The sequence below is a fragment of the Bacteroides sp. AM54-2NS genome (assembly GCF_003602935.1).
Taxonomy (GTDB): Bacteria; Bacteroidota; Bacteroidia; order Bacteroidales; family Bacteroidaceae; genus Bacteroides; species Bacteroides xylanisolvens.
In genome coordinates this window covers 57672-115342 of the sequence record NZ_QTMZ01000009.1, presented here as the reverse complement: position 1 = coordinate 115342, position 57671 = coordinate 57672, and the positions used below count along the sequence as shown (strand labels likewise).

Annotated in this window: 22 protein-coding genes and 12 pseudogenes (2 of these 34 cut by a window edge); 18 read left to right on the top strand and 16 right to left on the bottom strand. The window is 43.0% G+C overall.

The window, feature by feature from the left end:
* The 6 genes and pseudogenes from DXA05_RS08225 to DXA05_RS28325 all read right to left on the bottom strand — a co-directional run.
* Window positions 1–2148 (bottom strand): annotated as a pseudogene (locus tag DXA05_RS08225) (TonB-dependent receptor); it reaches 947 nt to the left of the window's first position.
* A 6-nt stretch (window positions 2149–2154) separates the two neighbouring features.
* Entirely contained in the window at window positions 2155–3930 is a 1776-nt protein-coding gene (locus tag DXA05_RS08220; RefSeq protein WP_128859028.1) for a RagB/SusD family nutrient uptake outer membrane protein, read from the bottom strand.
* A gap of 14 nt (window positions 3931–3944) precedes the next feature.
* Complete coding sequence (locus DXA05_RS08215; protein WP_128859027.1) at window positions 3945–6776, bottom strand: SusC/RagA family TonB-linked outer membrane protein; 2832 nt, start codon at window positions 6774–6776, stop codon at window positions 3945–3947.
* Between the two features lie 33 nt (window positions 6777–6809).
* Window positions 6810–7943, bottom strand: coding sequence for a DUF4961 domain-containing protein (locus DXA05_RS08210; protein WP_284515474.1), 1134 nt, complete (start codon window positions 7941–7943; stop codon window positions 6810–6812).
* A complete protein-coding gene (locus DXA05_RS08205) occupies window positions 7892–8347 on the bottom strand; it encodes a DUF5004 domain-containing protein (protein WP_004301484.1) in 456 nt (151 codons plus the stop codon). Before DXA05_RS08205 ends, DXA05_RS08210 begins: the two co-directional genes overlap by 52 nt.
* A gap of 15 nt (window positions 8348–8362) precedes the next feature.
* A pseudogene (locus DXA05_RS28325) lies at window positions 8363–10206 on the bottom strand (RagB/SusD family nutrient uptake outer membrane protein).
* A gap of 357 nt (window positions 10207–10563) precedes the next feature.
* Here DXA05_RS28325 and DXA05_RS08195 point away from each other — a divergent pair.
* From DXA05_RS08195 to DXA05_RS08170, 6 genes and pseudogenes are all read left to right on the top strand, one after another.
* Entirely contained in the window at window positions 10564–11868 is a 1305-nt protein-coding gene (locus DXA05_RS08195; RefSeq protein WP_004301486.1) for a DUF5005 domain-containing protein, read from the top strand.
* Window positions 11865–12089: pseudogene (locus DXA05_RS08190) on the top strand (9-O-acetylesterase); the annotation flags it as partial. The gene DXA05_RS08195 and the pseudogene DXA05_RS08190, both read left to right, overlap by 4 nt.
* A 55-nt stretch (window positions 12090–12144) precedes the next feature.
* Window positions 12145–14417, top strand: a pseudogene (locus DXA05_RS08185) (GH92 family glycosyl hydrolase).
* 30 nt (window positions 14418–14447) lie between these two features.
* Window positions 14448–16604 (top strand): GH92 family glycosyl hydrolase, encoded by a 2157-nt coding sequence (locus DXA05_RS08180; protein ID WP_120067180.1) that lies wholly within the window; start codon window positions 14448–14450, stop codon window positions 16602–16604.
* 78 nt (window positions 16605–16682) lie between these two features.
* Window positions 16683–17816 carry a glycoside hydrolase family 130 protein gene (locus tag DXA05_RS08175; RefSeq protein WP_128859026.1) on the top strand — a complete coding sequence of 378 codons (1134 nt, stop codon included), beginning with the start codon at window positions 16683–16685 and terminating at the stop codon, window positions 17814–17816.
* Window positions 17817–17865: 49 nt separating this feature from the next.
* The gene (locus tag DXA05_RS08170) at window positions 17866–19248 is read left to right on the top strand and encodes an SGNH/GDSL hydrolase family protein (RefSeq protein WP_128859025.1); all 1383 of its coding nucleotides are present in this window, start codon (window positions 17866–17868) and stop codon (window positions 19246–19248) included.
* 213 nt (window positions 19249–19461) lie between these two features.
* Here the strand turns inward: DXA05_RS08170 and DXA05_RS08165 are convergent, their stop codons facing one another.
* The 3 genes and pseudogenes from DXA05_RS08165 to dxs all read right to left on the bottom strand — a co-directional run bounded on the left by DXA05_RS08165 (window position 19462) and on the right by dxs (window position 24178).
* Window positions 19462–20913, bottom strand: a complete 1452-nt coding sequence (locus DXA05_RS08165) for a TrkH family potassium uptake protein (RefSeq protein WP_087321471.1) — start codon at window positions 20911–20913, stop codon at window positions 19462–19464.
* A gap of 20 nt (window positions 20914–20933) precedes the next feature.
* Window positions 20934–22272, bottom strand: a pseudogene (gene trkA, locus DXA05_RS08160) (Trk system potassium transporter TrkA).
* Between the two features lies 1 nt (window position 22273).
* The gene (dxs, locus tag DXA05_RS08155; protein ID WP_004301493.1) at window positions 22274–24178 is read right to left on the bottom strand and encodes a 1-deoxy-D-xylulose-5-phosphate synthase; all 1905 of its coding nucleotides are present in this window, start codon (window positions 24176–24178) and stop codon (window positions 22274–22276) included.
* A 554-nt stretch (window positions 24179–24732) separates the two neighbouring features.
* Here dxs and DXA05_RS08150 point away from each other — a divergent pair.
* The 6 genes and pseudogenes from DXA05_RS08150 to DXA05_RS08125 all read left to right on the top strand — a co-directional run bounded on the left by DXA05_RS08150 (window position 24733) and on the right by DXA05_RS08125 (window position 34407).
* Window positions 24733–26190 (top strand): RNA-binding domain-containing protein, encoded by a 1458-nt coding sequence (locus DXA05_RS08150; RefSeq protein WP_118218916.1) that lies wholly within the window; start codon window positions 24733–24735, stop codon window positions 26188–26190.
* Between the two features lie 26 nt (window positions 26191–26216).
* Window positions 26217–27206, top strand: a complete 990-nt coding sequence (locus tag DXA05_RS08145) for a GSCFA domain-containing protein (protein ID WP_128859024.1) — start codon at window positions 26217–26219, stop codon at window positions 27204–27206.
* Window positions 27182–29722: a bifunctional UDP-N-acetylmuramoyl-tripeptide:D-alanyl-D-alanine ligase/alanine racemase gene (locus tag DXA05_RS08140; protein WP_128859023.1), complete on the top strand. Its 2541-nt coding sequence runs from the start codon at window positions 27182–27184 to the stop codon at window positions 29720–29722. Before DXA05_RS08145 ends, DXA05_RS08140 begins: the two co-directional genes overlap by 25 nt.
* A 157-nt stretch (window positions 29723–29879) precedes the next feature.
* Window positions 29880–30100: pseudogene (tatA, locus tag DXA05_RS08135) on the top strand (twin-arginine translocase TatA/TatE family subunit).
* A 17-nt stretch (window positions 30101–30117) separates the two neighbouring features.
* The gene (tatC, locus tag DXA05_RS08130) at window positions 30118–30954 is read left to right on the top strand and encodes a twin-arginine translocase subunit TatC (RefSeq protein WP_165861489.1); all 837 of its coding nucleotides are present in this window, start codon (window positions 30118–30120) and stop codon (window positions 30952–30954) included.
* A pseudogene (locus DXA05_RS08125) lies at window positions 30917–34407 on the top strand (AAA domain-containing protein). Before tatC ends, DXA05_RS08125 begins: the two are co-directional and overlap by 38 nt.
* A 176-nt stretch (window positions 34408–34583) precedes the next feature.
* Here DXA05_RS08125 and DXA05_RS26455 read toward each other — a convergent pair.
* The 4 genes and pseudogenes from DXA05_RS26455 to DXA05_RS08110 form a co-directional block, all read right to left on the bottom strand.
* A complete protein-coding gene (locus tag DXA05_RS26455; RefSeq protein ID WP_165861488.1) occupies window positions 34584–34724 on the bottom strand; it encodes a hypothetical protein in 141 nt (46 codons plus the stop codon).
* An 87-nt stretch (window positions 34725–34811) separates the two neighbouring features.
* On the bottom strand, window positions 34812–36329 hold the full coding sequence (locus tag DXA05_RS08120) for an MFS transporter (RefSeq protein ID WP_008642154.1): 1518 nt from the start codon (window positions 36327–36329) through the stop codon (window positions 34812–34814).
* A gap of 326 nt (window positions 36330–36655) precedes the next feature.
* Window positions 36656–37576 carry a 5-dehydro-4-deoxy-D-glucuronate isomerase gene (gene kduI, locus DXA05_RS08115; protein WP_004301501.1) on the bottom strand — a complete coding sequence of 307 codons (921 nt, stop codon included), beginning with the start codon at window positions 37574–37576 and terminating at the stop codon, window positions 36656–36658.
* Window positions 37577–37643: 67 nt separating this feature from the next.
* A pseudogene (locus DXA05_RS08110) lies at window positions 37644–39049 on the bottom strand (PTS transporter subunit IIC).
* A 301-nt stretch (window positions 39050–39350) separates the two neighbouring features.
* On the opposite strand from DXA05_RS08110, the gene DXA05_RS08105 reads away from it, so the two are divergent.
* The 5 genes and pseudogenes from DXA05_RS08105 (at window position 39351) to DXA05_RS08085 (ending at window position 50163) form a co-directional block, all read left to right on the top strand.
* A complete protein-coding gene (locus tag DXA05_RS08105; RefSeq protein WP_004309408.1) occupies window positions 39351–40550 on the top strand; it encodes a glycoside hydrolase family 88 protein in 1200 nt (399 codons plus the stop codon).
* A 9-nt stretch (window positions 40551–40559) separates the two neighbouring features.
* On the top strand, window positions 40560–41531 hold the full coding sequence (locus tag DXA05_RS08100; protein ID WP_087317507.1) for a pectinesterase family protein: 972 nt from the start codon (window positions 40560–40562) through the stop codon (window positions 41529–41531).
* Window positions 41532–42077: 546 nt separating this feature from the next.
* Window positions 42078–43825, top strand: a pseudogene (locus DXA05_RS08095) (pectinesterase family protein).
* A gap of 332 nt (window positions 43826–44157) precedes the next feature.
* The gene (locus tag DXA05_RS08090; RefSeq protein WP_004315064.1) at window positions 44158–45498 is read left to right on the top strand and encodes an AAA family ATPase; all 1341 of its coding nucleotides are present in this window, start codon (window positions 44158–44160) and stop codon (window positions 45496–45498) included.
* A gap of 90 nt (window positions 45499–45588) precedes the next feature.
* Complete coding sequence (locus DXA05_RS08085) at window positions 45589–50163, top strand: hybrid sensor histidine kinase/response regulator transcription factor (protein WP_165861491.1); 4575 nt, start codon at window positions 45589–45591, stop codon at window positions 50161–50163.
* 229 nt (window positions 50164–50392) lie between these two features.
* Here DXA05_RS08085 and DXA05_RS08080 read toward each other — a convergent pair whose 3' ends face one another.
* The 3 genes and pseudogenes from DXA05_RS08080 to DXA05_RS08070 all read right to left on the bottom strand — a co-directional run bounded on the left by DXA05_RS08080 (window position 50393) and on the right by DXA05_RS08070 (window position 57267).
* Window positions 50393–51988, bottom strand: a complete 1596-nt coding sequence (locus DXA05_RS08080) for a fibronectin type III domain-containing protein (protein ID WP_118194894.1) — start codon at window positions 51986–51988, stop codon at window positions 50393–50395.
* Window positions 51989–52006: 18 nt separating this feature from the next.
* Window positions 52007–54033, bottom strand: a pseudogene (locus DXA05_RS08075) (RagB/SusD family nutrient uptake outer membrane protein).
* Window positions 54034–54046: 13 nt separating this feature from the next.
* Window positions 54047–57267, bottom strand: a pseudogene (locus tag DXA05_RS08070) (TonB-dependent receptor).
* Between the two features lie 297 nt (window positions 57268–57564).
* Here DXA05_RS08070 and DXA05_RS08065 point away from each other — a divergent pair.
* A pseudogene (locus DXA05_RS08065) lies at window positions 57565–57671 on the top strand (pectate lyase) (it continues 1533 nt past the right edge of the window).

Below are 57671 nucleotides of genomic sequence, written 5' to 3'. Positions count from 1 at the left end.
CGAAAGTAAATGAGAAGCGGTCGAATGCATTGAAATCGAGACCTATATCAAACTTCTTAGCTTCTTCCCATGTCACACTGCTATTACCAAGGTCACCTTCCGTAATAGCAGTGGAAGTGACATCGCTTTGTCCGAAATTATAAGCATTATCAGTTGCTGTATATATCTGGTTGTAAAGGTAGCGGTTACCCATAGCTACGTCCGAACCTACAATACCATACGAAGCTCTGATTTTCAATAGTTGGATGAAAGAAATGTTATCCTTGAAGAACGATTCTTCGGAGATACGCCAACCCACACCAATAGCAGGGAATATTCCGTAGCGGTGTCCTTCGGCAAAACGGTCGGTACCGTTGTATGCAACATTGAAGTCGACTAGATATTTATCTTTATATTTGTAACCTACGGTAGCGGTAAGACCCTGAAAGTTTTCGGGAATCTTTTCTCCTGTATCATCTGGATTTTTTTCTACGGTACGGCTTTGGCGGCTATACAGTAACGTGGCACTAACGTCGTGTATTCCATTGAATACGCGTGCATAGTTGATGGAGGCCTGAACATCCAGATTTTTCACAGCCTGGTTGGTTCCGGCCGTCAGAGCATACTGTGAATAAGCATATTTACGGTTGGGGTTGATGTTATACTGATCCGTAGTAGGATCGTAGTGGTAGGTAGGGTATGCATCTTTTCCCCGGTTTACCTTGCGGAAGACTTCATCAATGGTAGAGTAAGCGATACGTGCATTGGCCGACAATCCTTTGGTGAGCCAATCCATCTTCCAGTTCACACCGTAGAGAATGTTGTTATCGTTACGGCGTGTACGTGTGTAACCTTCGTTAGCCAAACGTGCATTCAGTGTAGGTCCGTAACCGTCCACATCTGAAAGATAAGCATACGATCCGTCCGGATTGAGTACTGGTGCCGAATAGGGGTGCATGGCGGTGAAATTGTAAATCTCGCCTGTAGCATTCAGACTACTCGGTTCGTTGATGTTCATGAAGCGCGAACTGAAGTCCAGACGCATAGTCAGATTATCAGTAACTGTAAAGTCCAAGTTGGTACGGTAGTCAAAACGGCGGTAGAAATAGCCGGTATTCACATCGTCATCCGCTTTAGCAAAGTTACGAACCAAACCACCTTGTGAGAAATAACCCCCGGATACGAAGTATTTCAAACGTTTGGTACCACCCGATACGTCGACATTGATGTTCGACTGCATAGCCGATTTTTTGAACACTTCGTCGTACCAGTTTACATTAGGATGCCCGTATGGGTCGAACCGTCTTTAAACAGTTCCAAATCATGTTGTGTAAACATTTTAGTCAAACCATCGTTAGTACGTGCCTCGTTGACTAACAGGGCGGTGTTGTATGAGTCTAAGAAGTTGGGTTTACGTACAGGTATCTGACCGCCGGCTTCTGCACGCACATGGATCACTGGTTTTCCTTCTTCACCGCGACGTGTCTTGACTACCAACACACCGTTAGCACCCTTGATACCATAAATAGCAGTAGTGGATGCATCTTTCAAAATAGATATGCTTTCAATCTCATTGACATTGATTTGTGATAGCTGTTCGTAACTGTATTCCACATCATCAACCATAATAAGCGGCTTGTTGCCGTCCTCATTCAAGGAACTGACACCACGGATGAAGAAGTCGGAAGCATCTTTTCCCGGTTGACCGGAACGTTGCTGACTGAAGAAGCCGGGCAGTTTGCCCGATAATGTATTCTGTAAGCTACTTGTAGGAACTCTACGCAATTCGTTGGCTTGAATACCGCTCACGGCACCGGTCAGAGTGATACGTTTCGCGCTACCGCGACCTGTGATAACAACTTCGTTCAGGTTGTTGGCTTCGGAAACCCTCAATGCGATATTCAGTGTGCGCTGATTCGTTATTGCGACTTCCTGATTTTGATAGCCCACAAACGAAAATACCAATGTTTCGCCGCGTTTCACTTCCAGCGAATATTTTCCATCTATATCGGTGATGGTACCCCTTCCGGCTCCCTTTACCAGAATACCCGCCCCGATAAGCGGTTCGTTGCTTTCCCCATCAATAATGGTACCGCTTATCGTAAACGATTGGGAGTATGCCTGTACAATGCAGAGGAGGCACAAGAATGTTATAATTACTCTTTTCATAAGATATTACCAATTAGGGTTTTGAACCATATTCTTATTTTTTATTACTTCCGAATAAGGAATCGGATAGAAATAACGTTTATTGTCCCATTGTACATTGAGCACAGCTTGCGGAACGTAGGTCGTGGAAGTCTGTGATTTAGTGATGTACATTCCTTGAATAGGCTGTGCATAGACCTGTTCGGCAAGTCGCCAACGACGAATGTCCCAATAGCGATGCTCTTCAAAAGCCAATTCAATGCGGCGTTCATTCTGAATCACTTTGCGCATTTCGGCTTGCGTCAAATTGTGTGTCAGCTCATCGGTTGTTAGTCCATACAAATTCTTTTCACCAGGTTCGATACCTGCACGTCGACGCAGGGCGATAATAGCATCATATACAGCTTGCGAAGGAGTAGACAAATATTCGTTTTCGGCTTCGGCAAAGTTCAGAAGTATTTCGGCGTAACGGAACATCATCCAGTTGTGTTGTGTGTCTTGATATTCGTTGGCTGCTTCGAAATCACCCATAAACTTGCGCATGTAATAACTCGTGAGCGAGTATGACGAACCAAGAGGATTATTGGCTCCACCTTGCCATGTTTCCATCGTAGAGTTCACCCATGACGAACCATTGTGTATAATGGTATATTCCAAACGTGGATCACGTTGTGCGTAAGGAAGCTGTTCATTGTATTCATATTTACCTTTATCATTGATAAAGTGACCGTCTTTCATTAAAAAGGCATCGACTAAATTCTGTGTGGGATTGGTGCGGCCGTTTCCTTGTTTGGCACCGCTAAGTCCCAATGGACCGTTAGCTGTTTCCACCGTCTTATCCATTGCGTTTTCACGGAAGAAGATAACTTCTTTATGTTCGTTTGAATACCAATTGGTAAATACATTTTTGAAATTATCGTCAAGTCCCATGATAGCTCCGTCACCTGTTCCGTACGTGTTAATAAAGTTGCGGGCGGCATCGGCTGCTATTTTCCAACGTTCGCGATCATAAGAGGCATATCCTATCAACTCATTACCAGATTCAATGGGCTTTTCGTTGAATAACGGACTTGCTGCATAGAGCAATACACGAATCTTCAGTGCCTGGGCAGCCTGTGTGTTTACTACGTGTGCGCTGGCGGCGGCGTCAGGTAGTGGCAGCGAACGAAGGTCATCTTTGATATCGTCAAGCTCACTTACAATATACTTGATACATTGCTCGAACGTGCTACGTGGCAATTCGATGTTTTCGTTCAATTCGTACACTTTATCACCGATAATGGGCACTCCACCGTAGCGCTTCACCAATTCAAAATAGAAGTAAGCACGCAGGAACCGGGCTTCGGCTTTCATAGAATCATTGAGCCTACGTGTATTACCGAGTGCATCAGTGTAAGTAGTGTTGAAAGGTACTACGTCAATGCCACTCAACAGAATGTTTACGCGGCGAATCACCAAATAAGGGTCGCTCCAAATCATATCCGAGTTAATAAAATTGGAGGCACTGTAACGTCCGATGGCCAGTTTGTATACATCGGACTCGGACGAAATAACAGAGAGCGCATCGTCGGAAGCGGCATCCAGGTAGTCACCATTTACGCCGTTGTGTCCATTACGCATGTAATAGTAGATGCGGTTGAGGTATTTACGTACTACAGTTCCGTTGGAGTCGGTCTTCGAGAAGAGATAATCTTCTGTAAACATATCTACAGGCGTACTCTCATAACTGTCTGTACATGCGGCAGCACTCAATAACAGCATAAATGCTCCTACTGCCCATGTGCCATATTTATTTTGTTTCATATCCATCATTTTTATTAGAAGTTAAGATTGATTCCAGTCGTAATGGTGCGCTGTAACGGATAGCTGGTGAAGGTAACTTCAGGGTCTTGCAAGCGGGTACGTGACCATGTGAGTAAATTTTGTCCCTGTACAAATATCTTCACGCGCAGTCCGCCTAAGTAATTACGGCAGAAGTTTTCGGGTAGTTTGTACGATACGGTGGCGTTCTTGAGACGAATATAGTTGCCGTTCTGTACAAAGAGTGAAGAGTTCCAGTTGTTTCCGTAGTTGTACATATTGCCTCCGGCAGTCAGTCTCGGATACGTAGCTGTTTCAGCTGTTTCGGGTGTCCAACGATTCAGCAAATTGGTGTAAGTTTGTCCGTAGCTTTGTCCGATCACTTGGAATCCTTCGAGCAACGTGCGGTCGCTATTATATAAGTCGCGGTTGTAAGCACCTTGGATAAGTGCTGTAACTTCCAACCCTTTCCATTCAAAGCCTAAATCAATACCAAAATAGCAAGTCGGTTTGTCGCCACCAATCACAGTACGGTCGAATTCGTTGATTTCGCCGTCACCGTTCATGTCTTTGTATTTCACGTCACCGGCTTGAATATTGTTGAAGCCGTTCATTACGGGATAACCATCGGCTATATCTTTAGCTGTGAGGAATCCGGTAGCTACCAATCCGTAGATGGCACCGGTGGGTTGACCTGTCATTTTCAGATAGTCGTAAGGTACATATTGCTCGTCCATGAACAACCGTTTGTTCTGTTCCATACTCCAGTTGGCTGATACATAATAGTTCACCTTACCGATGTGATCTTGCCAGCTAAGTTGTGTTTCCAATCCGTAGTAACGTGTTTTTCCGATATTTTCTGACGGATAAGCAATACCCAGCAATTCGATGCTCTTACCACGTGATTGCAATATGTCGTAGTAGTAGTCATTGTAATAGTCGGCCGAGAGAGTCAAACGATTCTTTAACAAGGTTAAATCTAAACCTACATTGACCTTCCTTCCTTTTTCCCATGTCAGGAGGGTATTAGCCAATGGGGATATTTCCGACACTGAACCTCCGTTGCTCATGGATGTACCGTTGCTATACCAGAATCCGCCATCTTCATTGTATCTCTTTAAGTAGCTGAAGTAACCGGCATTGTCGATTCCGTTTCCTGTATGACCGTAGGTGGCACGTAACTTGAGTTGGTCTATCTTTGATGCCTCCATAAACTTCTCTTTGCTGATATCCCAACCCAGACCTACTGCCCAGAATGTTCCCCAGCGACGTCCGTTGTCATAGCGGTTGTAATAACTTTCCGTTACGGCTGCTTGCGCGAAGTATTTGTTATCGTAATTGTATTCAACTTTCTGTCCGATGTTCGATGGAATCATAGGCAGGTCGTAGTTGTTAAGTATGGTACGTGTATCGCCCCAAAGTGAAGCTTTCACACCATGCATACCGAATTGGCGTTCCCAGTCTACATACATTTTGCCATACATATATTGGTACGTCGATACTGAACGGTAACTGTTGGTTTGTGAACTTACATCTCCATACTTGTCATAAGCCTCGTTGCCTTGTTGGGTTATGCTGTATTGAAATACTTGTGCCTGTTTAGTACGAACGATAGCAGTACGCACTTGCGATGAGATGTTTCCTGTTGCACCAACGGAAAGTCCTCTCACTAATTTATCGAAGTCATATTTCAAATTAATGGTTCCTACGACGTCGCGGGTATTGCTTGAGATATATCCCGAACCAGTGGTCTGTGCATAGAGGTTTTGGGTATACGAAGCGTTACCACCATACGTACCGTTGGGATTTAAGACGGGATAAGCATTGTTGGGAGTCTGCCATACGTTGCTCAAAAGGTCGCTGTATCCTGTCCCCGAAATACCTCCAGGTTGGTTTCCTTCTTCTATACGTCCCATTAAAGACATGCTTACCTTAAATTCATCTGTCACGTTGATGTTTACCTTCGATGTGATGAGATACCGGTTGTACTTGAAATTGGTGTTGTAGCTATTAGCATCGCTCGTCTTGAACAATCCGTTTTCGCTGTAATATCCCAAACTTACAAAGTATTGAGCCACTCGTCCGCCACCTGTTACATTCAGATTATAGGCTTGCGACGTAGTAGAATTGTTCATAATAGCATCTTTCCAATTTACGTCGGGATGCAGATAAGGGGAAGTTCCATTACGATAGGCTTCGAAATCATCATACGTATAGAGTGGTGATTTGCCATCATTGAGCAATGCTTCGTTGAGCAAATAAGCATATTGATAAGCCGAAAGTGGATTTGGGCCGGATTTCAATGCACTGGATATACCAAACTTTCCGGTGAGTGAGAGATGGAAACCACCTTTTGTATCAGGATTTTTGGTAGTAATAATCAATGCACCACGTGAACTGCGCATTCCTAAAAACATATTGGAAAGGGCATCTTTTTGAATGGTAACCGATTCAATGGCTTCGGGATCTATGGAATAAAGGTCACGTTCTACACCATCGACAATGGCTACAGGCGATTGTCCGCGTGCTGAAATGAGAAACTCCGAATTATCTCCGTAGATACCTCCACCTACATTAGGAATAGCTCCCACTATATCGGATTTAGTATTGGCATCAGTCCGTAACAGTTGCATGCCACGGAAAGGTGATACATTAAGACCTTTCAATCGTCCTTGCAATCCGGTAAGGATGGTGGCTGACTGATATTTTATCAAGTCGTTGGTATAAACCGTCGAAGATGCTCCTAGGGTATTACTTTTAGTGTGATCCACACTGTCTATCGGTGCATCTTGTGCCTTTAGTGCGACGGCAGCTATACATAGTAGTCCCGTCGTTATCATTTTATACATATTCTGTTTCATTATCAGTAGAATATAAGGTTATCACTCGCAATAGAACGTATATATGAATGGTTCCTTCTGCGGAGGAAGAGGTATATTTAACATTACGAAGTCATCATCAGACTGTGTAACGGAGATAGATCCATCGGCATTAGTGAAGGCATATTCAATACTTACAAGCTCTGTTCCTTCAGGTACATTGAAGAACCCTTCCGGCCAGAATGTGATATTGTATGTTTTGGTATACTGATTCTCTCGTTTCATCAGGGTCTTGTCACTCTTCTCATTTACAGTATAACGGTGTCCGTCGCTAGCTACCGCCGTTCCTTCAAAATAGATCTTATCGGCCTTGACAAGTGCATTTTCGTCGTCCATGCCTCCAATGAAGCTAAAGGTTATAAAGTCGTTTTGCAATGCTGTTAATGGAGTGGTTTTGTTGAAGTGTTCGCTACAGAAGTCAGTAACAAGTCCTTCACCTTCTACTACCTCAAAACATCCGGCTTCCTCACATTTCTTTGCATCTGCACTTGTACTGAAGTTATCGTCAGTACTGTTAATAAAGAATGATGGTTTGAAACGCAGATTTTTGTTTCCTACCGGTACACGGACATAGATTGTAAAATGAATCTCATCTGCGACACCGTTATAGGGTCTTGTCCAATAGGCTGCCCATTCCATATCTTCCAGAATATTGGTACCGACACCGTATTCTTGCATGAGAGCAGCCGACCATGACAATCCTGGTTTGTTGCTAGGTTGTTCGGTCAATGGGATAAGCGTCATGTTTTGCTCACCTATATTCGGATCAAATGTATCTTCTGTGTACGAAACTCTGGCATTTTGTGCCAGATTCCAACTCTTAGGAGCCAAAAAACCGAAAACAAGTCGTTTGTCATTGCGTGGGTCTCCTTGAACCTTAATGTGTCCATGCATTTTGAAAGTAGCAGTCGTTCCGCCTTTGCATAGTTTACGGCTTTTCCATCTATCATTTGGGTTATATCGACAGAATCGATAAAGAGGCAACTCATAACGATGAAAGTCATAAGTATAGTTGATAACGCTACGATGTGCCGTTTGCGTTGAAGCAAGCTGATTAATTTCTTTTTCATAAAGCGTTATGATTTTTAGTTTTCTGATATTTTCTTGAATACATAGGTGTAGGTATTCGAACCACACCCGGGGCTATGAGTAATCACGATGTTACGTTCGCCATTGGTAATGGGGAATAGGATATCGGTACTGGCCTGCTCCGTGGCTCCATCCTCTGTGAAATAGAGGCGAAAAGGATAATAGATATCGTCAACTTTCCACGTGCCATTGTGGCGTACCACAAAAGGCAGATAGTTTTCAATTGTGTACTTACCATCTTTCTTCAGGTCAATTTGGAACTGGCTGAAGTCCATGGTTTCGGTAATATCATTACTGTTGCGGCTCACTGTGGTGAGTTGCCACGTGCCTGATATGTCTTTGACCTGCTCCGTGTTTTTGTCAGGATCAGCAGGAGCAGAGAACGTATCACACGATGTCACAAGCAGAGTAGTCAGCAAGGCTATTGCCGCCAAATGTATGCTATGTTTCATATTTTGGATATTTTATTAATTATAGTAGGGATTCTGTAGCAAATCTTTCGACTTCACCGTTTCATTGTAAGGAATTGGGAAGAAGTACATAGCCGGACGCCATACATGCGTGCGTACATCAAATTCTTTCCAAGTCTTTGTTCCGTCAGTGGCGCGAGTGATTTCAATGCCATGCATGGTTTTGCTTTCGGTTTGTGGAGCAATCATCCAGCGGCGTACATCAAAGAAACGATGTCCTTCAAAAGCAAATTCAAGGCGGCGTTCTTCCTGAATGGCTTGGCGCATCTGTTTTTGTGTCATATTCTTTTCAAGTCCATACATACCATCTGCACCGGGCTCGATGCCGGCACGCTTGCGAATGAGTTTTAATATAGGATAGCAACCAAGTTGTTGTCCGCCTAGCGTTTCTTCGAAATCGGGACCATGATATTCATTGGCTGCTTCAGCATACATCAGTAAAATGTCGGCGTAACGTATCAGTGGATCGTTGTGACGGCTTGGGTTCCATGTACTACCTTTACATAAGCGATCACATCCCTTGCGTACATAGAAACCGGTGGCAGTGCCTTGGTATATGGCATCGCTTGTCTGCCCTACGCCAATCCATGTGTTAACAACTGTGGTAGCACTGTAAGTATCGTCGGCAGGGACCAAAGCACCATCATAAATCACGGTGTTGTTGAAACGTGGATCACGATTTTGAGCGGGATTCAGAGGATCGAATGTGTATTGGCTGTTGTCAATGGGTTTACCGTCAATCATAGGGAAGGCATCTGCCAATTCTTTGTATATGTACCCGCCGTGGCGTGTTCCGGAGTGACTGCCACTAGGTGGATAGTAAGCAGCTTCATGTCCGGACTCACGTTGATACTTACGGTCGAGGATATTGCCGGCAAAGGCTCCGTTATTGTTTTTACCATCATCATCGGTCAAATTGGCATTTCGTGTATCACCGGCTTGGAATATGACGTAGAATCCGAAACCTGGTTCGCTTTGCCGTTCAAATCTTTACTTCTAATAAAGAGATTATAGGTTCCTAGGTTGATTACTGCGCGGGCAGCATCCATTGCCGTTTTCCAACGTTCTTTATCATAAGAGGGGTAGCCTACTAATTCTTTGGTATCAGTAGGAGCGAAATCACTTCCATTAAATAATGGACTAGCTGCATAGAGGCAGACACGGGCTTTAAGACCCAATGCCGCTGCCGATGAGGCGCGACCGTTTTCTTGACCTGTTCGTCGCACGGGAAGTACATTGAGTTGGACGATAGAGTCACATTGATGGGATACATACTCTACACATTCCGCCCATGTGTTGCGCGAGGTTTTCATTGTTGAAGTAGCATCATACACGTTATTACCGATAATAGGTACACCACCGTAGTGTTTCATCAGAATGAAGTAGTACCAGGCACGCAAGAAAAGTGCTTCGGATATGTATTGAGCTTTCCGGCTCTGTACCATCGGTGATCGGTCGATGTTGGCAAGGAATACGTTACACCGGCGAATGTTAGTGTAGCATTTCGACCATGCATCATCACTCACCGTAACCGGATTAACCGTACCGGTAGCAAACATCATATTTGTCCAGATGGTTGACGAAGGATAAAATTCAGCTTCGTCACAAGCGCTTTGCAGCCCACCACCATTAGCCAAAAGGTATGTCCATCGGTTGTAGTTGATATCAAACCCGATGTCGGTATAAATTCCGGTCAGGAAGTTGGCGGTATACGTACTATCTGCAAAAACGGTCTCACGATTTAAATCCGAAGTTTGGGTTTGATCGAGGAAACTGTCATTACAGGACGCAACTGTTCCTAAAAATAGGAGTAGCGTTAATGATTTCATGTACAATTTCATAGTAAAACTTATAAAATTAAAATTAAACAATTTAAAGCCAATAAGCCGAGACTAATTCACGACTTGAATTTGTATTAAGACGATTGACAAGATATACACCACTAAACACAATACTTTTTTTTCACGTATTATTATTCAGTGAAAAGGTCATTGTATTATTCGAGCAATGATAGTAAATCAAATACATCTAAAGAAAGAATTATCCGAATTAGTGGTTTTTCATTCCTGAATCGTCTTTATCCTAAACTCTAATAGTATAACATTATGAGACGCATCTTTTTGTCAACCTTTATAGCTTGTATTATCGGCTTTACAGGTGCAGAAACAAATTAAATAATCTTAAATATCTTATTAAACATGAAACCAATTCATCTTATCCTAAGTATCGCACTCCTCGCTGGAGGAGCATGTGGTGACCAGCAAGAACCTTATTACGGCAATTCAGAAGTGAAGATGCCTCAAATTGATTCCGAATGGAATCTCGAACTAATGCCAAATCGATCAGGACAATATTGGAAAGTGTTCGTCTACAAAGACTTGAAATACAATGCCCTTTTCACTCGGTCGTTGGGCTGGAATGGAGGAGACGGTGTGTTCACCACTGGTTTGCCTGACGGGAATATATTTTGGTCGTTCAATGATAGCTTCTATGGCGTAATCAATGAAAATCGTTCACGAGGTAATTGTAGTTTCCCGCGTAACAGTATTATGGTGCAAACACCTGGTGAGAAGGATGAAAATCTTGTTTGGTTAGCTGATTACGTACAAACCAACGATCCTAATGCGGATAGATACTATCAGGTACGTACTCACATTCGTCATCCGAAAGCTACACTATCGGATGAAAAAATACAAGCTGGAGAAATCGATCAGGATTATCTTTATTGGGCAGGAGATGCTACGATATATAACAATCAGATGCAAATGTTGTGGGGAGCCGTTGATAATACCGATCCGAACAACTTGATGCGCCGCTTTGGTACTTGCTTGGCTACTTATAGCTTGGAAGGAAAACCGGGTGATGCTACTTATATGAAACTTATCAGTCGTAATGATAATTTTAACGACCACACTTTAGGTTATGGCGACACTATGTGGGAAGACGAGGACGGACATATCTATCTTTACACAACTTCCAATTATAAGGTGGCTGTAGCACGTACCGCTACACGTGACCTTGGCAGCCAGTGGGAATATTATGTGGCCGACCCGCAAGGACATTTCTCGTGGACAACGCAGTACCCCTCAACCCAAGATGCTGAAAATTCTACAATTATCCCTTTGGAAAGTGCATGTTCTATGCCTTGGGTATTTAAAAAAGGTGATACCTACTACATGATCGGACAATCCATGTGGTTCGGGAGAGACGTGCTGATGTTCCGTAGTAAGCACCCTTATGGGCCGTTTGTCGACCAAAAGACTCTCTTTACATTGCCCGAATTTCTTGATAAGATTGGCGAACAACGTTATCAACATGTTTATATGGTAAATATTCATCCGGCTTTATCACGTACCGGTGAATTGGTGATCTCTACCAATACAGACTGTTCCAACTTTTGGGATAATTTCAATGCACCGGGTAGTGCTGACTTCTATCGTCCTTATTTCTACCGTGTATTTAATTGGGAATCATTGTACGATAACGATGCTCCACTTGAGTAAAAGGATTTACTATCTCTGGTGTTGATCATAAGTTTCACTGGGCTGATGCTGTGATTGATGGTAATTCCATCATCGTCTCATCTCCTGAAGTTGCTTTCCCAATAGCAGTGCGTTATGCTTGGGCAGATAATCCAATTTGTAATTTATACAATGGAGTTAACCTTCCGGCGTCCCCTTTCCGTACAGATGACTGGCAGGGTATTACTTATGGTAATAAATAGATATAGTTGTTTTGATTTGTCAAGTGAAATAGATGTAACACATAAAAAAATAACCATGAACAAGCTCATTTATTTAGTGATCTTCTCTTTTTTCTCAACAGGTATATATGCCCAAATGAAAGACCTTGTGCAATATGTCAATACACTGCAAGGTACCGACTCTCATTTCGGATTAAGTTATGGAAATACATATCCTACTACAGGTATGCCTTATGCCATGCATACGTGGTCTGCCCAGACAGGGAAAAATGGAGAAGGCTGGAAATATCAATATGCAGTAGATAATATCAGAGGATTCTGCCAGTCTCACCAATGCAGTCCGTGGATGAGTGATTATGCAGTGTATTCCTTTATGCCGATGGTGGGGAAATTAGTTGTAAATCAGGAGATGCGGCAACGAAGTTCAGCCATGATAATGAAATAGCCAAGCCGCATTATTATAAAGTGATGCTGGATAATGGAATTACAACCGAGATGGCTCCAACTACTCGTGGTGTACATTTACGCTTTTCTTATCCCTCTACCGAAGACGCCTATCTGGTAATTGACGGATATACAGATATGAGTGAAATCAAGATTGATCCGGCAAAGAGACAAATCTCCGGTTGGGTGAATAACCAACGTTTTGTAAATAACTCTAAGACATTCCGTAGTTACTTTGTAGTGCAGTTCGACAAAGCATTTGAGGATTACGGTATGTGGGAAAATCAGAAAGATGAGATTTATCCTAAAAAGTTGGAAGGAGAAGGCAAAGGCTATGGTGCTTATATCAAATTTAAGAAAGGATCGAAAGTACAGGCAAAGGCTGCCTCTTCCTATATCAGCGCAGAGCAGGCTGTGATTACACTGAACGACGAACTGGGTAAAGATAAGAATTTGGAAGCCACCAAAATACGTGGACATAAAACGTGGAATGAATTATTGAACAGAATCCAGGTAGAAGGTGGAACAGACGAACAAATGAAAACTTTCTACTCCTGCCTGTTCCGTGCCAATCTCTTCTCACGCAAATTCTATGAACGTAAAGCAAATGGAGAACCTTATTATTATAGTCCTTATGACGGTAAAGTATATGACGGATATATGTATACAGATAATGGTTTCTGGGACACTTTCCGTTCTCAATTTCCATTAACTAATATTCTTCATCCTACTATGCAGGGACGTTACATGAATGCCTTGCTTGCCGCACAAGAACAATGCGGATGGTTACCTTCCTGGTCAGCACCCGGAGAAACAGGAGGAATGTTGGGTAATCACTCCATTTCATTATTGGCAGATGCGTGGGCAAAAGGGATTCGGACTTTTGATCCGGAGAAAGCTCTGAAAGCCTACGCACACGAAGCCATGAATAAAGGTCCTTGGGGAGGTGCCAACGGACGTGGTTTCTGGAAAGAATATTTTGAACTGGGATATGTTCCTTATCCGGAATCAATGGGATCGAGTGCACAGACAATGGAATATGCATACGATGATTTCTGTGGCTACCAACTGGCTAAAATGACCGGAAACAAACACTATCAGGAAGTCTTTGCCCGTCAGATGTATAATTATAAAAACGTATTCGATCCGTCTATCGGTTTTATGCGTGGAAAAGGCGTTGATGGTAAATGGCAGGAACCGTTTGACCCATTGGAGTGGGGTGGACCTTTCTGCGAAGGTAATGCCTGGCATTATACCTGGTCCGTATTCCATGATGTAGAAGGATTAATAGACTTGTTCGGAAGCGACCAAAGATTTACGACCAAAATGGATTCGGTATTCACCCTTCCCTGCACTATTAAACCGGGAACTTACGGAGGAGTGATCCATGAAATGAAAGAAATGGAATTGGCGGGTATGGGACAATATGCACACGGCAATCAGCCGATTCAGCACATGCCTTATTTGTATAGCTATGCCGGCCAGCCATGGAAAACACAGTATTGGGTACGCCAGATCGTTGAAAGATTGTATAATTCCACAGAAAGAGGATATCCGGGAGACGAAGACCAGGGTGGTATGTCATCATGGTATATCTTGAGCTCATTAGGCATTTATGCCGTTTGTCCGGGTACGGATGAGTATGTAATTGGTAGCCCGTTATTTAAGAAAGCTACTATAACGATGGAAAACGGCAATAAATTCGTGATTGAAGCGAACAACAATAGTAAAGAGAATCTCTATATCCAGTCTGCTACCTTAAATGGACGTGTGTTGGATAAGAATTTTATCAGATACGACGATATAGCAGACGGAGGAATTATCCGTTTTGAAATGGGAAGTCAACCGAATAAAGAACGATGTACGTCGAAGTATGCTGCTCCTTTCTCATTGTCGAAAGAATAAGAAACTAAAAAGATATAAGAAGAATACAGTATGAAAAATAAAATTTTAACAGGTTTATTATTGGTTTTGATTGGAGGGTGGGGGAGTCTCTCGGCGCAGAACGTCGGGAGTAATTATGCCCGTCAGGTAAATACCCTGATAGGAACGAAGGGCGTGGGTTTGACTTCGGGATATCTTTATCCCGGAGCCACCTATCCATACGGAATGGTGCAGTTCACCCCCTCTTATTTTTCCAAACGTTCCGGATTCGTCATCAATCAGTTGAGTGGTGGCGGTTGCGAGCACATGGGCAACTTTCCCACTTTTCCGGTAAAAGGTAAACTGAAGATGTCTCCGGACAATATCCTCAACTACCGCATCAATATTTCTGAAGAAAAAGGACACGCCGGTTATTATGAAGCAAAGGTGCAGGAAGATATTCATGCAAAACTGACAGTAACCGAAAGGACCGGTATGGCGAGTTATGAATATCCGGCCGATCAGCAATATGGTACGGTAATTATCGGTGGAGGCATTTCCGCAACTCCGATAGAGCAGGCCGCCATCGTTATTACTGCACCGAATAAGTGTGAAGGATATGCAGAAGGCGGTAATTTCTGTGGACTCCGTACACCGTATAAAGTCTATTTTGTAGCAGAGTTTGATACGGATGCGTTGGAATCGGGAACATGGAAAAGAGATGAACTGAAGCCGAACACGACTTTTGCTGAAGGAGAATACTCCGGAGTCTATTTTACTTTTGATGTAAATAAGAAGAAAAATATCCAATATAAGATTGGGGTTTCTTATGTATCAGTAGAAAATGCACGCGAGAATCTGAAAGCGGAGAATACCGGATGGGATTTCCTGCAGATTCAGAATCAGGCAGAATCCAAATGGAATCATTATTTGGGTAAGATTGAAGTAGAAGGAACCAATCCGGATCGTACCACTCAATTTTATACTCATCTGTATCGTTCATTCATTCACCCGAATGTATGCAGCGATGTGAACGGAGAATACATGGGAGCTGACTTCAGAGTGCATAAATCCCGTTCCAAGCACTATACTTCTTTTAGCAACTGGGATACCTATCGTACACAGATTCAACTATTGTCAATCCTTGATCCTGAAGTAGCCTCTGATATTGTTATTTCTCACCAATTGTTTGCCGAAGAAGCTGGTGGTGCTTTCCCGCGTTGGGTGATGGCTAATATAGAGACCGGCGTGATGCAAGGAGATCCGACTCCTATCCTAATATCCAATGCTTACGCTTTTGGTGCCCGCAATTATGACCCGAAACCGATTTTCAAAACCATGAGAAAAGGAGCGGAAGAACCGGGAGCAATGTCACAGGAGGTTGAGGCTCGTCCGGGACTGAAACAGTATTTGGATAAAGGATATTACAACGCTTCTATACAACTAGAATATACTTCCGCTGATTTTGCAATCGCACAATTTGCCTTACATGCCGTAGGAGATGAGTTTGCAAGTTGGCGTTATTTCCATTTTGCACGTTCATGGAAGAATCTGTATAACCCGGAAACCGGATGGTTGCAATCACGTAATCCGGATGGTTCGTGGAAACCACTGACTGAAGATTTCCGTGAATCGACCTATAAGAATTATTTCTGGATGGTACCATACGACATTGCCGGTCTGATAGAAATCATTGGAGGCAAAGCAGCGGCAGAAAAACGTCTGGATGAATTCTTTACCCGCCTGGATGCCGGTTATAATGATGCCTGGTTCGCTTCCGGCAATGAACCGAGCTTCCACATTCCCTGGATATACAACTGGGTAGGAACTCCCTATAAAGCACAGGAGATTATTAACCGTGTATTGAATGAACAATATTCAAGTAAAATTGATGGTCTGCCGGGCAATGATGATTTAGGGACGATGGGCGCCTGGTATGTGTTCGCTTGTATCGGTCTTTATCCCGAAATACCGGGAGTGGGAGGCTTTACGGTGAACACTCCGATATTCTCATCCGTGAAAGTTCATTTGAAGAAAGGGGATATGGTGATAAAAGGCGGTTCGGAAAAGAATATTTATATCAAGTCCATGAAACTGAACGGTAAACCGTATGACAGTACATGGATCGATTGGGATCAACTGAATAATGGGGCTACGATAGAATACACTACCTCGTCCAAGCCTGACGTGAAGTGGGGAACTAAAGTGACGCCTCCCTCTTTTCCTTAAAGCAAATCAACGAGGTATATGAATTTATGATATAAGATAATTTTGTAAGAGCACTTATTTATAACATCAAACGTGAAAATGAAAAGAAAACTACAAAACATAGCTTATCTACTGATGGCTGCCGCATTAATCACTTCCTGTGGCGAGAAGAAGCAAACAGCAGAGTTCCCGGATTGGGCGTGGGCAGATTTCCAGCGTCCGGAAGGTATTAATCCGATTATTTCTCCTGACACTACTACCTTTTTCTATTGTCCGATGAGACAGGATTCAGTAGCATGGGAAGCGAGTGATACGTTTAATCCCGCTGCTACTGTTTATGATGGGAAAGTAGTAGTCCTCTACCGGGCTGAAGATAACTCGGCAACCGGTATCGGATCACGTACCTCCCGTCTGGGATATGCCTCTTCTGACGACGGACTACACTTCAAACGAATGTCCGTACCTGTATTTTATCCGGCAGACGACAGTCAGAAAGAACTGGAAAATCCCGGCGGTTGCGAAGACCCACGTGTTGCTGTAACAGAAGACGGGCTTTACGTAATGCATTACACACAATGGAACCGCAAACAGGCACGTTTGGCAGTGGCCACCTCGCGCGATCTTCAAACGTGGGAAAAACATGGACCGGCTTTCGCAAAAGCATACAACGGAAGATTCATGGATGAATTTTCCAAATCTGCCTCTATCGTAACCCAATTAATCGACGGCAAACAAGTGATTGCCAAGATTGACGGCAAATACTGGATGTACTGGGGAGAAAAGTTTGTGAATGTAGCCACTTCCACAGACCTTGTCAACTGGGAACCGATGTTGGATGAAAATGGAGAATTCCTGAAAGTGATGGTTCCCCGCGCAGGTAAGTTCGACAGTGACCTGACCGAATGTGGTCCTCCTGCCATCCTGACTGACAAAGGAATCCTGCTGCTTTATAACGGCAAAAATAAATCGGGCGCAGAAGGAGACACACTGTATACAGCCAACTCTTATTGCGCCGGACAAGCCTTATTTGATGCCAAAGATCCTACTAAACTAATCGATCGCTTGGATAAACCTTTCTATATTCCCGAATCAGACTTTGAAAAGAGCGGACAATATCCAGCCGGAACCGTATTTATAGAAGGACTTGTATTCCACAATCAGAAATGGTTCTTATATTATGGCTGTGCCGATTCACGCGTGGCAGTTGCCGTATATGATCCTCTCAAAAAATAAAGAAAACGTTCATAATGAAAATAACAGTTTATAAAATAGAAATTAAGACATGAAAAAACTTTTTGTATTGATTGCAGCGGCTTGTATGACATGTACTGTTGCGTTTGCACAAACTGTGAAACCTTTTAAGGAGGGTGAGAGAGCAGTGTTTCTGGGAAATAGTATAACGGATGGTGGTCATTACCATTCATACATCTGGTTATATTATATGACCCGTTTTCCGGATATGCCTATCCGTGTTTTCAACGGTGGTATTGGTGGAGATACGGCCTATGATATGAACAAACGTCTGGATGGTGATATTTTTGCGATGAAACCTTCCGTGTTGATGGTTACTTTTGGTATGAATGATTCCGGATATTTTGAATATAACGGTGATAAGCCCAAAGAATTCGGTGAGCAGAAATATCAGGAAAGTATAAAGAATTACCAGCAGATGGAGAAACGTTTTAAAGATCTTCCTGATACCCGTATCGTGATGGTCGGAACTTCTCCGTATGATGAAACCGTACAACTGAAAGAGAATACACCGTTCAAGACAAAAAATGAAACCATCAAACGGCTTGTTGAATATCAGAAAGAATCGGCAGCTAAGAATAATTGGGAATTTACCGATTTAAATGCTCCTATGACAGCTATTAATCAGCAATATCAGCAGAAAGATCCTACCTTTACCCTTTGTGGCAGTGACCGTATTCATCCCGATAACGACGGACACATGGTGATGGCCTATCTTTTCCTGAAAGCCCAGGGATTTGTAGGTAAAGAAGTAGCGGATATGGAGATTAATGCTAATAAAAAACAAGCCGTTAAGTCGGAAAATTGTACCGTTTCAAATATAAAGAAGAATGGAAAAGATTTGAGTTTTGACTATTTGGCAGAAGCTCTTCCTTATCCTTTAGATACTATTGCTCGTGGTTGGGGACAGAAAAAGAGCCAGGCAGAAGTGCTGAAAGTTGTTCCTTTTATGGAAGAGATGAACCGTGAAACGTTGAAAGTAACAGGACTGAAAGGCAATTATAAGTTGTTGATAGACGATGAAGAAATTGGAACCTGGAGTGGAGATGAACTGGCAAAGGGCATTAATCTTGCTGCTGAATCCAAAACTCCCCAATACCAACAAGCATTGACGGTGATGCACCTGAATGAATATCGTTGGGAAATTGAAAGAACATTCAGAGAATATGCGTGGTGTGAATTCGGCTTTTTCCAGCAAAAGGGATTGCTGTATGCTGACGACAGAAAAGCGATCGAGGTGATGGATGAAAACTTGGATAAAAACGTTTGGTTGAAGGGACGTCGTGATATGTATTCAAAGATGATGTTTGAAGCTGTCCGTGATGCTCGCCAACAGGAAATGGATGTTCTTATCAATAAGATTTATGAAATAAATAAGCCTGTTGTAAGAAAGATTTTACTTAGAAAGATATGATGTGATAACAACGTACAAATACGATAGAATACTCACCGTAATGAGAAAGAATTCTCACTGTAATGAGAACTTTTTCTCATTGCGATGAGTATTTTTTCTCATTACGGTGAGAATCGTTGAGAATATATGAATAGATAAGTACTCTTTGTAATAGCCTGATAATGTACTCCTTATTGTAGCTTTTGCATTAAAGAGACTACCTTTATTGAATTCTTAATTCTTTTTCCAGAAATCGGAAGTGAAAAGTAGTAATACTGTAAACAATTCCAAACGTCCCAAGAGCATTAAAAAAGAAAGCAGCCATTTGGCGGCATCAGGCAATTGACTCCATGAAAAAGCCGGGCCGCATGTACCGAGTCCCGGTCCCATATTACCCATACTTGAGATTACGGTTCCGATTGATTCCAGAAAACCGACTCCCAGCCCCATCATGATAAGTATGCTGATGATAGCGATGACTGCATATAAAAAAGTAAAGGCCAATACTGTAGACTGGATGGAAGGAGAAATAACCTGTTTGTTAACTCGCACCGGGAGCACGGCATTAGGGTGAAGAATATGTTTGAATTCGTTTTTCACAACCTGAAACAGGATAACCATACGAATACATTTTATACCTCCTGTTGTACTGCCGGCACAGGCTCCGATTATCATCACTATTAGAAGGCATCCCCAAAGGATAGAAGGCCAAAGCATATAATCGGCTGTGGCAAATCCCGTAGAAGTTTGCAAGGAAATCACTTGGAAAAGTGATTTACGGAACGCCTCTTCTATCTCCATAGAAGAAGTCTGATGAAGCCAGACTGCAATAAATATAGTAAAGAAAGAAACACACCAGAAATAGAATTTTAGCTCTGCATCATGAATGAACTTCTTTATTTTTCCATTGAACATCAACAGTAATAGCGTGAAGTTGATGCCCGAAAGAAACATGAAAATAGAGATTACATAATCTATATAGGGTGAGTGGTAATATTCGATACTTGCTTGTTTGGTAGAAAATCCGCCAGTGCTGGTTGTCGTGAAAGCATGGCATATACTGTCAAACACACTCATACCTCCAAATACTAATAAGACAATCAATGTCCCTGTCATTCCGGCATAAATACCCCAAATCCATTTGGCAGTGATACCAATACGGGGATGCACTTTGTCATGAGTAGGACCGCTGGCTTCTGCTGCAAACACCTGAATCCCGCCCACACCGAAAATCGGTAGAACGGCAATGGTGAAGAATACAATACCCAAACCGCCTATCCATTGTGTCATAGCCCGCCAAAAAAGTATTCCATGAGGCATTGACTCTATATTATTCAAGATGGTGGCACCCGTACTGCTGAACCCGGACATCGTTTCAAAAAATGCATCCGTAACACTTGGGATATACCCTCCTATATAATAAGGTAACATTCCGAAAAGGGAAAAGGTGACCCATGCTACACTGACTATGACATATCCATCACGGCGATTCAGGGATTTCACTGCGTCTTTCCCGATGGCGAGCAACAGAATACCGATGCTAGTGGTAATAGCCGATGAAACCAGAAAACTCTGCAAGTCATTCTCCTTATAAAAAAGAGAAACACCCCCACAACATAATAGCATAACTGTTTCTATTAGAAGCAGAAAACCCAGAATCCGGAATATCATCTTCGAGTTAATCATATACAAGTATTTGTTGATACTTAGTGAAAGAACTTCTCAATCTTTTTAATCATCATGCTTAGGCAGAATACGACTACATGGTCGCCGGGGCGGATTTGCGTATCACCTGTCACCAGGATACCTTCTCCGTTACGGATCATTCCTCCGATGGTGGTGCCTTTGGGGAGCCCCAGGTCTTTAATTAGGTGTTTGGTTATTTTGGCCCCTTCCGGTACGGTGAATTCTGCAACGTCCGCATTGGCAAAAGTCAGGCATTTCACATTAGACACGTCGGCGTCCAGCATCATTTGGTAGATATGGCTGGCAGCAATCATTTTTTTATTGATAACCGTGCCGATGTCGAGACTCTCTGCCATACCGATATAGTCGATGTTCTCCACTTCTGCCACCGTCTTTTCCACTCCCATGCGTTTGGCGGCGAGACAGGCAAGGATATTCGTTTCCGAGTTGCCGGTCAAGGCTACAAATGCTTCGGTATTCTTTAGCCCTTCTTCGATAAGCAGGTCCATGTCGCGACCGTCTCCGTTGATAATCATTGTTTTGTCATCCAGTAGCTCTGTCAGGCGGTTGCAACGGTTCAGGTCATTATCCACTATTTTCACCTGCATATAGTCCGGCACATATTGTGCGGTACGGACTGCGATACGGCTACCTCCCATAATCATTACATTGCGTACGTCGCATAGTCTTCTTTGCCGGCTATCTTACGTATATAAGGAATGTATTTGCGGGTAGTGGTGAAATAAACAATATCATGCAATTTAATAACATCGTCTCCGCGAGGGATAATCGTTTCCGTTCCGCGTTTGATGGCCACTACGTGGTAAGGATGTTGGGACCGCCCAGCTGGTGCAGCGGTATATTCAGGATTTCAGCCTTTTCGCGCATCTTCGTACCAATCAGAACCAGCGAACCTCCGCAGAACTCCCACCATTGGCGTACCCAGCTCATGCGCATGGAAGACACGATTTCTTTAGCAGCCAGCATTTCCGGGTAAATCAGCGAATCTACTCCCAGCTTTTGGAAAAACTCTTTATTTTTGGGTAGAAGATATTCATAGTTGTCGATACGCGCCACTGTCTTTTTGGCTCCCAGGTTGGTAGCCAGCATACAGGCAGTCATGTTGCGGCTTTCGTCCGGTGTGACTGCGATGAACAGGTCGGCTTCTTTGACGCCCACTTCTTTCAATCCGGAGATGGAAGAAGGAGAAGCGGCAACAGTCAGCAAGTCAAAGTTGGCGCTAAGAGCACTTAGTTTCTCTTCGTCATCATCCATCAAGATAATATCTTGCTTTTCGCGCGATAACAGTTTGGCCAAATGGGTGCCTACGTTGCCGGCACCGGCAATAATAATCTTCATGTCAATTGATAAATTCTTTTATTTTAGTCAGAATCCCTTCTTCATCCATGCCGCACAGTTGGTATAGTTCGGCAACTGCCCCATGTTCTACAAATATATTAGGGATACCGATACGCTTCACGGTCGGTTTGTATTCGTTGTCTGCCATAAATTCGAGGACAGCGCTACCCATACCGCCTTTGATAATTCCGTCTTCGATAGTCAGGATACGTTGGAATTTACGTCCTGCCTCATGCAACAATTCTTCATCCAGCGGTTTCAGGAATCGTAAATCGTAATGGGCGATGGACAGACCTAAATCTGCTTCTGCCCGGGTGATGGCACGGGCGGCTACGTTTCCTATCGGTCCGATAGTAATCACTGCAAGGTCGCTACCCTCTTTCAGTTTCCGTCCTTTTCCTACCGGAATTTCTTCTAGCGGACACTTCCAGTCTACCAGTACGCCGCGTCCACGGGGGTAGCGGATCACGAACGGTCCCTTGTCCGGCAATTGTGCCGTATACATCAGGCGACGTAATTCGTGTTCGTCCATGGGGGAACTGATAGTCAGATTAGGGATCGGGCGTAAACATGCCATATCAAAAGCTCCGTGATGAGTAGGACCGTCTTCGCCAACCAGTCCGGCGCGGTCGAGACACAAAACAACTGGGAGATTCTGAATCGCTACGTCGTGGATGATATTATCATGCGCCCGTTGCATAAAAGAAGAATAGATATTGCAGAACGGTTGCAGTCCGTCTTTAGCCATTCCTCCGGAGAAGGTAACCGCATGTCCTTCGGCAATACCGACATCGAAAGCGCGTTTCGGCATTTTCTCCATTAGTATATTCATCGAACAGCCGCTGGGCATGGCGGGAGTGACACCGACAATCTTCGGGTTGGCTTCGGCAAGTTCCACCAGTGTATTTCCGAATACGTCCTGGAAAAGCGGGGGCATTCCTTCGGTGTTGGCAATGAAACGTTCGCCGGTGACGGGATCGAATTTGCCGGGAGCATGCCATTCGGTAGCGTGTTTCTCTGCCGGACCGAATCCTTTTCCTTTGATAGTGTGCAGGTGCAGGATTTTAGGTCCTTGCATATCTTTGATATCACGTAATACTCTTGCCAGGTTCTTTACGTCGTGTCCGTCTATCGGACCGAAGTAACGGATATTCATCCCTTCAAAAATATTCTGTTGCTGGGCCGCCATTGATTTCAGGCTATTTCCGAAACGGATGAGTGCTTTGCGGCGTTCTTCGTTTAAAATGCCAAGCTTGAACAGCATGCGCGAGAGCTTGAAACGTAGCTGATTATAGCGGTTGGAAGTCGTTAAGTTGAAAAGATACTGCTTCATGCCACCTACGCTGCGGTCGATTGCCATATCGTTGTCATTCAGGATAATGAGCAGGTTGTTCGATGTGGCAGATGCGTTGTTTAATCCTTCAAAAGCCAGTCCGCCACTCATTGATCCGTCACCGATAATGGCTACTACATGGCGTTTGGCGTCTCCTTTCCGGGCGGCTGCGACAGCCATACCGAGAGCGGCAGAAATAGAATTGGAAGCGTGTCCGCACGTGAAAGTATCATATTCGCTTTCTTCCGGAGATGGGAAAGGGCGGATTCCTCCGAGTTTCCTGTTTGTGGAAAATGCTTCACGGCGTCCTGTCAGAATTTTGTGGCCGTATGCCTGATGTCCCACGTCCCATACAATACGGTCGTATGGTGTATTGTAGACGTAGTGCAGAGCTACGGTTAGTTCCACGGTTCCCAGGCTGGCGGCGAAGTGTCCGGGGTTGCAGCAGAGTTCTTTAATAATGTCTTGCCTTAGTTCACCGCATACTTCCGGCAGTTGCTCTACGGTTAGTTTACGTAGGTCTTCGGGGTAATTGATGGAGTTTAACAAGTTATATGTTGGTTCACTATTCATGATTCTAGGAAATTTAGTGCAAAAATACGAAAAGAAAGTATATTCGACCTCCTTTTCGGCGAAAAACTTATTTTGTTTCCTACTGTCTAATCAGTCTGTAGTACCAATAATAAATGAATAAATGAGAGTAGGTTAACTATCCAGTTAATCTAAATGGTTACTTTTTATCAATGAACTAATCATTTTACATGTATGTCTTCTTGTTTTATTCCTTTAAATAATGGTTGGAATTCATTGGCTATTTTATCCAATAATTGATTAGAAATATTCATTGATAGCTGATTTGTATGAATGAAATATTGTTCCAGTTCCAGTCGGTATCTATGATACTAAATAAATCAACTCCTTGTATGGATAGTATTCCGTTTTGGTTATCTGCTTTTAGGCTAACTTGTATGTTATTCATATTATGGATAATTATATTTTGCAGTTTGTTGGTTTGATTATCAGATAAAGACAAAGATAAGAAAGTTCTTTTGCTTCTCCAATTATTTGTCATATCTTTATTGTACTTTTGCTTCGAGAAAAAGTTTTAAAAACAATATATTCAATAGATGTCTATTAATGAACTTATAAACCAGTCTGAAGGTCGGCGTTTAGAATTTAAAGGTGAGCTTCCTACAAATTCTGATTTAGCAAAAACTGTAGTGGCTTTTGCCAATGATGCGGGAGGTGAAATTTATATAGGTATCAATGATAACCCGCGACAGATAATAGGGTTGTCAGAAGAAGAATTACCTCGTATTGAAGAGCAAATTAGTAATTTAATATATGATAGATGTTATCCGATTATATTACCTGAAGTCTCTTTTTTAACTATAGAGGACAAACACCTTATTAAAGTGTGTATTTATCGTGGAAGTATGCCCCCTTACTATCTTAAAGATAAAGGGAAGCTGAAAGGAACTTATATTAGGGTTGGTTCAACCAATAAACTAGCTGATGAAACAATTATTGCGGAGTTAGAGCGGAGACGGAGAAATATTTCTTTTGATAGTGAGGTTGTCATGGATAAGTCCGCAGATGAATTGGATATAAGTGGGTTTAAATTACTCTACAAAGAGAAAACAGGTGAAGATTTAAATATTCAAGTACTTCGTAAACTGGAATTGGTTAAGACTGAACAGGATAAAGAATATCCTACAAAAGCTTTACTTCTATTTTCGGATGATAATTTGCGTAATTCTATGTTTCCGAATGCCAAAGTTGAATGTGCCCGTTTCAAAGGGACAGGAACGGAAGAGTTTTTAGATCAAAAAAGTATTATTGTCCACATTGGGTTACAGGCGGAAGAAACTTATAACTTTGTACTTCGGCATATTAATAAAGCAGCAAATATAGAGGGAGTATATACGGTTTCACGTTGGGAGTATCCAGTGAAGGCAATAAGGGAGATTATCCGTAATGCGATTGTACATAGAGATTATTCTCTGACAGGAAAAGATGTCAAAGTTGCCATATATGATGATATGGTTGAGATCACAAGTCCTGGTCTTTTACCACCCTCTATTGATTATTCGGCAATGGAGAGCCGCCAATCAGATGCAAGAAATAAAGTAATAGCTCCTGTGTTTAAAAGACTTGGCATCATTGACCAATGGGGTAATGGATTGAAAATGGTGGCTGAAGAAATGAAATCTTATCCTGAAATTGATTTATGTTGGAAGGAGGTTGGTTTGTCTTTTCAAGTACAGTTTATTAAAAAGAACTATCAGGAGAATACAAATATGGAAGATAGTGCCGATAATGAACGAAGACCGGCTCAATATACTACCCAACATACTACCCAATCTACTACCCAATACACTACCCAGAAATTAACAGAAGCCCAAAATATGATTTTAAGTTATCTAAGAGAACATCCGGAGGCCACACGGGCGGATTTAAATAGTCATATTGAAGGTATAACAGTCGATGGTATAAAATATAACTTGGCACGTTTACAGGAGTTGGGCTTATTAAAACGCGTAGGAAGCAAACGATATGGGTATTGGGTAGTGCTTGGAGAATAGTTTGAAATTTTTAAAGAGAAAATAATATGGATTTCCGTACACAAATAGAGTTACCTGTTGGTTTACCGCCTATTACTCATGCCGGACAAATACTCATGATGGGATCTTGCTTTGTCCAAAATGTAGGGAATTTTTTGAAAGATGCCAAATTTCAATTAGATTTGAATCCTTTTGGTATTCTTTACAACCCTTCTTCTCTTTCTGCTGTTCTGATTGAAATCTTAAAAAGAAAAGTATATAAGAAGGGTGACTTGTTTTTCCATAATGACCTTTGGCATAGTCCTATGCATCATGGTCTTTTTTCTGGACCTACCTTGGAAAGTACATTGCAGAATATCAATATTCGGCTGTTACAAGCTCATCAGGCTATGCAAAAACTTGACTGGCTGATGTTGACTTTTGGAACTGCTTATGTTTATGAGCAGAAAGAAACGGGAAAGGTAGTGTCTAACTGTCATAAACTGCCTGAGAATAAATTTAATCGTAGGCTTCTGTCTGTTGAAGAAATTGTAGAAGATTATACAGCGCTTATCACTGAAATGACCGCCCGGAATCCGGAACTAAAATGGCTGTTTACAGTCAGCCCGATCCGTCATATACGCGACGGGATGCACGCCAACCAGTTAAGCAAATCGACTCTGCTGCTCGCCATCGACCGATTGCAACAACTGTTCCCGGAGCGAGTGTTCTATTTCCCCTCTTATGAAATCATATTGGACGAATTACGTGATTATCGTTTCTATGCCGACGACATGTTGCATCCGTCTCCTTTGGCGATTCGTTATCTGTGGGAACGCTTCTCCGAAACCTTCTTTTCTCCTGAAACAAAGCAGGTTATCATAGCTGTGCAAGACATCCGCCGGGACTTGGCACACAAGCCCTTTCATCCCGAGTCAGAGGCGTATCAACGCTTTTTAGGACAAATAGTGTTAAAAATAGAACGACTTATCGGAAAATACCCGTACTTAGATTTTCAAAAAGAAACAGAACTATGTCATATGCGATTGAATCCATAGCCAAAAGTATCGGTGCCCGCCGTGTGGGCAAACATAAAGCGACTATTGATTGGCTGCTAACAGATAGCCGCTCATTGAGTTTTCCGGAAGAAACTCTTTTTTTTGCTTTAACTACCAAACGAAACAGCGGAGCCCGTTATATCCCCGATTTATATGACCGGGGCGTACGCAATTTTGTAATTACGGAAGAAGACTTTAAAGAAGTTGAGAATGGAGAGTTGAGAGTTGAGAGTTCTATGCAGCATGATGGTGCGCAGCCCACTCTCAATTCTCAACTCTCAACTCTCAACTTCCTCATCGTTCCCAATCCTCTGAAAGCTTTGCAGAAGCTTGCCGAAACACATCGTGATAAATTTAAAATCCCTGTGATTGGTATCACCGGCAGTAATGGAAAAACTATTGTGAAGGAGTGGTTGCATCAGTTACTTAGCCCGGATCGTTGCATCGTTCGTTCTCCACGCAGTTATAATTCGCAGATTGGAGTCCCACTTTCTGTGTGGCAACTTTCTGAAGAAGCCGAACTGGGTATTTTCGAAGCCGGCATTTCCGAGATGGGGGAGATGGGAGCTTTGAAACGAATGATTAAGCCTACCATTGGTATTCTGACCAATATCGGTGGTGCCCATCAGGAAAACTTCTTCTCCTTGCAGGAGAAATGCATGGAAAAGCTGACGCTTTTCAAAGACTGTGATGTCGTGATTTACAACGGTGATAACGAGTTAATCAGCAATTGTGTCGCAAAATCAATGCTGACGGCGCGTGAGATTGCTTGGAGCCGTACCGATATTGAACGCCCGTTGTATATCAGCCGTGTGACCAAGAAAGAAGATCATACCGTTATATCCTATCGTTATCTGGAGATGGATAATACTTTCTGTATCCCTTTCATCGATGACGCTTCCATTGAAAATGTACTGAATTGCTTGGCAGCTTGTCTTTATCTGATGACGCCTGCCGACCAGATAACCGAGCGGATGGCCCGTCTCGAACCGATTGCCATGCGTCTGGAGGTGAAAGAAGGAAAGAATAACTGTGTACTGATTAATGATAGCTATAATTCAGACCTGGCATCATTGGATATTGCTCTCGATTTCCTTGTACGCCGTTCGGAAAAGAAAGGTCTCAAACGGACGCTTATCCTGTCGGATATACTGGAAACCGGACAAAGTACCGCTACGCTTTATCGGCGTGTGGCACAATTGGTACAGAGCAAAGGTATTAATAAACTGATTGGAGTAGGGCAGGAGATATCTTCTTGTTCCGCCCGTTTTGATGATGATCTCGAACGCTATTTCTTCCCTAATACAGAAGCACTCCTTGCATCCAATATACTTAAATCGCTTCATTCGGAAGTGATTCTGGTGAAAGGTTCCCGCGTGTTCAACTTTGATTTGGTATCCGAAGCCCTCGAATTGAAGGTGCATGAAACCATTCTCGAAGTAAATCTCGGAGCGATGGTAGCCAACTTGAACCATTACCGTTCTATGCTTCGCCATCCGGAAACAAAGATGATCTGTATGGTGAAAGCATCAGCTTACGGAGCCGGTTCGTATGAAATTGCCAAGAGTTTACAGGAACACCATGTCGATTATCTGGCCGTAGCCGTTGCTGATGAAGGTTCCGAACTCCGCAAGGCAGGCATTACCGCCTCTATTATCATTATGGACCCGGAACTTACTGCATTCAAAACCATGTTTGATTATAAACTGGAACCGGAAGTCTATAATTTCCATCTGCTCGACGCACTTATCAAAGCTGCGGAGAAAGAAGGAATCACCAACTTCCCCATTCATGTGAAACTTGATACAGGTATGCACCGTTTGGGCTTTGCGGTGGAGGATATTCCATTGCTTATCCGTCGACTGAAGAATCAGAGCGCGGTGATTCCCCGTTCGGTATTCTCTCATTTTGTAGGAAGTGATTCGTCACAGTTCGACGCTTTCACCCGCGGACAGATTGAATTGTTCGAGAAAGGTTCGCAAGAATTACAGGCCGCTTTCTCTCATAAGATTCTCCGTCATATCTGTAATACGGCAGGAATCGAGCGTTTCCCCGAAGCACAGTACGATATGGTGCGCTTGGGAATCGGACTTTATGGAGTCAGCCCGATAGACAATTCGATAATACATAATGTAAGTACGCTCAAGACCACCATCCTTCAGATCCGGGATGTTCCTCAAGAAGATACGGTAGGATATAGCCGGATGGGGCATTTGGTACGCCCTTCACGCATTGCAGCTATTCCTATCGGTTATGCGGATGGACTGAACCGCCACTTGGGACGTGGCAACGCCTATTGCCTGGTGAACGGAAAGAAAGCTCCTTATGTAGGGAATATCTGTATGGACGTCTGCATGATCGATGTGACGGATATTGATTGTCGGGAAGGCGATCAAGCTATTATCTTCGGTGATGATCTGCCGATTACGGTGTTGTCCGATAAGCTGGAAACGATTCCTTATGAAGTGTTGACAAGTATATCAACACGGGTGAAACGGGTATATTATCAGGATTAATTCACCACAGATTACACGGATTTACACAGATTGAAGAGAATATATAGTAGAAATAAATCGAAAGATAAGCTATAAATCTGTGTGAATCCGTGTAATCTGTGGTGAAAATGATTATATTTGCAGCAACTATTAAAAACCTCTTATATCAAATAAACTTATGACAAACTTATTATTGTTAGGCTTTTTGCCAGTGGTTCCGAATGGATTATTATCGCTTTGGTTATCCTTCTTCTTTTTGGTGGAAAGAAAATTCCTGAACTGATGCGCGGATTAGGCAAAGGCGTAAAGAGCTTCAAAGACGGTGTGAACGAAGCGAAAGATGAAATAAACAAGGCAAAAGACGAGTTGGACAAACCTGTAGATCCTTCTAAGAACTAAAAGAGCACAACATACGGATGGCAGAAATGACCTTTTGGGATCATTTGGACGAACTGCGTAAGGTACTTTTTCGGGTAGTTGGAGTTTGGTTTGTATTGGCAATAGGCTATTTTATTGCTATGCCCTATCTCTTCGACCATGTGATACTTGCGCCTTGCCACAATGATTTCATATTCTACGATTTATTACGGCATATCGGTAAAACATTTGATTTGACCGATGACTTCTTCACGCAACAATTTTATGTGAAGCTGGTCAATATCAACTTGGCTGCTCCTTTCTTTATTCACATGTCGACAGCATTCTGGATGTCGGTGGTGACGGCTATGCCTTATATCTTTTTTGAAATATGGCGTTTCATTAATCCCGCCCTTTATCCGAATGAGAGAAAGGGCGTGCGTAAAGCATTGACTATCGGGACACTGATGTTCTTCATCGGTGTACTGTTGGGCTACTTTATGGTTTATCCGTTGACTCTCCGTTTCCTTTCTACTTATCAGTTGAGTTCGGAAGTGGAGAATATCCTGTCGCTCAATTCTTATATCGACAATTTTATGATGCTGATTCTCTGCATGGGATTGGCTTTTGAACTTCCATTGGTTACATGGTTGCTTTCTTTACTGGGAGTGGTCAACAAGTCCTTCCTGCGGAAATACCGCCGTCATGCGGTTGTCATCATAGTGATAGCTGCTGCTATTATTACTCCGACGGGCGACCCGTTCACCTTGAGTGTTGTCGCTATTCCGCTTTATCTGTTGTACGAGATGAGTATTTTGATGATAAAGGACAAGAAGAAAACAGAAGAGGAAGTTGAAGATGAAGCTGGAGATGAAGTTGCCCTGTCCGAAGAGTGAAGCGATAGAATCTTATGAAATCCTTTTAGCAGTTTGCCGGGCGGAAGATGCTTATCTTGCCGTAGGATATAAGCAAATGCGCGACTTGCTAGAGCGTATTTGTCGCGCGCAAATGCAAAACGAAAGTTTACAGATGACCGACCTTTCCGCACGAATCAGTTTCGTGGCGGCTAAGGTCGGTCTTTCTGTTGCAGAGCAGAACCGGCTGCATACTTTCCGGCTCACTTCGAATGCTATCCTGAACCGCCAGCAGGAGCCCAACCGGGAACAACTCTTGCGCGATGCGAAAACATTAGCTTTCTTTATTCGTAAACTCCTGGAAGAGGATATTCCCTTGGAACTATACCGGCTACTTCCGCGTGCGGATGCCACCTACCTGGTTGCGCCTCCTGCCCGCGAACGGGTGCAGCGAATGCGTGTCTGCTTCCAGTATGCCGACGAGCAATATTTGTATGTGACTCCCTTGGACGAAGTCTCGGAGAAACCATATTTAGTTCGTTATAATATCCCTCAAATCAATGAAGAGTTTGCAGAAACGTGCAAACTGCTTTGGCGTCATGCCCAGGTCAATTTATTGGATGTTGCAGTGGATGAGGCGGGAATCCTGACTCCTTCTTTCATTGTACTCGAACCGGATTATTTGCTTGACATCAGTTCTTTGGCAGAGTGTTTCCGTGACTACGGGCATCATCCGGCCAATTATTTCCTGTCCCGTCTTCAACCGATCGAAAATGCCCGGCCTCTGTTACTGGGAAATATAGCCAATCTTTTTCTGGACGAATGGATTCATGCGAAGAGTGAAGACATAGATTATCGTACCTGTATGCAGAAAGCCTTCCGGCGTTATCCTATTGAGCTGGCTGCCTGTTCCGATTTGCGCGACAAAGAGAAAGAACGCCAATTCTTTGAGGACTGCAAACTGCACTTCGATCATATTCGTGAAACGGTTAATGATACCTTTCATGCAGCCGGTTATGAACTGGACAAGACAGATGCCGTGCTCGAACCGTCTTATATCTGTGAAGCACTCGGACTTCAGGGACGTCTCGACTATATGCAGCGGGATATGTCTTCTTTCATAGAAATGAAATCCGGCAAGGCGGATGAATACGCTATCCGGGGCAAGGTAGAGCCGAAGGAGAATAATAAAGTACAGATGTTACTTTATCAAGCAGTCTTGCAATATTCAATGGGAATGGATCACCGGAAAGTGAAAGCCTATTTGCTTTATACCCGTTATCCGCTCCTTTATCCCTCCCGTCCTTCATGGGCGATGGTACGTCGGGTGATTGATTTGCGTAACCGCATTGTGGCCGATGAATATGGCGTCCAATTACGCAACAGCCTGGAATATACGGCACAAAAACTGGAAGAAATCAATGCCTCCACCTTGAATGAAAGAGGATTGAAAGGACGTTTTTGGGAAACATATCTGCGTCCTTCTATTGATAACTTTCAATCGAAACTGAAAGCTCTTTCTCCACTGGAAAAGAATTACTTCTATGCGGTGTATAACTTTATTACAAAGGAACTTTATACCTCAAAATCCGGTGATGTGGATTATGAAGGACGTACCGGGGCAGCTTCTTTGTGGCTTTCTACATTAGCGGAGAAATGTGAGGCCGGAGAAATCATTTATGATTTGAAAATAAAGGAGAATCACGCTGCCGATGAACATAAAGCCGGGCTTACTTTTTCTTTCTTTAAAAAGGAAAAGGCTGGGGAACTTTGTTGAATGAGGCTACCATAAATGATATTACCGGAGATAAAGCTATTGGAAAAGATATTCTTGGAAATGAAGCCTCTGCAAGTAAGACTGTCAGAAGTGAAGCTCTTGAAACAGAGACTTCTCTCCCTAATTTCCGTCAAGGCGACGCCATAATCCTTTATGAACGAAACAGCGATACAGATAACGTTACCAATAAAATGGTTTTCAAGGGTAATATTGAATACCTGACAGAAAACGAAATAGGTATTCGCTTACGTGCTACCCAGCAGAATCCATCCGTACTTCCTGCCGAAAGCCTTTATGCGATAGAACATGATACGATGGATACAACATTCCGCTCGATGTATCAGGGCTTATATATTTATCTTTCTGCAAGGAAGGAGCGGCGTGACTTGTTGCTGTCACAGCGTCCTCCTCGTTTTGATGAATCATTGGATCCTATGATTTCCCGTTCGGAAGACGATTTTACGCGAATCGCCCTGAAAGCAAAAGCCGCACAGGATTATTTCCTTCTTATCGGACCTCCGGGAACAGGCAAAACTTCATGTGCCCTGAAGAAAATGGTAGAGACTTTTCATGCAGATAAAGATGCGCAGATTCTTTTGCTTTCATACACCAACCGGGCTGTCGATGAGATATGCAAGTCGCTGGCTTCCATTGCTCCGGCTGTTGATTTTATACGTGTGGGAAGTGAATTATCATGTGATGAAGCCTACCGCGGGCATCTGATTGAAAATGAATTATCCTCTTGTAACCGTCGTTCGGAAGTGTACGAACGTATCCGGAATTGTCGGATTATTGTGGGAACGGTAGCGGCTATTTCCGGCAAACCGGAACTGTTTCGTTTGAAGCATTTTGATGTAGCCATTATTGATGAGGCTACCCAAATATTGGAACCGCAGTTGTTGGGTATCCTCTGTGCACGTGGAGAAGACGGAAAAGATGCAATAGATAAGTTTGTGTTGATCGGAGATCATAAACAACTGCCTGCTGTGGTACAGCAAAATACGGAGCAATCGGCCATTTATGATGAATCTTTACTGTCTATCGGGTTGACCAATCTGAAAGATTCCTTGTTTGAACGCCTCTACCGGAACTGTACTGCAACGGTTCATCGCTCCTACGATATGCTGTGCCGTCAAGGGCGAATGCATCCGGAAGTTGCTTTGTTTGCTAATCGTGCCTTTTATGGAGGGCGTCTGATCCCTGTCGGCTTGCCTCACCAAATAGAATCATCCGATACTATCTGTCGTTTGGCTTTTTATCCCTCTGTGCCGGAGAAGGCCGGAGCATCTGCAAAGATCAACTATTCGGAAGCACGTATTGTTGCCGACTTAGCTGCTCGCATTTATGAAGATCATCAGACAGATTTTGACGAATCCCGTACTTTAGGAATCATTACCCCTTACCGGAGTCAGATAGCATTGATAAAAAAAGAAATAGAATCATTAGGTATTCCAGCTCTGAACCGAATTCTAGTTGACACAGTAGAACGGTTCCAGGGAAGCGAGCGTGATGTAATAATCTATTCCTTCTGTGTCAACTACCCTTACCAACTAAAATTTCTATCCAATCTGACGGAAGAAGAGGGTGTTTTGATCGACCGGAAACTGAATGTTGCCTTGACCCGTGCAAGAAAACAGATGTTCATTACAGGAGTTCCCGAGCTCCTCGAACGCAATCCACTCTATAAAAGTTTATTAAAATTAATAGAAAGCTTCTGAAAAATTGCATCATTTTGCAGATGTTAGTTTTTATTCTCTCTTTATGCAATTCATTAACACCTCTATGTTGAACAAACGCCTATATTTGCAACACGTTTTTTTCATAGAGATTTAGATTTAAGGTTAGAAGAATTGTGGAAGTCGTGAGACTTCCCTTTTTTTCATCTTAACGTTTACTATACTTCATTATAGGAATGCAAAAACACTGTTTCTAGTGTTTTGGTTAAAAATTTTGCAGGAGGATGATGCAGGATAAGTAAACCTAAAAAGCCTTCTTCGTGAGAAGAGGCTTTTTTATTTTTCTTTTCATTTTTCATTTTTTTGAATAATTGGTTAAAAACAAAAGAGTAACTCGGCGACGAGTTACTCTTTTGTTTTTAACGATTCTATCTGTACGAATAGATTTAATCCAATACGATAGGTTTGTATTTCGGAACTAATGCCTTCATGATAACCCAACCCAACAGATAAGCTACTGCACACACGCAGAAGATGATGAAATATCCGGCCGGTTTACCTTCGAAGCCCATAAATGTCATGGCAGGGTGAACAAATTGTGCCCCTTGTTCCAACAACTCTTTCGTCATTTCCACCTCATGACCGTCAACCATCGTTGTTCCGGAAGCATATACGAACAAGTTACCTGCCACTTTCTGAAGAATCATAGAGCCTACGCCTCCTGCCATACCACCTATACCGGTGATACTTGCAATAGCTGTTCTTGGGAACATATCGCCTACGGTAGAGAATATATTGGCCGACCAAGATTGATGAGCAGCTCCACCAATACCGATTAAGATAACCGGGAACCATGGAGAAACAGTACCTAACGGTTGTGCTAACAGTACAACCAGCGGGAAGAAGGCGAAGATTAGCATCGCTTTCATACGGGCTGCATACGGATTCATACCTGTTCTGTTGATGAAGATAGTAGGTAGTTTACCACCATAGATAGATAACATAGTCACTGCATAAAGCGTAAAGATCAACGCCATACCTAGTGGGTCGGAGGTTTTAATACCGAATTGTGTATTCAGATAAGACGGAGTCCAGAAAAGGAAGAACCACCATACGCCGTCAGTCATGAACTTACCGAAGACAAAGGCCCATGTTTGTTTGTAGCTGAAACATTGCCAGAACTTCATTCTCTTTTCATCTTTTTCGTCTGTCATTGGAGCACTGCCTGCTTCGCGATTATCTTGCTCGATGTAATCAAGCTCTGCCTGATTGACATGTTTGCTTTTCGACGGGGCATCATACATAAACACCCAGAATCCCATCCAGATAAAGCCAAGTCCACCAATTACGATAAATGCCATTTCCCAACCGAACATTTTTGCCAGGATAGGAATGGTAAGAGGAGCGATCAATGCTCCGATAGATGCACCGGCATTGAAGATAGAAGTAGCATAAGCACGGTCTTTTTTAGGGAAGTACTCTGCGGTTACTTTAATAGCGGCAGGGAAGTTACCGGCTTCTCCTAAAGCGAGGATACAGCGGGCGGCGAGGAAGCAGTACATACTGACCGTAGCAATAGTCACTACCACATCTCCTGTGGCACCGGCCAGTTCTGCTGCGCTATGAAGCCCAACTTGTGCTTCTGTAACAATACCACAAACGGCATGAAGACAAGCACCTGCCGACCATACACCGATAGCCCATAGAAAACCTTTTTTAGTTCCCATCCAGTCGACAAAACGACCGGCAAACAGCATACATATAGCGTATACAATGGAGAAAACAGAAGTAATAGTACCGTAGTGAGATTCGTCCCAGTGGAATTCCGGTTTGATAAATTCATCCCACGTTAATGAGAGAACCTGACGGTCGAGATAGTTAACTGTAGTAGCAAAAAATAGCATAGCACAGATGGTCCATCTGTAGTTTGTCATCTTTTCGCCTGTTTTTTGAAATGCATTCATGATAATGGATTTAAATAGATTTTGTTTCGTTGACAAAGGTCGGTATTTCGACTGAATTTTATTTGTAAAAATTGGTCAAAATCATGTATTATTCGTTGCATTATATATGCTATTTGTTTCAAAAGATATAAAAATGTCTCATAGCATTATCATTTGCAACGTTGGGGGGAATACAGAAAGAAGATAAACGAGTTGTGAATCAAGAGCAAATGAGTCTAATCTTTTAGACGCAGATGACGCGGATAATGCGGATACTTATTTTTGATCCGTGCTATCCGCGTTATCTGCGTCTGAAAAATTATATGTCATACAGGAATACGCAACGGTTAGCGCATTTCTGTATATTTGATCTTGTCCATGTCTCCGTAGTCGAGGTTTTCACCTGCCATACCCCAGATAAACATGTAGTTGCTTGTTCCGGCAGCAGCGTGGATAGACCATTCCGGTGACATAATAGCCTGCTCGTTCTGCATCCATACGACGCGTTCTTCTTGAGGTTCGCCCATGAAGTGGCAGATAGCATTTCCTGCCGGTACATTGAAGTAGAAGTATGCTTCTACACGACGAGAGTGAGTGTGTGCCGGCATGGTGTTCCATACGCTACCCGGTTTCAGTTCTGTCAATCCCATTTGCAATTGGCAAGGACCTTCTTCAAGTACGTTGTTAACAATCAACTGGTTGATAACGCGGTCGTTACTTTCTTCCAGCTTTCCGGCAGCAAATGAGTTTGCTTTCAGAGAACCTTTACGTCCGTCGATAGTAATCAATTGAGTTTTGTATTCCTTGTGAGCAGTAGCCGAGTTGATGTAGAATTTGGCAGGATTGCTGGAATCTTTGCTCTTGAAAGTCACTTTCTGCTTGCCTCTACCTACGTACAGGGCATCTTTGAATTTCAGCGTATATTCTTTACCGTCTACGGTTACGATACCTTCGCCACCAATGTTGATGACACCCAGTTCGCGGCGTTCGAGGAAGAATTTAGATTTCAACGGGTCGATTGTTTCAAGTACCAATTCTTTTGTTGCAGGTACTGCGCCACCGAAGATCAGACGGTCGTACATAGAATAAGTAACGTTGATTTCGTTCGGAACCATTACTTTTTCCATCAGGAAGCTACTGCGCAAGCGGTTAGTATCATACGTTTTCACGTCTTGCGGGCTGCAAGCCACTTGCATCTTGTAATTCACTTGGGCGGAGGCAGACATTGCTGCGATACCCAACATCATTGCAATTGCTAATTTTTTCATCTTTCGAGTTTTTTATTGAGTTATATATTATATACCACTTATTATTATCAGTTAAAGGCTTTTCGACTTATTCCTTATTACTGTTCAATGCGTTCTTTGCGTCGTTTCTAGTCATGCGGATACGGTTGTAGATAGCCATTCCGAGTGCCAGTGCCACGAGGATGGCAGGGCCGATAATCTTCAGACTGTAAGTCAGGTGGAAGATACCCCAGCAGAAGAGACTGGAAGCAAAGTCAAGCGCGCCGCCTTCAAAACCGGCGGGGATATTTACTGTCGGGTCACCTGTTGCTTCGTATACATCTTTAGCAGCCAGTGTGAAGAAGCCTGCCAGTCCTGTTACGAAATACAGACCTACAATCAATGCCACCAGGCCGATAATAAATGATTTCACTACGTTACCTTTTGTAATAGGCAGAATCATCGGGAACAGGTAGAACATACCTGCCAGAGAAGCCAGAGGTAAGAAACGGTTGCCCGGAAGGATAACAGCCAGGAAGATAGTGACAGGGATCAACAGCAGAGATACCACCAGGGTAGTCGGGTGACCGATAACCAGTGCAGGGCTCATACCGATGCTCAAACCGGTGTTATTCTTATATTTCTTAGCGATCAGTTCGCGGGTAGCGTCAGAGATCGGTTTCAAACCTTCGATAAAGAGGCTGGTGATACGTGGAATCAATTCCATCACCGCGCCCATCTTGATACCCAGTCCTAAAATGCCCGGAATATTATCCAATACTTCTTTCCAGCTGGCACAACCCAATGCGCCGATACCGCAACCGATTACGATACCCAAGAACAGCGGTTCACCCATCAATCCGATTTCTTTTTCATACCTTCAGAATCAATATTCAGTTTGTCGAATCCCGGAATTTTATCCAATAGTTTATTGATTACAATAGCAAACGGAACGAAACTTTGGCAGAACGGTTGAGGAATAGAGATACCGTCCATTTTATCATAGAACTTCTGGAAAGCAGGAGCAGTCATATCAGCCATTACCAGCGTAATGATGTAGCAGATGATAGCAGCGAAGAATCCCCAATAGATATTGTCGGAAGCAAAGTACACGATAGCACCGATAAATGCGAAGTGCCAATAGTTCCAAAGGTCGATATTGACGGTACGGGTTGTTTTGGTAAGCAACATTAATAAGTTAACTCCCAAGCAAACAGGGATGATGAAAGCACCGACTGAAGTGTTGTAAGCTACCGCCGCAGCAGAAGGCCAACCCATGTCGAAAATTCCCAATTCCAATCCGTAGATTTCAACCATTTTACTTAATGCCGGACCCAGACTGCTGGTGAGCAATGCCGTCACTACTGATAAACCAACGAAACCGACACCAACCAACAAACCGCTCTTCAGCGCTTTGGGAAGTTTAATACCGATACATACTCCTAAAATCGTGAAAATGATTGGCATCATTACTGCCGCTCCAAGACCGATAATGTACTTAAATACTTCTTCCATTCTGTTCTATTTTTTCTCTGTTTTAATGATAAATTACCTGTGTTTCCCCAGAGGGTATTAGTTGTAAACCGTGCCAAAAGTAAGACCTTTTTTGCTTTCTTCCAAAACGAAACTCTTAATTTATGAGATATTGCATCAAAAATGGACATTTTTGACGTTTGCGTGCACAAAATTAGTCGTTTCCGTGCACGAAAAACAAAAAATGCACCTACTTGACTAAAAAATCCCACTGGGTTTGGAGGAAAAACACTACTTTCGTACCGTGAAAAAAGACTATGTTGAATCCTTAAAATAACAAACCATGAGACGAACTCCTTTTTATAATTTTTTTATAGTGGCTTTATTGGTTACAATGACCGCTTCTGTATCGGCACAACAGGTAGACAGCAAACTTCCCTGGTCTGTGCGACTGACTGAATCGGAAATGATCCGTTACCCCGAATCCTGGCAGCTCGACTTTCAGCCGAAACTGAAGTGGGATTATTGCCACGGACTTGAACTGGGAGCCATGCTCGATGTGTACGACGCTTATGGCGACAAGAAAATTCGCGATTACGCTATCGCGTATACGGATACAATGGTGCACGAGGACGGAAGCATTACCGCTTATAAATTAACCGATTACAGTCTCGACCGCATCAACTCCGGAAAAATCCTTTTCCGTATCTATGAGCAGACCAAGAATCCTAAATATAAGAAAGCGCTCGACTTGCTTTATAGCCAGTTTGAAGGACAACCGCGCAATGAGGACGGTGGTTTTTGGCATAAAAAGATTTATCCCCACCAAATGTGGCTGGACGGAATTTACATGGGAGCTCCTTTCTACGCGGAGTATGCATTCCGTAATAATCTTCCGCAGGACTATGCAGATGTAATCAACCAGTTTGTCACTTGTGCCCGTCATACGTACGATCCTAAGAATGGTCTTTATCGTCATGCGTGCGATGTAAGCCGCACTCAACGTTGGGCGGACCCGGTGACCGGACAGTCGAAACATACGTGGGGACGTGCGATGGGATGGTATGCGATGGCATTGGTGGATGTGCTCGAATTTATTCCGCAGCATGAAGCCGGAAGAGATTCCCTGCTTGATATATTGAATAATGTAGCTGTGCAGGTGAAGAAACTTCAGGATCCGAAGACCGGAGGATGGTATCAGGTGATGGACCGGAGTGGTGATAAAGGTAATTACGTAGAATCTTCTTGTTCCGCTATGTTTATTTATTCGCTCTTTAAGGCGGTTCGTTTGGGATATATTGATAAGTCTTATCTGGATGTGGCATTGAAAGGCTACAAAGGATTCCTGGATAATTTTATCGAAGTGGACAAGAACGGATTGGTAACCATCACCAAGGCTTGTGCAGTGGCTGGATTGGGAGGAAAGGTCTATCGTTCCGGCGATTATGACTATTATATTAATGAAACTATCCGCAATAACGATCCTAAAGCCGTAGGACCTTTTATTATGGCTAGCTTGGAATACGAACGTTTACAAAAGTAATTTCCGACAATGAAAAGGACTATTTTTAAAGGAATGATGTGTTTGCTTCTACTGGCTGTGGGAGCAACATCTGTTTATGCACAACAACAGCAACGCAAAGACACATTAGTCGTGGCACGCGACGGGACAGGGGAGTATCGTAACATTCAGGAAGCCGTGGAAGCTGTCCGCGCTTTTATGGATTATACGGTGACGATCTATATCAAGAACGGTATATACAAAGAAAAGCTGGTCATTCCTTCCTGGGTGAAGAATGTGCAATTAGTGGGCGAAAGCGCAGAAAAAACGATTATCACTTACGATGACCATGCCAATATCAATAAGATGGGTACTTTCCGCACCTATACGGTAAAAGTGGAGGGAAATGACATCACTTTCAAAGACCTGACGATTGAAAATAATGCGGCTCCACTGGGGCAAGCGGTAGCTCTTCACACCGAAGGCGACAGACTGATGTTTGTCAATTGTCGTTTCCTGGGAAATCAGGATACTATTTATACAGGAACCGAAGGAGCGCGTCTCTTATTCACAAATTGCTATATCGAGGGAACTACCGATTTTATTTTTGGTCCTTCCACCGCTCTATTCGAATATTGCGAACTGCATAGTAAACGTGATTCGTATATCACTGCCGCTTCCACTCCTCAAAGTGAAGAATTCGGTTATGTATTTAAAAACTGTAAGTTGACGGCCGCTCCGGGAGTGAAAAAAGTATATTTGGGTCGTCCGTGGCGTCCTTATGCGGCAACGGTCTTTATCAATTGTGAGTTTGGCAATCATATCCGTCCCGAAGGATGGCACAATTGGAAGAATCCGGAGAACGAAAAGACAGCCCGTTATGCCGAATTCGGAAATACGGGTGCGGGCGCAGATGCTTCCGGGCGTGTGGCATGGGCTAAACAGTTGACAAATAAGGAGGCAATGAAGTATACTCCGCAAAATATCTTTAAGGAAAGCAGTAATTGGTATCCTTATAAATAAAAATACGTAGGTTTTCCGACTGTTTATGCAGCTTGAAATTTTTGTTTCCGGGCTTGGCTCTTTGCTTTCCCTAGCTTGAAACTCCCGTTCCAAGGCAGGAAACTGCAGTTTCCCTATGTGGGAACTGTCGTTTCTCTACGTGGAAACTAGCGTTTCTTCCCGGGGAAACTGTAGTTCCTATACGTGGAAACTGAATTTGCCTGCGTGCAAAACAGGATCATATAAGGTGTTGCAGATAAACATCTGCAACGGTATCTGCAACAGTATCTGCAACGCTGCAATCAGTTGATTGCAAGTAAGATACAAGCAAAACGTTGCAGGTGGCAGATAAAAACAAAAAATAAAACGGTTCTTCTTCAAATTCCGTGCTAGTAAAGCTCATTGAAAGGTTGATGGATAAAGGGATATCGGCATATTAGAAATAGCAAATAAATTATCCAAGCTATATGCATCTTAAAGTACCCCGGAATAGCCATGAATAAGGTTATTGAACATAAATAAGTAGCACGGAATTTGATTAAGAACCAATAAAACTCGTAGGAGGGGATGAAGAATATGAAAACACTTAGGGTTAAAATGGTAGGGCTACTTGCAACGGCTCTTATTCTTTTTTCTGCATTTCGTGCAGACAAACCGGTCATCACTATCTTTATGATAGGTGATTCGACAATGGCTAACAAGAAAATAGACGGAGGAAATCCCGAACGTGGTTGGGGAATGGTACTTCCCGGATTCTTCTCCGAAGACATACGGATAGACAATCATGCCGCCAACGGTCGAAGTTCCAAGAGTTTTATCAGCGAAGGACGCTGGGAAAAAGTAATTTCTAAAGTGAAAAAAGGAGATTATGTCTTTATCCAGTTCGGCCATAATGATGAGAAAGCAGACTCTACCCGTCACACCGATCCAGGTAGTACTTTTGATGAAAATCTTCGTCGGTATGTGAATGAAACCCGCGCCAAAGGTGGAATACCGGTATTGTTCAACTCTATCGTCCGTCGAAACTTCGTACAGCCGAAGGATGATGCCATCGCAAAAGATGTCCGCCGCACACCGGGGGAAAAGGAACAACCGAAAGAAGGAACCGTTTTGTTCGATACGCATGGTGCCTATCTGGATGCTCCCCGTAATGTGGCAAAAGAACTGGGAGTGACTTTCATCGACATGAACAAAATCACCCACGACCTGGTGCAGGGACTGGGACCAGTAGAATCAAAGAAACTATTCATGTTTGTCGAACCCAATCAGGTGCCGGCTTTCCCGAAAGGTCGTGAAGACAATACTCACTTAAACGTATACGGAGCACGAACAATTGCCGGACTGGCAGTGGATGCTATCGGCAAGGAAATTCCGGAACTGGCGAAATATATCCGTCAATTCGATTATGTAGTGGCCCAAGACGGTAGCGGTGATTTCTTTACTGTGCAGGAAGCTATCAATGCTGTTCCCGATTTTCGCAAAGACGTCCCTACCACTATCCTGATTCGTAAAGGAACTTATAAAGAGAAGCTCATCATTCCTGAATCCAAGATTAATATCTCTTTGATTGGAGAAGACGGTGCGATACTGACTTATGACGGTTTTGCAAACAAAAAAAATGTATTCGGTGAGAACATGGGAACTTCCGGTTCGTCCAGCTGTTACATCTATGCCCCCGATTTTTATGCGGAGAATATCACATTCGAGAACTCATCAGTCCCGTAGGACAAGCAGTTGCCTGTTTCGTATCTGCCGATCGTGTCTATTTTAAGAACTGTCGTTTCCTCGGCTTCCAGGATACCCTCTATACATACAGCAAGCAAAGCCGCCAATATTATGAAGACTGCTACATCGAAGGAACGGTTGATTTTATCTTCGGTTGGTCTACGGCTGTTTTCAACCGTTGCCACATTCATAGTAAGCGGGATGGTTATGTCACCGCTCCCTCTACTGATAAAGGTAAAAAATATGGCTATGTATTCTATAATTGCAAACTGACTGCGGAACCGGAAGCCACAAAAGTGTATCTGTCCCGTCCCTGGCGTCCGTATGCACAAGCTGTATTCATCCGTTGCGAACTGGGGAAACACATTCTTCCCATTGGCTGGAACAACTGGGGCAAGAAGGAAAACGAGAAAACTGTCTTTTATGCCGAATATGAAAGTCGGGGCGAAGGAGCCAACCCGAAAGCGCGCGCTGCTTTCTCCCAACAATTGAAGAATCTGAAAGGATATGAGATAAATGCAGTTTTGGCAGGAGAAGACGGATGGAATCCGATAGAGAACGGAAATAAACTGATAACGGTAAAGCGTTGATCTGACGAACAGATATGATTGTTTACTCAAGTTTCGGAAGTAGTTTAATAGGCTGAAAGCCTTCTATTATATAGCGTAGGGCATTGCCCTACGTGATAGGTATACACCAAACATAAGCCCTGAAAGGGCGGAACTGCATATGCTCAACTGGTACACTGCTTTATTGAGCTGGTACAACTTTATCGATCTGGTACAACTGATAGTCAATATGCCCCTACAATGGAACAAAAATTAAGCTAATTCACCTCTGCAATGAAACAAAAAATGAGTAAATTCACCCCTGCAATGAAACAAATTTGTATATTTGTAACTGTAAATAAACAAATTACGATATGTTTGAACGAAGGATACAGAATCAGTTGCATGAGTGGGCAGAGAAAAATAATAGAAAACCTCTGATATTGAGAGGAGCCCGCCAAGTAGGGAAGACCACTATTGTTGAGCAGTTTGGCAAAGAATTTGATAATTTCCTGTCTTTAAATCTTGAAAAGAAAGAGGCAAAGGATTTGTTTGAGTCTACTGATGATGTAAAGATGCTGCTGCCTTTATTGTTTTTGTATGATAATAAGCCGCAGAGGCCGGGACGAACCCTGCTTTTTATCGACGAGATACAGTCGTCTCCACAAGCTGTTGCATTGTTGCGGTACTTTTACGAGGAATTGCCGGAGTTGTATGTTATTGCAGCAGGTTCTCTTCTGGAAAATATGTTGGACAAACACATCTCGTTGCCTGTAGGACGGGTGGAGTATATGGCTTTGCATCCGTGTTCCTTTATTGAGTTTCTTCAGGCAATAGGAGAGGGACGGTTTGTAGATTGGATTTTGGAAGCACGTTTGCCGGAGGCTTTCCATCAACAATTAATGCTACTTTTTAATAGTTATGCACTGATAGGCGGGATGCCCGAAATTGTAGCGAGGTATGCTGCCAACCGGGATGTTGTATCCTTGTCCGATACTTACAATCAACTGCTAAATGCCTACAAGAATGATGTGGAAAAGTATGCGGAGACAAACACGCAAGCTGCGGTGATTCGTTACATACTGGAAGAAGGTTGGGGGTATGCAGGGCAAGCTGTCACTTTAGGAGGATTTGCACAGTCCGCTTACAAAGCCCGTGAAACGGGCGAGGCTTTCCGTACTCTGGAAAAAGCATTGTTGCTGGAGTTGGTATATCCTACCACTCATACGATAATGCCAGCTACCACAGATTTGAAACGCGCTCCTAAATTGATCTGGCTGGATACAGGACTAGTAAATTATGCGGCTGAAATACAAAAAGAATATCTTCTTAGTAAAGATTTGACAGATACATGGAGAGGTATGGCTGCCGAACAAATCGTTGCGCAGGAATTAAAAGCTCTTTCCAACGAAGTAGGTAAGAAGCAAAAGTTTTGGGTACGGGCTAAAAGGGGGAGTTCTGCTGAAGTGGACTTTGTATACATATATGGCGGGAAAATCATTCCAATTGAAGTGAAAAACGGACACAACGCCCACTTAAAATCCATTCATCAGTTTATGAATGAAACGGAGCATGATTTGGCAGTTCGAATCTGGTCGGGGAATTATGCTATAGACGAAGTTACTACTAATGAGGGAAAACATTTCAAACTTATCAACCTTCCTTTTTACATGATAGCCGCATTGCCTAATATTTTAAAAAAAATAGAGACATAAGTCATGTTGGCCCGATTCTGTTAAATAGCCACTAAAGATTGCATGATACTACAAGTATTTTTCTATCTTTACGCCACAGAACCGAGTGATATGATGAAGAAAACCTTAATTTCAGTAATTCTTTTGTTAGCTATTGCGTTCTCAACATACGCGCAACAGCACTGTTTTTTCACCCACTATTCTACTGAAGATGGACTATCCCAAAATACGGTGATGAACATCTTGCAGGATCACAAAGACAACCTTTGGTTTGCCACCTGGGATGGTATCAACCGTTTCAACGGTTATACTTTCAAAACATACAAGGCTCGTCAGGGAAACTACATCAGTCTGACCAATAACCGTGTAGACCGTATGTATGAAGATTGTTACGGCTTTCTGTGGTTGCTGACTTATGACAACCGTGTCCATCGTTTCGACCCGAAGACAGAGACATTCGAGCAAGTGCCTGCTGCCGGAGAAGAGGGGAGTGCTTTCAATGTGCATACCATTGAAGTGATGCCGAACGGAACCGTCTGGCTGCTAACGGAAAACGATGGAGCTATCCGCATCCTGACGCATCCGGATGAGAATAATCGCTTGACATGGGATATTTATTCCAGCAAGACAGAACTGTTTCCTTCTTTACATGTATTCAAAGTTCATCAGGATAAAGCCGGCAATGACTGGTTGTTGACGGATAATGGCCTCGGTATGATCCATCCCGGAAAGAAAGAGCCGGATTCTTATTTTACGGAGACAAAAGGAAAGTTTGGCGGAATGAATCAGGCTTTCTATGCTGTGCAGGAACGCGATAAAGATATTTGCTTCGCCTCGGATCATGGACGCATCTGGTCTTATCAGAAAGAAAGCGGAGAGTTTACGTTGATCGAGCTTCCCACAAAAGGACAGATAACCTCCATTCATCCCATTGCACCGGACGTATCCGTTATTACTACCGATTCGGATGGCTTCTTTACTTACAACCTGCGAACAAAAACAAACGTACATTACTCGTTCCTGGCTTGTAAGGCGTTACCCGCAAAGCCGATCCTTTCTGCTTATGTAGACCGTTCTTCGGAAGTGTGGTTCGAACAGGAAGAACCGGGTGTTGTAGCTCATTTTAATCCCTCGACCGGAGTGGTGACCCGTGAACAAATTCCAATAGAATATAGTAATCCCGAACGTTCCCGTCCGGCTTTTCATATCCATGAAGACGTAAACGGTTATCTTTGGGTACATCCTTACGGAGGAGGTTTCTCTTACTTCGATCCTCAAAAAAAATGCTTGGTTCCTTTCTATAACGGACTGGGTAGCCGTGACTGGCGTTTTTCCAATAAGATTCATTCGGCCTTTTCCGACAAACAAGGTAATCTGTGGCTTTGTACCCACTCCAAAGGATTGGAGAAGGTGACTTATCGAAATGTACCCTTTGCGATGATGACCCCTATGCCTCATGAACACGAATCGTTGCATAATGAGGTGCGTGCCCTGTGTGAAGATAAACTGGGCAATTTGTGGGTTGGCTTGAAAGACGGTATACTTCGTATATATGATGCCGGCAAAACTTATAAAGGATACCTCACCGAAAACGGCACGATCTCTACCATCGGTACTCCCATGTTGGGAACCGTTTATTTTGTTATTCAGGATTCAAAAGGAATCATCTGGATTGCGACAAAAGGAGACGGCCTTGTTCGTGCCGAGCCGACTTCTTCCAACGGAATGTCTTATAAGTTGACCCGTTATCTTCATCGTGAAGATGATATGTACAGTTTGAGCGATAATAATGTATATTGCGTCTATGAAGATCATTATGGTCGTATCTGGCTGGCAACTTTTGCCGGAGGTATCAATTATATCACGGAGAATGAAGCTGGAAAGACATTGTTTATCAATCACCGGAACAACCTGAAAGGTTATCCCATCGATCCTTGTTACAAAGCTCGTTTCATCACTTCCGATAACAACGGACGCTTGTGGGTAGGAACAACTACGGGTGCCGTTGCTTTTGATGAGAATTTTAAGAAACCGGAGGATGTGAAGTTCTATCATTTCTCCCGTATGCCGAATGATACGCAAAGTTTGAGTAATAATGATGTCCATTGGATTATCTCCACCAAGAAAAAGGAACTTTACCTGGCTACTTTCGGCGGCGGACTCAACAAACTGGTATCTATCAGTAAGGACGGTCACGGAGAATTCAAATCATATTCCGTATTGGATGGTCTTCCTTCCGATGTCCTGCTTTCCATCCGCGAAGATAGTAAGCAGAATTTATGGATTAGTACAGAGAATGGAATTTGTAAGTTCATCCCCTCTGAAGAACGTTTTGAAAGTTATGACGAACGTAGTATCACTTTCCCCGTACGTTTTAGTGAAGCCGCTTCGGCATTAACTGCTAAAGGAAGCATGCTTTTCGGTGCCAGTGGCGGAGTCTTTATATTTAATCCTGACTCTATTCGTAAGAGCAGCTATATCCCGCCTATCGTATTCTCCAAACTGACAGTGGCTAATGAGGACATTACCCCCGGCGGCAACTCATTATTGAAAGTGGATATTGACGACACTGATAAATTGGTACTTTCGCATAAAGAGAATATTTTCTCCGTTCATTTCGCGGCACTCGATTATACCAATCCGCAGAATATACAGTATGCTTATATTCTCGACGGATTTGAAAAACAGTGGACCTTTGCCGACAAACAGCGTAGCGTGACTTATACGAATCTTCCGAAAGGAGAGTATGTGCTCCGCGTCCGTTCTACCAATAGCGATGGTGTGTGGGTGGATAACGAACGTATCTTGGATATTGTCATTCTGCCTTCTTTCTGGGAAACGCCGATAGCATACGTGCTTTATATACTTTTCATTCTGATTATTATTCTTGTGGCCGTTTATATCCTGTTCACCATTTACCGGTTGAAGCATGAAGTGTCGGTCGAACAGCAGATTTCGGATATAAAACTGCGCTTCTTTACGAATATATCCCATGAGTTGCGTACTCCGCTTACGTTGATAGCAGGTCCGGTAGAGCAAGTCTTGAAGAATGATAAATTGCCGGCTGATGCCCGCGAACAGTTGGTGGTGGTTGAACGGAACACCAGCCGTATGCTTCGTCTTGTCAATCAGATATTGGACTTCCGTAAGATTCAGAACAAGAAGATGAAGATGCAGGTACAGCGTGTGGACATCGTTCCTTTCGTGCGCAAGGTGATGGATAATTTTGAGGCTGTGGCCGAAGAGCATCGGATTGATTTCCTGTTTCAGACGGAAAAGGAGCATCTTTATCTTTGGGTGGACGCCGATAAGCTGGAAAAGATTGTATTCAACCTGCTTTCCAATGCATTTAAGTATACGCCGAATGGCAAGATGATAACGATGTTTATCCGTGAAGATGAGAATACAGTTTCTATCGGTGTACAAGACCAGGGAATTGGTATCGCGGAAAATAAAAAGAAGTCCTTGTTTGTCCGTTTTGAGAATCTGGTGGACAAGAATCTGTTCAATCAGGCTAGTACGGGTATCGGACTTTCATTGGTGAAAGAGCTTGTGGAGATGCACAAGGCTACTATTTCCGTGGATAGTCGTTTGGGAGAGGGAAGTTGTTTCAAAGTCGATTTCCTGAAAGGGAAAGAACATTATGATAAGGAAACCGAGTTTATCCTGGAAGATGCGGAAGCTCCGGTAAGGATGGGACAAGTGGTGGATATAGCCAACTCTTCCATTCAGTCTGAAACGCTGATACCCGATGATTCGGAGAAAATTGAAGCTGTTTATGAGGAAGATGCTGCGAAAGAAGAAAACTCCAAAGAACTGATGTTATTAGTGGAAGATAATCAGGAGTTACGTGAATTCTTGCGTAGTATATTTTCTCCGATGTACCGGGTAGTGGAAGCTGCCGATGGTAGGGAAGGAGCGAATAAAGCATTGAAGTATCTCCCGGATATTATTATCAGTGATGTGATGATGCCCGAGAAAGACGGTATCGAAATGACGCGTGAACTGCGTGCGGATATGACAACCAGCCATATACCTATTATCTTGCTTACTGCCAAGACTACGATTGAAAGTAAACTGGAAGGATTGGAATATGGTGCGGATGATTATATCACGAAACCTTTCAGTGCTACCTATCTGCAAGCCCGTGTGGAAAATCTGTTGATGCAGCGTAAGAAACTGCAAAGTTTCTATCGGGATAGCCTGATGCATATCAATATGTCCGTTACTTCCGGCGAGTTGGTTGCGTCGACAAAGGCTATGGCTGAAGAGGAAAAAAAGATAGTGTCGGAGCGAGAAGAAGAGCAAACGCAACTACAGTCACAACAGCAACCGACTATTCCTGATATGTCTCCAAATGACCGTAAGTTTATGGATAAACTGGTGGAATTGATGGAGCAGAACATGGATAATGGAGACCTCGTAGTGGATGATTTGGTACGCGAACTGGCTGTCAGTCGTTCTGTGTTCTTCAAGAAGCTGAAGACATTGACAGGACTGGCACCTATTGAGTTTATCAAAGAAATACGTATCAAGCGTGCTACGCAACTGATTGAAACCGGAGAGTTTAATATGACGCAGATTTCATATATGGTCGGAATCAACGACCCGCGTTATTTTAGCAAATGTTTTAAGGCACAAGTGGGGATGACACCAACTGAGTATAAGGAAAAAATAGGCAGGTAATACGTAGTAATAATCTTTTTGTTTATTCTATTTTAGGATATAAATGATTTAAGAGACTATTCCTATAGACTTCCTAATTCATATATTCCAGACTCAAAGTGTATTTTATATGCTTTGTTTGTAAACGTTCATTTGCTTGGGAGTGTATGTTAAAAAAAGTAGGGCGAGTGTATATATTCAAATATACATTCGCCCTATCTTTTTATATGTTTTTTATGTAAAACCTATATTATTCACTGAACCATTGAGGGTCGCCTGCACGATTCTTGAATAAAGCGTCTTTAATTTTGAAATTGCCGTTTTCAGGATCTTCAAAGAGTTCGGCAGATGTTTTGCTATATTCGGTGCACATCGCTTGTGCCTCACTGTGCCATGCGCAATCGGTGGTATACCAGTTGTCGGAAGTCTCTTTAACGATACCCTTTATGCTACATAGTTTGTTTTTGGCATCGCTGCTACCACAGTTGGCGAATAAGCAATTTGTGATTTTGATATCGTGTAGTTCCACTTTGTTTGCATCAATGAAGTGTTTTCCACTTTTTTGATCGCAAGCATAGAATGTACATTGATCGATATTGAATGTGATAGGATGCATTGTATTTTTTGCTGTTAGTGTAAATGTCGGTCCGTCGGTAGCTGCTACATTATTGAATGTACATTTACTGATATGAATGGAATTCAGATTTCCCGTCATGTCTTTAGTGTTGATGACACCATACGAACCGATTTCACTGAAGGTGGTATTAGTAAACTCTATACTATTGATGGAGCAATCCACACCGCCGCCTTGCACACGCAATATACCACGAGTTTTGGATACGTTGCATTTGTCGAAAGAGATGTTTACATCCGTTGTCATGGCATCCTGATTAATCATATAGTCGCCACTCTTACCGTTGTTGTAGAGGTTCATGTTATAAAACTTGATAGAAGTCGTATTTTCTGTGGCTGTCACTTCTTTGGGCTTGAAGTTAGGCTGTGCTCCACCGGAGGCACCCCAGAAGATAATTGCATTTACCGATGCGGGAATGCTAAGTTTTTCCGTACGTTCGAAAGTGCTTCCAGCAGGGAAGACGAGTACTACATCTCCTTGTTGTTCGGTAAGAACTGCATCAATGTCATCGCCCTCTTTCAGGTTGGCTATGGTGTATCCTTCCGGAAAGTCTTCTGTCGTTTCAAATTTACAGTTTCCTCTCAACTTCTGATTGTTATAGATAGAAACTTTGTAAGTGGTGGCAGCTTTGAGTCCTGTCAATGTAGCTTGGCCTGCATTTTTCTCGTCGGCGGTGATGTCGCGGCGTGTCTCCCCTTCGGTAGATTCGATGAGGAAGTGGGTAACGTCCACTCCTGCAGTCCAGCGGATGGTGGCGTTTTTGCTGGTCACGTTGCTGCTACCTTCGATAATTTGTTCGCTCTTCGTGGTGAAAGTGCCATCCTCTAAGGTGCACCATTTAGACGGTTGGGCAGATTCGGAGCAAGAACGCAGACGCAAGTAATACGTCGTTTGCTCTTCTAGTCCTGTGATACTGTAGGGGCTGCTTGTAATGCCTTTGTCTTCTCCGTAGATGATAGAGCCTTCTTGCAGTTCGTCATTTGTAAATTCGTTTTTATTTACCTCTATGATATAGTAGTCGGTGTTGGGAGTTGCGTTCCAAATAACCTCTGCTTCGAATGTTTGAGGAGTAACCGCAAGATTGTTGCTTTGGAATAAGCGGTTGTATCGTTCGTCCGAACTCCAGTCATTACTTTTATCGCAAGACGAAAATGAAATAACTGTCAAGCAAATGATGCTTAATAGCGTGTGTATATTTGTACTAATTTTCATAATAATCGTTTTTATCAATTAGAATCCGTATGAATTGGCTAATGTTCCGTTTGATTCTGAAATCGTTTTACTACCTAGTGGAATCAAATGCCTGTTTTTTACGGTCTTGTTTAGACCGGTACTAACGTAGTCTGTTAATCCCGAGAGATTAGAGTCGTTGGAGGTGCTTCCGTCCTCTTTGAACACTTCTTGCTTTGTAGTTGCGTCTTTCTCTATTTTTCCATTTGGGAAGGTTCCCCAGCCCGGAACGTATTTCCAGTTGGGATCTGTGGCGTTCTTTATGGCATTCTTGACATCCAATTCGTTATTGATTTCGTTGACAAAGGAAGGATATTCATACCAGCAAATACTACTCATGTCGATGGAATATTCATCATCGGCTTTCATCTTATAGAAGATGTATTTTGGAGCTATGGTAGTGAGTTGGCGGTAGTCTTCTTTGAATTGGTCGATCTTCTTTGAGAGTAATCCCCAACGAATCAAGTCATATTTGCGAACACATTCTCCGGCAAATTCCCATGCGCGTTCATCCACGATGGCGTTGAAGAAAGCGTCACCTGATGAGATAGCAGCTACATACGCTTGTGCATTGGCTTTGTTGTCGAATGCGCGGCTGTGAACTTCTGTCAGTGCGGTACGGGCTGTCATGGCAGTTTCACCCAAAGGATTGGCTGCATCAGCTCCATACAGTTCGTTCATAACTTCAGCATACATTAATAGTATGTCGGAATAACGCATTGCAATCCAGTTGATGCCATATCCAATTTTTGCGTCGCTCGCACGGGCAGCATTCAGCCATTCGTCGTTCATTTTGCGGATGTCCCATTTTGCTACATAGATACCGAATGGGGCGTTTTTCTGCATATTCTCTTTGATGTGCCCGTTTTCTTCTTTGAGTTCATAAGTGGCGCATGTGATGTCACGACGCAGGTCAGAGTGGTCGAACGACCAGAAGAACGGAGCGGTTAATTTCACTTTTCCGCTTGAGTTTCCTTTAGCACCGTAGTAGCTGCTTGCACCGCTGATTCTCACGCCAATGGTATATCCCATTTCTCCGGATTTATTCAGGCCGTGTGCTACTTCGTATAGGTTTTCTTTATAAGTATTGTCCAACTTCCGCTGGTTTACTTGGAACCATTGGTCTGCATACGAAGGATTCAACTTGTGTACACCGCTTCCAATAACAGCTGTCAGATGTTTCAGTGCACGTTCGTACAACAGTTTTCTTTCTGCTTCTCCCGGACGTTGGGTAGGGTATGTACCGTCAGAGCCGGCAAGTGTCTCGTAGCCGGGTTTGGAGGATTCGCGGATACTGTAGCCGGCTTTGGCAAGGGCGATGCGGGCAAACAAGCCGTGAGCAAAACCTGCAGTGGCATGTTCGGTCGTATAGCCGGATTCGCCTGCCCAAGGGAGATAGTTTGCAGCTTCTTCCAAGTCGCTCAGCAATTGTTCCATAATGTCGTCTCGGTCGCTTTTGGTTACATATAAATTGGAACCGTCTACCTTGGTCGTTTCGAATTTCATTGGCAGGTCTCCATAGTTTTTTACAAGGTCGAAATAGACCATAGCACGGATGGTGAGTGCCTCACCCAAGAAATTAGCCATCTTGTTGCGTGCCGGATTTCCTTCTTGGAACAACTCGCTGGAACGGATTCCTTCTACGACAAGATTGGCGTCCTCAATAATGGCGAAACAGTTTTTCCAGTTGTCATCCAGTTTTGACCAGGAACCGCTGATGCTTTCTCCATTGTAATTACCTAAGCGCGCTCGCTGGATTCGGTGAAAGAAGCCGGTTTGTTAACGTCGGCATCTACTAATTCAATATCTGTATTGAATCCGAAATTCAGAGGGATGCGGGCACCATAAGTATGGTCGAGGGTAAGCCCTGCATATACTTTGTTCAAACTTTGTTCTGTAAAAGTAAGCGAGTTGAAAACCATGTCGCCTTTGATTTCGGAAGGAGAGCTTTGATCTAAGAAATCACTGCAAGAGGTGATGCTCAGTAACCCCATTCCTCCAATGATGTATTTTATAATTGACTTCATATATGTATCTGTTTTAGAATGTAACATTTATACCACCTACAAATGAACGGCTTTTAGGATAGGCTGAATAGTCTATGCCCGGAGTCATAGGTGTTTTGCGACAAGTGTCTACTTCCGGGTCGGCACCGGAATATTTAGTGAAGCAGTAGAGGTTGTATCCTGTAAAGTAGATACGCACATTCTGCATTTGTAGTTTTTGTACGAAAGCTTTCGGCAATGTGTAGCCGATGGAAATGTTGTTGACACGCAGGAAGGCACCGTCTTCTACAGCCCAGTCCAAAAGTGGAATTTGTGTGATGGAGGCAGGGTTGAATATGCTGGCACCGGCATTTATTTCGTTTAGACGGTTGATGGCATAGTCGCTTCCAAATTCGTTGATATAGCTTTTGGAAGTCATGTCCATTCCGTTGGCAGGGTCAATCCAAGTGTAACGTTTGCTAAGGTTGAATTCATTGTTCAGATTCCAATCTTTTTTTGTGTCACTATAGAATCCGGAAGCAAGTTTGGTAGCGTTGATAATTTTGTTTCCCAATGAATAGTTGAAGAATGCACTTAAATCAAAGCTCTTATATCGTGCATTAATGCCGAAACCGCCGGTTATTTTCGGGATTGTATTGCCAAGGCGTTCTTTCTCGATTTTGCCATCTGCATTTGCTTTCAGTTTGGGTGAGCCAGGACCGAAGTTATTGACTTTCATACCCGATTCCGTTGGATTGACACGTCCTTCCTTAAGTTTCCATCCATTATCCCAAGTAAAGTCTTCTGTGGTATAGAAACCATCTAGTTTATAACCGTATACTTCACCCAGTCTTCCACCTTCTTCAATTAGGAAATCATCGATACCAGCGATGAGACTACCGCCCCAGCACTGCTTTGCCAGATTTTATTTGTAGGCAGTTTGTCAATTTTAGCTTGATTATAGGAAATGTTGAAGTTGAAATTCAGACCGAAATCTTTTTGGTCGACAAGGATAGCGTCTAAAGCAAGCTCAATTCCTTTGTTGGAGGTTTGACCGAAATTCTGATATTGAAACTCATAACCAGCTCCTTTGGGGAGGGTAGTTTGCATCAACAAATCTTTGGTCGTGTTCCAGTATGCATCTAAGCTACCAGAAAGGCGTCCGTTCCAGAAGCCGAAATCCAAACCTATATTACGAGTGAGCGTTGTTTCCCATTTCAAGTTCGGGTTGGACAGGTTTTTACCTCTTTGCAGGACCACGCTGCTTGTATTGTTGAAATAGATATGTTTGTCTCCCGAACCTGCCAGTGAGTAAGTTGTTTCCAGCGACCCGGAGGGAATCCGATTGTTTCCTGCCGTACCGATACTTAAACGAAGTTTTAAGTTGGAAAGCCATTCTTGGGCGTTTTTCATGAAAGCTTCGTCGGATATACGCCATGCTAAAGCTAGTGATGGGAAGTATCCCCATTGATTGCCGGAGGCAAATTTGCTGGAGCCGTCTGCACGCATGGTGAAAGTCATCAGGTATTTATCGTTAATGGTGTAGTTGATACGTCCGAAAAAAGAGAGCAAGTTGTCTTTGATACCAATGTATGTATCTGTGGGGAGTGCCTGACCTTGTCCCATATTAGCAAGTACTTCTTTTATTGACATGTTTTTAGGGAAACCTACAGATGTCATTGTTGTTTTGTGGTCGTAACTGCTGGATACTTCATGACCTAACATGACATTCATTCTGTGGTTCAAATTGAACATCTTATCGTTATTATATGTTACAGTATTGGCGTTTCTCCAGTTCTTGTTGATAAGTTTGGTTAATAACGCTTGGGGCATTCCCGGATTTCCGTATTTACTGTTGTTTGTAGCTTCCACCCCCCATACTTGGTCAGTATTATTGTATTTCCATCCATATCCGAATTCGCTTCTGAATTTAAGTCCTTTTACGGGTTCCCAGTTTACTCCGGCATTGTAGTTTTGTTGGAAGCGGCTAACACGTTTGTAAGTCGCGTTCAATATTTCGATAGGCGTGTAACGTGCGTTATTTACGTTTTCATCATCGTCACTGCCGCCGCTGATTAATTTTTCAACAGGAGCAAATACTACAGAGCGTGCGTTTACAGAAGTGGTTGCACTCGATTGATTGTCGTCTGCACCGCTTCCGGTTCCTTTTACTTTTTGATAGGATAAACGGGCATTGAAGTCAAATGTTAGCCATTTGTTGATTTTTGTATTTATTTTAGCATTGATGTTGTCTTTGGCAAAACCTGAGTTCAACATGATACTTTTTTCGTCATTACGTGAATAACTGATATTGAATTTGGTATCTTTGCTTCCACCACTGACACTAATATTGTATTGTTGTTGATTACCGGTGCGACCAAATATTTCTCCTTGATAGTCGGTGTCTGTGTATGATTTATAAATCTCCAGATCGTCAAAGGTGCCATAATTAAAACTTTTCTGGTCTAATTCTTGTTGCCACATCACAAACTCATACGGATTGAGCACATCGACCATCTTGGTCACTTTGCGCAAACCGTAAGATGCACCGAAGTTTACTTGCACCTTACCTTCCTGACCGGATTTAGTAGTAATGATGATAACACCGTTTGCACCACGGGCACCATAAATAGCAGTAGAAGAAGCATCTTTCAATACATCTACCGATTGAATATCTGTTGGAGCAATATCAGAGATACTTGATACGGGAAATCCGTCTACAATATAAAGCGGTGAATTATCTTGAGATAGAGAACCGCCACCACGTACGCGGATTTTTACGTCTGCATCAGGAGAACCTTCAGTCGTTGTAATAGATACACCAGCCATTTTTCCCTGTAATGCTTCTGATGCAGAAGATACCGGAATGGCAGCTATCTGTTTGGCACTAACGGAAGATACGGAACCAGTCAGATCCTTTTTTGCAACGGTTCCGTAACCAATTACCACAACTTCGTCCAATGCTTGTGTATCATCGGAAAGAGTGACATTAATTTGACTTTGTCCTTTTACAGCAATATCCTGAGTTTTCATTCCGATATAAGAAATTGTAAGGGTTGCTTTTGAAGGAACCTTGATAGAATAGTTACCATCTAAATCAGTAATTGTACCATTGGTAGTATTACCTTTCTCTACTACAGAAGCTCCGATGATCAGTTCTCCTGTTGTGTCTTTCACATTACCTTTTACGGTAATTGTTTGCGCTGATACGCCAAGCGATATCGCTGCAAATAGCATTAGCAGCCAACTGCGCATGTTTTTCACCTTGTTAGACATTCTTTGCATGTTTATTAATTAATGGTTATTGTTTTGATTCTGTACTCACATTTAGAGTTAATTCCTCGGTACAAAAGTATATGAATGTGAATATAGATATGTGCAATATTTGTTTTTCACCTAGTATTTTTTGTTTTTTAATAGCCGGCAGGCATTTTTAGAATAGTTTTAAAACAAAAAATACACATGATAGCTTGAAAAGCCTTGTTTTATCGATTTTAATGATTTGGAAAAACAAAATTTGAACAAGACTTTTCTTTATCCTGCCTACTTTTGCCCTCATTAATCTAATAATGTATGAAAATGGATATAATTCTAAGTAAATGGTGTTTGGCCATTTTGTTTGCTTTGGGAATCTTGGCGTGTACTGATGGTAGTGACGCAAATGAATTGCCTAAAGAACC

Bases quoted from the DNA above. Each gene is read 5' to 3' on its own strand.
- DXA05_RS08080 (WP_118194894.1), bottom strand. From the start codon at position 51,988: ATGAAAATTAGTACAAATATACACACGCTATTAAGCATCATTTGCTTG.
- DXA05_RS08140 (WP_128859023.1), top strand. From the start codon at position 27,182: ATGTCATATGCGATTGAATCCATAGCCAAAAGTATCGGTGCCCGCCGT.
- DXA05_RS08150 (WP_118218916.1), top strand. From the start codon at position 24,733: ATGTCTATTAATGAACTTATAAACCAGTCTGAAGGTCGGCGTTTAGAA.
- tatC (WP_165861489.1), top strand. From the start codon at position 30,118: ATGGCAGAAATGACCTTTTGGGATCATTTGGACGAACTGCGTAAGGTA.
- DXA05_RS08120 (WP_008642154.1), bottom strand. From the start codon at position 36,329: ATGAATGCATTTCAAAAAACAGGCGAAAAGATGACAAACTACAGATGG.
- DXA05_RS08170 (WP_128859025.1), top strand. From the start codon at position 17,866: ATGAAAAAACTTTTTGTATTGATTGCAGCGGCTTGTATGACATGTACT.
- dxs (WP_004301493.1), bottom strand. From the start codon at position 24,178: ATGAATAGTGAACCAACATATAACTTGTTAAACTCCATCAATTACCCC.
- DXA05_RS08195 (WP_004301486.1), top strand. From the start codon at position 10,564: ATGAAACCAATTCATCTTATCCTAAGTATCGCACTCCTCGCTGGAGGA.
- DXA05_RS08090 (WP_004315064.1), top strand. From the start codon at position 44,158: ATGTTTGAACGAAGGATACAGAATCAGTTGCATGAGTGGGCAGAGAAA.
- DXA05_RS08175 (WP_128859026.1), top strand. From the start codon at position 16,683: ATGAAAAGAAAACTACAAAACATAGCTTATCTACTGATGGCTGCCGCA.
- DXA05_RS08215 (WP_128859027.1), bottom strand. From the start codon at position 6,776: ATGTATAAAATGATAACGACGGGACTACTATGTATAGCTGCCGTCGCA.
- DXA05_RS08180 (WP_120067180.1), top strand. From the start codon at position 14,448: ATGAAAAATAAAATTTTAACAGGTTTATTATTGGTTTTGATTGGAGGG.
- DXA05_RS08205 (WP_004301484.1), bottom strand. From the start codon at position 8,347: ATGAAACATAGCATACATTTGGCGGCAATAGCCTTGCTGACTACTCTG.
- DXA05_RS08165 (WP_087321471.1), bottom strand. From the start codon at position 20,913: ATGATTAACTCGAAGATGATATTCCGGATTCTGGGTTTTCTGCTTCTA.
- DXA05_RS08100 (WP_087317507.1), top strand. From the start codon at position 40,560: ATGAAAAGGACTATTTTTAAAGGAATGATGTGTTTGCTTCTACTGGCT.
- DXA05_RS08085 (WP_165861491.1), top strand. From the start codon at position 45,589: ATGATGAAGAAAACCTTAATTTCAGTAATTCTTTTGTTAGCTATTGCG.
- DXA05_RS08220 (WP_128859028.1), bottom strand. From the start codon at position 3,930: ATGAAACAAAATAAATATGGCACATGGGCAGTAGGAGCATTTATGCTG.
- DXA05_RS26455 (WP_165861488.1), bottom strand. From the start codon at position 34,724: ATGAAAAATGAAAAGAAAAATAAAAAAGCCTCTTCTCACGAAGAAGGC.
- DXA05_RS08145 (WP_128859024.1), top strand. From the start codon at position 26,217: ATGGATTTCCGTACACAAATAGAGTTACCTGTTGGTTTACCGCCTATT.
- DXA05_RS08105 (WP_004309408.1), top strand. From the start codon at position 39,351: ATGAGACGAACTCCTTTTTATAATTTTTTTATAGTGGCTTTATTGGTT.
- kduI (WP_004301501.1), bottom strand. From the start codon at position 37,576: ATGAAAAAATTAGCAATTGCAATGATGTTGGGTATCGCAGCAATGTCT.